Origin of the sequence: Kitasatospora sp. NPDC097643, assembly GCF_040302625.1 — a bacterium.
Classification (GTDB): Bacteria; Actinomycetota; Actinomycetes; order Streptomycetales; family Streptomycetaceae; genus Kitasatospora.
On sequence record NZ_JBEOSA010000062.1, the window covers coordinates 1 to 55,351 of the forward strand.

At 71.9% G+C, this 55,351-nt stretch carries 52 protein-coding genes, 1 tRNA gene and 5 pseudogenes; 33 read left to right on the forward strand and 25 right to left on the reverse strand.

Annotated elements, in window-relative coordinates; all coding sequences use genetic code 11:
- The 3 genes and pseudogenes from ABTY15_RS30710 to ABTY15_RS30720 form a co-directional block, all read left to right on the forward strand.
- Positions 1 to 552 (forward strand): sigma-70 family RNA polymerase sigma factor (locus ABTY15_RS30710; RefSeq protein WP_350602381.1); only part of this gene is annotated, 552 nt, incomplete at its 5' end.
- Positions 553 to 620: 68 nt separating this feature from the next.
- Positions 621 to 1,220: pseudogene (locus ABTY15_RS30715) on the forward strand (enolase C-terminal domain-like protein); the annotation flags it as partial.
- Positions 1,221 to 1,392: 172 nt separating this feature from the next.
- A complete protein-coding gene (locus ABTY15_RS30720) occupies positions 1,393 to 1,758 on the forward strand; it encodes an STAS domain-containing protein (protein ID WP_350602382.1) in 366 nt (121 codons plus the stop codon).
- Between the two features lie 303 nt (positions 1,759 to 2,061).
- Here the strand turns inward: ABTY15_RS30720 and ABTY15_RS30725 are convergent, their stop codons facing one another.
- Positions 2,062 to 2,313, reverse strand: coding sequence for a hypothetical protein (locus ABTY15_RS30725; protein WP_350602384.1), 252 nt, complete (start codon positions 2,311 to 2,313; stop codon positions 2,062 to 2,064).
- Between the two features lie 263 nt (positions 2,314 to 2,576).
- On the opposite strand from ABTY15_RS30725, the gene ABTY15_RS30730 reads away from it, so the two are divergent.
- Positions 2,577 to 3,035, forward strand: a complete 459-nt coding sequence (locus tag ABTY15_RS30730; protein WP_350602385.1) for an SRPBCC family protein — start codon at positions 2,577 to 2,579, stop codon at positions 3,033 to 3,035.
- Positions 3,036 to 3,206: 171 nt separating this feature from the next.
- Here the strand turns inward: ABTY15_RS30730 and ABTY15_RS30735 are convergent, their stop codons facing one another.
- Both ABTY15_RS30735 and ABTY15_RS30740 read right to left on the reverse strand, forming a co-directional pair.
- The gene (locus ABTY15_RS30735) at positions 3,207 to 3,851 is read right to left on the reverse strand and encodes an HAD-IIIA family hydrolase (protein WP_350602387.1); all 645 of its coding nucleotides are present in this window, start codon (positions 3,849 to 3,851) and stop codon (positions 3,207 to 3,209) included.
- Between the two features lie 71 nt (positions 3,852 to 3,922).
- Positions 3,923 to 4,483 (reverse strand): hemerythrin domain-containing protein, encoded by a 561-nt coding sequence (locus ABTY15_RS30740; protein WP_350602388.1) that lies wholly within the window; start codon positions 4,481 to 4,483, stop codon positions 3,923 to 3,925.
- A gap of 186 nt (positions 4,484 to 4,669) precedes the next feature.
- On the opposite strand from ABTY15_RS30740, the gene ABTY15_RS30745 reads away from it, so the two are divergent.
- Positions 4,670 to 4,963, forward strand: a complete 294-nt coding sequence (locus ABTY15_RS30745) for a helix-turn-helix transcriptional regulator (protein WP_350602389.1) — start codon at positions 4,670 to 4,672, stop codon at positions 4,961 to 4,963.
- A 160-nt stretch (positions 4,964 to 5,123) separates the two neighbouring features.
- On the opposite strand, the gene ABTY15_RS30750 is transcribed toward ABTY15_RS30745, so the two are convergent.
- Positions 5,124 to 5,288, reverse strand: coding sequence for a hydrophobic protein (locus tag ABTY15_RS30750; protein WP_350602390.1), 165 nt, complete (start codon positions 5,286 to 5,288; stop codon positions 5,124 to 5,126).
- Between the two features lie 428 nt (positions 5,289 to 5,716).
- Here ABTY15_RS30750 and ABTY15_RS30755 point away from each other — a divergent pair, with 428 nt between their 5' ends.
- The gene (locus ABTY15_RS30755) at positions 5,717 to 6,064 is read left to right on the forward strand and encodes an STAS domain-containing protein (protein WP_350602391.1); all 348 of its coding nucleotides are present in this window, start codon (positions 5,717 to 5,719) and stop codon (positions 6,062 to 6,064) included.
- Positions 6,065 to 6,123: 59 nt separating this feature from the next.
- Here the strand turns inward: ABTY15_RS30755 and ABTY15_RS30760 are convergent, their stop codons facing one another.
- Together ABTY15_RS30760 and ABTY15_RS30765 are read right to left on the reverse strand one after the other, a co-directional pair.
- A complete protein-coding gene (locus ABTY15_RS30760; protein WP_350602393.1) occupies positions 6,124 to 6,966 on the reverse strand; it encodes an alpha/beta fold hydrolase in 843 nt (280 codons plus the stop codon).
- Between the two features lie 4 nt (positions 6,967 to 6,970).
- A complete protein-coding gene (locus ABTY15_RS30765; RefSeq protein WP_350602394.1) occupies positions 6,971 to 7,612 on the reverse strand; it encodes a dihydrofolate reductase family protein in 642 nt (213 codons plus the stop codon).
- A 276-nt stretch (positions 7,613 to 7,888) separates the two neighbouring features.
- On the opposite strand from ABTY15_RS30765, the gene ABTY15_RS30770 reads away from it, so the two are divergent.
- Together ABTY15_RS30770 and ABTY15_RS30775 are read left to right on the forward strand one after the other, a co-directional pair.
- A complete protein-coding gene (locus ABTY15_RS30770; protein ID WP_350602395.1) occupies positions 7,889 to 8,365 on the forward strand; it encodes a hypothetical protein in 477 nt (158 codons plus the stop codon).
- A gap of 201 nt (positions 8,366 to 8,566) precedes the next feature.
- Positions 8,567 to 11,614: a LamG-like jellyroll fold domain-containing protein gene (locus ABTY15_RS30775; protein ID WP_350602397.1), complete on the forward strand. Its 3,048-nt coding sequence runs from the start codon at positions 8,567 to 8,569 to the stop codon at positions 11,612 to 11,614.
- Positions 11,615 to 11,744: 130 nt separating this feature from the next.
- On the opposite strand, the gene ABTY15_RS30780 is transcribed toward ABTY15_RS30775, so the two are convergent.
- Positions 11,745 to 12,026 carry a tautomerase family protein gene (locus tag ABTY15_RS30780; RefSeq protein ID WP_350602399.1) on the reverse strand — a complete coding sequence of 94 codons (282 nt, stop codon included), beginning with the start codon at positions 12,024 to 12,026 and terminating at the stop codon, positions 11,745 to 11,747.
- Between the two features lie 43 nt (positions 12,027 to 12,069).
- Between ABTY15_RS30780 and ABTY15_RS30785 the strand changes: the two are divergent.
- Positions 12,070 to 12,459, forward strand: a pseudogene (locus ABTY15_RS30785) (MarR family winged helix-turn-helix transcriptional regulator); the annotation flags it as partial.
- Between the two features lie 284 nt (positions 12,460 to 12,743).
- Here ABTY15_RS30785 and ABTY15_RS30790 read toward each other — a convergent pair.
- Positions 12,744 to 13,418: a hypothetical protein gene (locus ABTY15_RS30790; RefSeq protein ID WP_350602400.1), complete on the reverse strand. Its 675-nt coding sequence runs from the start codon at positions 13,416 to 13,418 to the stop codon at positions 12,744 to 12,746.
- A 206-nt stretch (positions 13,419 to 13,624) separates the two neighbouring features.
- Between ABTY15_RS30790 and ABTY15_RS30795 the strand changes: the two genes are divergently transcribed.
- Positions 13,625 to 13,975: a hypothetical protein gene (locus ABTY15_RS30795; protein WP_350602401.1), complete on the forward strand. Its 351-nt coding sequence runs from the start codon at positions 13,625 to 13,627 to the stop codon at positions 13,973 to 13,975.
- A 180-nt stretch (positions 13,976 to 14,155) separates the two neighbouring features.
- Here the strand turns inward: ABTY15_RS30795 and ABTY15_RS30800 are convergent, their stop codons facing one another.
- Positions 14,156 to 14,614 carry a MarR family winged helix-turn-helix transcriptional regulator gene (locus ABTY15_RS30800; RefSeq protein ID WP_350602403.1) on the reverse strand — a complete coding sequence of 153 codons (459 nt, stop codon included), beginning with the start codon at positions 14,612 to 14,614 and terminating at the stop codon, positions 14,156 to 14,158.
- Positions 14,607 to 15,365 carry an alpha/beta fold hydrolase gene (locus tag ABTY15_RS30805; protein ID WP_350602404.1) on the reverse strand — a complete coding sequence of 253 codons (759 nt, stop codon included), beginning with the start codon at positions 15,363 to 15,365 and terminating at the stop codon, positions 14,607 to 14,609. Before ABTY15_RS30805 ends, ABTY15_RS30800 begins: the two co-directional genes overlap by 8 nt.
- 335 nt (positions 15,366 to 15,700) lie before the next feature.
- On the opposite strand from ABTY15_RS30805, the gene ABTY15_RS30810 reads away from it, so the two are divergent.
- Positions 15,701 to 16,696 (forward strand): SDR family NAD(P)-dependent oxidoreductase, encoded by a 996-nt coding sequence (locus tag ABTY15_RS30810; protein WP_350602405.1) that lies wholly within the window; start codon positions 15,701 to 15,703, stop codon positions 16,694 to 16,696.
- 27 nt (positions 16,697 to 16,723) lie between these two features.
- Here ABTY15_RS30810 and ABTY15_RS30815 read toward each other — a convergent pair whose 3' ends face one another.
- From ABTY15_RS30815 to ABTY15_RS30830, 4 genes are all read right to left on the reverse strand, one after another.
- Entirely contained in the window at positions 16,724 to 17,632 is a 909-nt protein-coding gene (locus ABTY15_RS30815) for a hypothetical protein (RefSeq protein ID WP_350602407.1), read from the reverse strand.
- A gap of 98 nt (positions 17,633 to 17,730) precedes the next feature.
- Entirely contained in the window at positions 17,731 to 18,090 is a 360-nt protein-coding gene (locus ABTY15_RS30820; RefSeq protein ID WP_350602409.1) for a hypothetical protein, read from the reverse strand.
- A 492-nt stretch (positions 18,091 to 18,582) separates the two neighbouring features.
- A complete protein-coding gene (locus ABTY15_RS30825; protein ID WP_350602410.1) occupies positions 18,583 to 19,653 on the reverse strand; it encodes a hypothetical protein in 1,071 nt (356 codons plus the stop codon).
- Between the two features lie 286 nt (positions 19,654 to 19,939).
- Positions 19,940 to 22,690: a DUF6493 family protein gene (locus ABTY15_RS30830; RefSeq protein WP_350602413.1), complete on the reverse strand. Its 2,751-nt coding sequence runs from the start codon at positions 22,688 to 22,690 to the stop codon at positions 19,940 to 19,942.
- A 400-nt stretch (positions 22,691 to 23,090) separates the two neighbouring features.
- Between ABTY15_RS30830 and ABTY15_RS30835 the strand changes: the two genes are divergently transcribed.
- Both ABTY15_RS30835 and ABTY15_RS30840 read left to right on the forward strand, forming a co-directional pair.
- Positions 23,091 to 23,522, forward strand: coding sequence for a hypothetical protein (locus ABTY15_RS30835; RefSeq protein ID WP_350602414.1), 432 nt, complete (start codon positions 23,091 to 23,093; stop codon positions 23,520 to 23,522).
- 405 nt (positions 23,523 to 23,927) lie between these two features.
- Positions 23,928 to 25,358, forward strand: a complete 1,431-nt coding sequence (locus tag ABTY15_RS30840) for a hypothetical protein (RefSeq protein WP_350602415.1) — start codon at positions 23,928 to 23,930, stop codon at positions 25,356 to 25,358.
- 439 nt (positions 25,359 to 25,797) lie between these two features.
- Here the strand turns inward: ABTY15_RS30840 and ABTY15_RS30845 are convergent, their stop codons facing one another.
- A complete protein-coding gene (locus tag ABTY15_RS30845; protein WP_350602416.1) occupies positions 25,798 to 26,214 on the reverse strand; it encodes a peptidase inhibitor family I36 protein in 417 nt (138 codons plus the stop codon).
- 409 nt (positions 26,215 to 26,623) lie between these two features.
- Between ABTY15_RS30845 and ABTY15_RS30850 the strand changes: the two genes are divergently transcribed.
- The 3 genes from ABTY15_RS30850 to ABTY15_RS30860 all read left to right on the forward strand — a co-directional run bounded on the left by ABTY15_RS30850 (position 26,624) and on the right by ABTY15_RS30860 (position 27,933).
- A complete protein-coding gene (locus tag ABTY15_RS30850; protein WP_350602418.1) occupies positions 26,624 to 27,205 on the forward strand; it encodes a dihydrofolate reductase family protein in 582 nt (193 codons plus the stop codon).
- A gap of 70 nt (positions 27,206 to 27,275) precedes the next feature.
- Positions 27,276 to 27,536, forward strand: a complete 261-nt coding sequence (locus ABTY15_RS30855) for a hypothetical protein (protein WP_350602420.1) — start codon at positions 27,276 to 27,278, stop codon at positions 27,534 to 27,536.
- 323 nt (positions 27,537 to 27,859) lie between these two features.
- A tRNA-Met gene (locus ABTY15_RS30860) sits at positions 27,860 to 27,933 on the forward strand.
- Positions 27,934 to 28,315: 382 nt separating this feature from the next.
- Here ABTY15_RS30860 and ABTY15_RS30865 read toward each other — a convergent pair.
- Both ABTY15_RS30865 and ABTY15_RS30870 read right to left on the reverse strand, forming a co-directional pair.
- Positions 28,316 to 29,023: a response regulator gene (locus tag ABTY15_RS30865; RefSeq protein WP_350602421.1), complete on the reverse strand. Its 708-nt coding sequence runs from the start codon at positions 29,021 to 29,023 to the stop codon at positions 28,316 to 28,318.
- A complete protein-coding gene (locus ABTY15_RS30870; protein ID WP_350602422.1) occupies positions 29,020 to 30,300 on the reverse strand; it encodes a sensor histidine kinase in 1,281 nt (426 codons plus the stop codon). The genes ABTY15_RS30865 and ABTY15_RS30870 overlap by 4 nt, the downstream gene beginning before the upstream one ends.
- Positions 30,301 to 30,699: 399 nt before the next feature.
- Between ABTY15_RS30870 and ABTY15_RS30875 the strand changes: the two genes are divergently transcribed.
- From ABTY15_RS30875 to ABTY15_RS30890, 4 genes are all read left to right on the forward strand, one after another.
- Entirely contained in the window at positions 30,700 to 32,889 is a 2,190-nt protein-coding gene (locus ABTY15_RS30875; RefSeq protein ID WP_350602423.1) for an MMPL family transporter, read from the forward strand.
- A 283-nt stretch (positions 32,890 to 33,172) separates the two neighbouring features.
- Positions 33,173 to 33,541, forward strand: a complete 369-nt coding sequence (locus ABTY15_RS30880) for a hypothetical protein (RefSeq protein ID WP_350602424.1) — start codon at positions 33,173 to 33,175, stop codon at positions 33,539 to 33,541.
- A 367-nt stretch (positions 33,542 to 33,908) separates the two neighbouring features.
- On the forward strand, positions 33,909 to 35,456 hold the full coding sequence (locus ABTY15_RS30885) for a phosphatidylinositol-specific phospholipase C domain-containing protein (RefSeq protein ID WP_350602425.1): 1,548 nt from the start codon (positions 33,909 to 33,911) through the stop codon (positions 35,454 to 35,456).
- Positions 35,457 to 35,562: 106 nt separating this feature from the next.
- Positions 35,563 to 35,898: a hypothetical protein gene (locus ABTY15_RS30890; RefSeq protein WP_350602426.1), complete on the forward strand. Its 336-nt coding sequence runs from the start codon at positions 35,563 to 35,565 to the stop codon at positions 35,896 to 35,898.
- Positions 35,899 to 36,017: 119 nt separating this feature from the next.
- On the opposite strand, the pseudogene ABTY15_RS39895 reads toward ABTY15_RS30890, so the two are convergent.
- Positions 36,018 to 36,308, reverse strand: a pseudogene (locus ABTY15_RS39895) (helix-turn-helix domain-containing protein); the annotation flags it as partial.
- A gap of 74 nt (positions 36,309 to 36,382) precedes the next feature.
- Here ABTY15_RS39895 and ABTY15_RS30900 point away from each other — a divergent pair.
- Positions 36,383 to 36,526: pseudogene (locus ABTY15_RS30900) on the forward strand (IS701 family transposase); the annotation flags it as partial.
- Between the two features lie 409 nt (positions 36,527 to 36,935).
- Positions 36,936 to 37,385 carry a nuclear transport factor 2 family protein gene (locus tag ABTY15_RS30905; protein ID WP_350602432.1) on the forward strand — a complete coding sequence of 150 codons (450 nt, stop codon included), beginning with the start codon at positions 36,936 to 36,938 and terminating at the stop codon, positions 37,383 to 37,385.
- A 372-nt stretch (positions 37,386 to 37,757) separates the two neighbouring features.
- On the opposite strand, the gene ABTY15_RS30910 is transcribed toward ABTY15_RS30905, so the two are convergent.
- Complete coding sequence (locus tag ABTY15_RS30910; protein WP_350602433.1) at positions 37,758 to 38,432, reverse strand: TetR/AcrR family transcriptional regulator; 675 nt, start codon at positions 38,430 to 38,432, stop codon at positions 37,758 to 37,760.
- Positions 38,433 to 38,557: 125 nt separating this feature from the next.
- Here ABTY15_RS30910 and ABTY15_RS30915 point away from each other — a divergent pair, with 125 nt between their 5' ends.
- From ABTY15_RS30915 to ABTY15_RS30930, 4 genes are all read left to right on the forward strand, one after another.
- Complete coding sequence (locus tag ABTY15_RS30915) at positions 38,558 to 38,980, forward strand: zinc-binding dehydrogenase (RefSeq protein WP_350602434.1); 423 nt, start codon at positions 38,558 to 38,560, stop codon at positions 38,978 to 38,980.
- Between the two features lie 49 nt (positions 38,981 to 39,029).
- Positions 39,030 to 39,830, forward strand: coding sequence for a dioxygenase family protein (locus ABTY15_RS30920; protein ID WP_350602436.1), 801 nt, complete (start codon positions 39,030 to 39,032; stop codon positions 39,828 to 39,830).
- Positions 39,831 to 39,911: 81 nt separating this feature from the next.
- Positions 39,912 to 40,283, forward strand: a complete 372-nt coding sequence (locus ABTY15_RS30925) for a DoxX family protein (protein ID WP_350602437.1) — start codon at positions 39,912 to 39,914, stop codon at positions 40,281 to 40,283.
- A 230-nt stretch (positions 40,284 to 40,513) separates the two neighbouring features.
- Positions 40,514 to 40,906 (forward strand): nuclear transport factor 2 family protein, encoded by a 393-nt coding sequence (locus ABTY15_RS30930; protein WP_350602438.1) that lies wholly within the window; start codon positions 40,514 to 40,516, stop codon positions 40,904 to 40,906.
- A gap of 108 nt (positions 40,907 to 41,014) precedes the next feature.
- On the opposite strand, the pseudogene ABTY15_RS30935 reads toward ABTY15_RS30930, so the two are convergent.
- Positions 41,015 to 41,902: pseudogene (locus ABTY15_RS30935) on the reverse strand (IS256 family transposase); the annotation flags it as partial.
- A 465-nt stretch (positions 41,903 to 42,367) separates the two neighbouring features.
- Between ABTY15_RS30935 and ABTY15_RS30940 the strand changes: the two are divergent.
- Entirely contained in the window at positions 42,368 to 43,750 is a 1,383-nt protein-coding gene (locus tag ABTY15_RS30940; protein WP_350602439.1) for a tetratricopeptide repeat protein, read from the forward strand.
- 166 nt (positions 43,751 to 43,916) lie between these two features.
- Here the strand turns inward: ABTY15_RS30940 and ABTY15_RS30945 are convergent, their stop codons facing one another.
- Positions 43,917 to 44,291, reverse strand: a complete 375-nt coding sequence (locus tag ABTY15_RS30945; RefSeq protein ID WP_350602441.1) for a hypothetical protein — start codon at positions 44,289 to 44,291, stop codon at positions 43,917 to 43,919.
- Between the two features lie 766 nt (positions 44,292 to 45,057).
- Here ABTY15_RS30945 and ABTY15_RS30950 point away from each other — a divergent pair.
- A complete protein-coding gene (locus ABTY15_RS30950; RefSeq protein ID WP_350602443.1) occupies positions 45,058 to 46,161 on the forward strand; it encodes a M23 family metallopeptidase in 1,104 nt (367 codons plus the stop codon).
- Between the two features lie 831 nt (positions 46,162 to 46,992).
- On the opposite strand, the gene ABTY15_RS30955 is transcribed toward ABTY15_RS30950, so the two are convergent.
- Positions 46,993 to 47,370 carry a winged helix-turn-helix transcriptional regulator gene (locus tag ABTY15_RS30955; RefSeq protein ID WP_350602444.1) on the reverse strand — a complete coding sequence of 126 codons (378 nt, stop codon included), beginning with the start codon at positions 47,368 to 47,370 and terminating at the stop codon, positions 46,993 to 46,995.
- Positions 47,371 to 47,511: 141 nt separating this feature from the next.
- Here ABTY15_RS30955 and ABTY15_RS30960 point away from each other — a divergent pair, with 141 nt between their 5' ends.
- Positions 47,512 to 48,480: an NADP-dependent oxidoreductase gene (locus tag ABTY15_RS30960; RefSeq protein WP_350602446.1), complete on the forward strand. Its 969-nt coding sequence runs from the start codon at positions 47,512 to 47,514 to the stop codon at positions 48,478 to 48,480.
- Between the two features lie 31 nt (positions 48,481 to 48,511).
- A complete protein-coding gene (locus ABTY15_RS30965; RefSeq protein WP_350602447.1) occupies positions 48,512 to 48,832 on the forward strand; it encodes an NIPSNAP family protein in 321 nt (106 codons plus the stop codon).
- 526 nt (positions 48,833 to 49,358) lie between these two features.
- Here ABTY15_RS30965 and ABTY15_RS30970 read toward each other — a convergent pair.
- Positions 49,359 to 50,498, reverse strand: coding sequence for a PucR family transcriptional regulator (locus tag ABTY15_RS30970; RefSeq protein ID WP_350602458.1), 1,140 nt, complete (start codon positions 50,496 to 50,498; stop codon positions 49,359 to 49,361).
- Positions 50,499 to 50,585: 87 nt separating this feature from the next.
- Between ABTY15_RS30970 and ABTY15_RS30975 the strand changes: the two genes are divergently transcribed.
- A complete protein-coding gene (locus ABTY15_RS30975; protein ID WP_350602449.1) occupies positions 50,586 to 51,647 on the forward strand; it encodes a ferredoxin reductase in 1,062 nt (353 codons plus the stop codon).
- Positions 51,648 to 51,654: 7 nt separating this feature from the next.
- On the forward strand, positions 51,655 to 52,773 hold the full coding sequence (locus ABTY15_RS30980; RefSeq protein ID WP_350602450.1) for a fatty acid desaturase family protein: 1,119 nt from the start codon (positions 51,655 to 51,657) through the stop codon (positions 52,771 to 52,773).
- A gap of 285 nt (positions 52,774 to 53,058) precedes the next feature.
- Here ABTY15_RS30980 and ABTY15_RS30985 read toward each other — a convergent pair whose 3' ends face one another.
- Complete coding sequence (locus tag ABTY15_RS30985; protein WP_350602452.1) at positions 53,059 to 53,433, reverse strand: hypothetical protein; 375 nt, start codon at positions 53,431 to 53,433, stop codon at positions 53,059 to 53,061.
- 279 nt (positions 53,434 to 53,712) lie between these two features.
- Between ABTY15_RS30985 and ABTY15_RS30990 the strand changes: the two genes are divergently transcribed.
- Positions 53,713 to 54,186: a DEAD/DEAH box helicase family protein gene (locus ABTY15_RS30990; RefSeq protein ID WP_350602453.1), complete on the forward strand. Its 474-nt coding sequence runs from the start codon at positions 53,713 to 53,715 to the stop codon at positions 54,184 to 54,186.
- A 211-nt stretch (positions 54,187 to 54,397) separates the two neighbouring features.
- Here ABTY15_RS30990 and ABTY15_RS30995 read toward each other — a convergent pair whose 3' ends face one another.
- Positions 54,398 to 55,267, reverse strand: a complete 870-nt coding sequence (locus tag ABTY15_RS30995) for a Vgb family protein (protein WP_350602454.1) — start codon at positions 55,265 to 55,267, stop codon at positions 54,398 to 54,400.
- Positions 55,268 to 55,351: the final 84 nt, after the last annotated feature.

A 55,351-nucleotide genomic window follows, 5' to 3' on the forward strand; every position in this document is an offset into this window, starting at 1 on the left:
ATCCCCACCATCGCCGGCGAGATCAAGCGCTTCTTCCGCGACACCTCCTGGCCCGTCCGCGTCCCGCGCAGCATGCAGGAGCTGTACCTGAGCGTCGCCCGCGGCTCCGACCGGCTGGAACAGGAACTCGGCCGGCTCCCGTACCCCGACGAGATCGCCCGCGACCTCCACCTCACCGAGGAGCAGGTGATCGAGGGACTGGTCGCCGGCCGCGTCTACCGGCCCAACTCCCTGGACGCGCTGCGCGACCAGGACACCGACGAGAGCGGCAGCGCGCTGCTCGACCGCCTCGGCCACTGCGACCCGGGCATCGAACTCGCCGACTTCCGCACCGCCGTACGGCCCCTGCTCGGCCACCTGCCGCAGCGCGAGCAGATCATCCTCAAGCTCCGCTTCTGGGACGGCCGGACCCAGTCCGAGATCGCTGCCCGCATCGGCGTCTCCCAGATGCACGTCTCCCGACTGCTCACCGCCACCCTGGCCCGGCTGCGCGAACAGCTGGAGGACCGCGACGCCCCGGGCTGGGCCGACCAACCGCAGGACCCGGGCTGAATTCTCCCTCCCACCCGGGCGTTTCCGGCCCCCCGCAGCGGATAGCCGCGCTGCGGGGGGCCGTCGGTGTGAAGGAGGAGCGTCGTGTCTCCCAAGGTTTCCGACCACATCCTGGAACCACCTACTCCGCCGACCGGCAGGAGCGGCAGCTGCGCCACTGGACCGAGAACCAGGGCATCCCCCGCGTCAAGATCAAGATCGGTGAGTCGTGGGGCACCCGCGAACGGTGCGACCTCAAACGCGTCCACGCCGCCCGCGCCGCCGTCGGCGACCGGGTCGAGCTCTACACCGACGCCAACGGCGGCTACCGCCGCAAACAGGCCGTCCGGATCGGCACCGCCCTCGCCGACGAAGGAGTCACCTGGTTCGAGGAACCCGTCTCCTCCGACGACCTCACCGCCCTGCGCGCCGTCCGCGACGCCGTCCGCCCCGACGTCACCGCGGGCGAGTACGGCCACGACCTCGCCCACTTCGCCCGCATGCTCACCGCCGTCGACTGCCTCCAGGCCGACGCCACCCGCTGCGGCGGCCTCACCGGCTGGCTGCGCACCGCCGCCCTCGCCCAGGCACACGGCCTGGACATCTCCGCCCACTGCGCCCCCCACCTGCACGCCCACGCCGCCGCAGCCGTCCCCAACTGCCGCCACCTGGAGTGGTTCCACGACCACGTCCGGATCGAGCACCTGCTCTTCGACGGCACCCTCGACCCCACCGGCGGCCCCGTCACCCCCGGCGCGACGGGGCCCCCGGCCACGGGCTGCGCCTGGCGCCCGCCCGGTCGGCCGAACACCGGACGGCGTGAACCGCGCGCCGGGCCCGAACCGACAAGGAACCCGAGCCATGACCCGCCGAGCACCCCCCACCCAGCACACCCCGGCCCCGGGCAGTTTCGCCGTCCACGCCCGGCCGTGGGCCCGCGGCACCGTCCTCGCCCTGTCCGGCGAACTGGACCTCGACTCCGTCGACGACCTGCGGACGGTCCTCGACGAAGCCCTGGCCACCCCCGCCACCACCGTCGTACTCGACTGCGCCGAGCTGGAGTTCTGCGACTCCACCGGCCTCAACGCAATGCTCCGCGCCCAGGCCCGCGCGGCGGCCGCCGGCAGCAGGATCGAACTGGCCCGCCCCCGCCCGCTGGTCCTGCGCATGCTCGAACTGACCGGCGCCACCGACGCGTTCCCGATCCGGCACACCACGCCGGAGTGAACCCGCACCCCCGGACGAGAAAGGACAAGACCGATGACCGGGACCGCGGCCGCGCTCTTCGACGTCGACGGCGGCCCGGTGCGACCCGCGGCCGCCCGTCAGCCGCGCGGCGCCCGGGCCGGGCGGGCCGCGCACTCCAGCAGCAGGGCGTGGACGAACGCCTGGGGCAGGTTGCCCCGCTGCTGGTGCTGCGCGATGTCGTACTCCTCCGAGAACAGCCCCGCCGACCCGCACAGCCCCGGGTGGCCTCGAACCAGCGGGCCGCCTCGACGGCGTCGCCCCGCTGGTGCTCGGCGAGGGCCATCAGGAAGCCGCACAGCACGAACGCCCCCTCCGCCTCGGCCAGGGGCGCTCGTCGTGCCGGAAGCGGTAGACGTAGTGGCCGTCGGCCAGTTGGTCGCGGCAGGCGCGCAGGGTGGCGGCCGTGCGCGGGTCGTCCGCGGCCGGGCAGCCCCGGACCGGCGGCAACAGCAGGGCGAGATCGGGCGCCGGGTCGCCGGGGGAGCGCTGCCACCGGCCCGAGGGGTGCAGGGCATGCCGGGAGGTGTGAGCCACCAGCCGGTCCGCCAGCGCGCTCCAGGCCGCGGCGGTCCCGTCCGGCCGCCTTCGAGGTGCTCCGCGCGCACGCCCGCCGCAGCGGCACCGGCGTGGCCGACGCGGCCCGCGCCCTGGTGGAGGGCCTGCTGGACCCGGCCACCGTCCTGTCGCACTGAGCGCCACCCGCCCGCCCAGCCGCGGGACGGTTACACCGCCACCGGTCGGGCAGACGCGCGGTCGGGCCGGGAAGGGCCCGGCCGCAACCCGCGAGGAGGCCCCAGATGAGCATGGTGAAGGAGTCGGTCGACGTCGACGTGCCGCTGCGCACCGCCTACAACCAGTGGACGCAGTTCGAGGAGTTCCCCCGCTTCATGGAGGGCGTCGAGTCGGTGACCCAGCTGGACGAGCGCCACAACCACTGGCGCACCAGCATCGGCGGCGTCACCCGTGAGTTCGACACCGAGATCGTCGACCAGCTGCCCGACGAACGGATCGCCTGGCGGACCATGGACGGCGACGTGGAGCAGAAGGGCGCCGTCACCTTCCAGCGCCTCGACGACCGGCACACCCGCGTCCACATGGCCATCGACTTCCGGCCCGAGGGTATGGCCGAGAGAGCTGGCGATCTGATGGGCGTCATCGACCGGAGGGTGAAGGGGGACCTGCGGCGCTTCAAGGACTTCATCGAGCAGCGCGGCCGGGAGGACGGCGGCTGGCGGGGCCGGATCAGCCCCGGCTGATCCCCGCCGCCGAGCGATCCCGGCAGCCCGCGGCCCCGGCCACCCGTGGCCGGGGCCGCGCCATGCCACCGGGGGGGGGAGCCCAACGCCGCGGTGGCTGCCGGTTCCTGGGCAACGTCCGTGTCGTGCGCCGACCGTGACGATGGCTCTCCTGCGCGGTGGCCGGCCCGGTCAGCGCCGCAGCGCGAGGTCGGCGGCCTGCTCGGGGCCGTCCGCGACCCGGCAGACCGTCAAGGTGCAGGGCGGACACGGCCCGGCCACCGGTCCGGCCGCCTCCGGGACGCGGATCGCGTGCGCACCGGCTGCCAGGGCGGCGGCGATCACGGAGTCGCTGCACCCGATCACCGTGACGCGCGACGGCGGCAGGCCGAGTGCCCGGCAGGCAGCCGCCGCCAGGGCGGGCGCGGGCGGGCGGCAGAGGCAGCCGTCGTGCGGACCGTGCGGGCAGACCGCCCAGACGTCGAACGGTCCCAGCATCTCCTCCGCGCGGGCCTGGACGGCCTCGACCTGTCCGCGGCCGATGAGGCCGCGTGCCACACCCGGCTGGTTGCTCAGCACGCCGGGCGCCACACCGGCCCCGCGCAGCACCGCGAGTGCGGCCCGCACACCCGCCATCGGGTGGACCATGGCGGGGTCGCCGTTGCGGGCGACGGCCTGGAGGAGAGCGCCGTCGCGGCCGAACAGCACGGCGCCCGTCGGGCCGTCAGCCGCCGCGCCGCCGGAGCGGGTGAACAGCCACGGTCCGCTCCGGTCCGTGCACTCGCCGCAGGAACGCGGCTGCGGAACGGCCGGTACGGGTTCTCGGAGGTACGCCATACTCCTGCGGGTTGCCGCCGTACGGGGCGCCAAACCCGGAGGTTGCTCCCTTGCTCCCCCTGCTCCCCGGCTCACGGCGAATGCCACCGCTCACGGGTGCCGTGCCCGGTGAGGTGGTCCCGGACGGCAGCGATGGCCCCGGTGCCGGGCGGAAGCCCCCAGACCGGCGCGTCCGGCCGCGCCGCGCGGGCACCGCGCAAATGCCGCGCGCAGCGGCGCAGTTCCTGCGCCGTGGCACGGGCGCGCAGGGCGGGAAAGAGCCGCTCCTCCTCCCCACGCAGGTGGGCACGGAGTACGACCAGCAGGGCTGCCGTGCAGCGGCGGTGCTCGGTGGACGACAGCCGCTCGTCCGCCGCACGCTCCAGCAGCCGACGGATCGTCGCGTGGGTGTGCACGGCGGCGTCCGCGAGCGCGCCGCCGGCCGGCAGGCGTCGACGGACCAACGGGTACAGGTGGTCCTCCTCGGCGGCGAGATGGACGTCGAGCAGGCGCCGCAGCGAGCACAGCAGCCGCAGGCCCTCCTCCGGGGCGGGCCCGCCGTTGGCGCGGGCGCTGTCGAGGCGCCGCAGCACCGCCTCGACGGCTCTGTGCTCGGCGCACAGTCCGCTGGGGAACCCCTCTGCGCCGTTCATCGGACACCTCCGTCCGGCTGGTTGCGTGGACCCCGGTGAACGGCTGCGCCTGCCCGGTTCGCGCCGTACCAACCCCCGGCGTCAGCCCGCCACCCCACGCCCCGCCGACCGTCCGCCCCCACCCGCCGGGCACGAATCCGCTTTCGTGCTCCCGCATGCGCGAAAGCGTGGCCATACGCTGAGACCATGGACGACCGGCCGGCAGGCTCGCGACAGTGGACCTTCCTGACCAACCACGCCCGCGTGCTGGTGCAGATCGCCCGGGATCCCGGCATCAGGGTGCGCGACATCGCCACGCGCTGCCTGCTCACCGAGCGGGCCGTGCAGCGGATCATCGTCGACCTGGAGCAGGCCGGCTACCTCACCCACGAGCGCCGGGGCCGCGCCAACCACTACCACGTCATCGCGAGCAAGCAGCTGCGCCACCCGGCCGACGCGGGCCCGACCCTGGCGGAGCTCCTGGCCGCCCTGCTGCGCTGACGGATCAGCCCGGGTAGGGCTGCGACACGCCCGCCGCCGACACCGCCCGCCGCCGGCCTCGCAGGCACGGCGCCCGCAGCGCGGCGCCGTGCCTGCGAGGCCGGTGACGGACTGTTCGAGGCCCGTCACGATCCGGCCCGCGTGTGTGCGCGGGCGGCGGTCACCATCGGTACCACCGCCGGCCGTCGGCGCCGCCTCCGGCGAACGCGAATCCGAGGGCCCAGAGCACCAGGACGGCCAGCGCGATCCACCACAGGACGTGTACGGCGAAGCCGGCTCCGGCCAGGATGAGGACGAGCAGGAGAACGAGGACGAGTGCAAGCATGGGGATCGTCCCTCTCATGGGTAGCGGGTGTTCCGGACACCGCGTGTGCCCGGCACGGCGCCGTCCATGCACCAGGTGGGTGTTCGACGGGGAGCCGCTCTGCTCCGGGTCCGGCTCCTGCCGTTCCGACGGCCCGTCAGATGCGTCCCGCCGACACGGCCGGCGTCGTCGTCCAGTTCGTTCGTTCTCGTGCCCGTCGGCTTCTCGTCAGCCGTACGTGCGTCGCAGGAGCTCAATTTCACGCATTGCCATTGACGAATCACCGTTCACGTATCGGTTGACGTGAGAGGGAGTTCGGCGGACGCTGGAGGTGTCGTTCCGTGTCGCTCCCAGGCAGGAGACCCGAGACCATGTGCGGTAGGCCGCCCGTGGCGCGCTCCGCCACCCCGATTCCTCCACCTCCCGTGCCCACCGGCGGACGCCTGCCCGTGGACCTGGGGATCGCCGACGGCCTGCTGGTCCAGTTCGCCACCCGAGGGGACCGGGTCCGCGCGACGGTGCGCGGAGAGATCGACCTCGACGTCGCCGAGGGCCTGGGCGAGGCCCTGGAAACCGCGCTGGAGGCCAGCCGTGCGGGGCTCGACGTCGACCTGTCCGCGGTCACTTTCTGCGACAGCGCCGGCCTCAACCTCCTGCTGCGCCTGCGCAACACGGCGCACCGCACCGACCGCACCGTCGCGATCACCCGGGCCGGTGCCCAGGTCGAGCGTCTGCTCGCGATCACCGAAACGACCGGTCTCTTCACCCAGGACCGGGGGGACGGCCTCACCTCCTGACCCCGGCCCCCGCCGCCCTCGCCCCTCCGCGCCCCTCCGCGGCTCTCCTCCCCCCTCCGCTACCCGAGCTTGAGCATCGCCTCGGCGACCTCGCCGACCGCCGCGTCGGGGATCGCGGTGGCGGCCTCGTCGAGGACGAGCGGCCGTGCCCCGGGGATCTCGCGCGCGAGCGCCTCGCCGTTGCCGACGGGGAAGAACCGGTTGCGGCGGCCGTGGACGACGAGCGTGGGGACCTCGATCCCGGGCAGGCGCTCGCGCCAGCGGGGTGTGCAGTCCAGCCGGGCGAACACCAGGCCCAGCTGGTTGGCCAGCTGGACCGGGGGAGCGGTGGAGGGCGTGCGGTCCCAGACGCGCGCGGCCAGGGCGCGCGCGGCGGCGGGGTCGTCGCCGAGGATCTGCGCGCCGGCGGCCGCGAACTCCGCGACCGCCGCGCGGTCGGCCCAGTCGGGCATCGGACGCGCGAACAGCCGGCTCATCGTCGCCCGGTCATGGTCGGGGAGGTCGTCGTCGGGCGGTCCGGGGGCGACCGCGCGGGTGCCGACCAGGGTGAGCGCGCGGAACGCGCCCGGATGGTCGAGCACGGCCACCTGGGCGACCATCCCGCCGACGCCGATCCCCGCGAGGTGCGCAGGCGCCCCGCCGAGCGCGTCGGCCAGGGCCGCGGCGTCGGCGGCGAGGTCGCGCAGGGTGTAGGCGGGCGCCTGCGGGTCCGCCGTCGTGGACTCCCCGCTGTCCCGCAGGTCGTAGCGCACCACCCGGCGCCCGCCGGCGGCGAGGCGCTCGCACAGCGCGTCGGGCCAGGAGAGCATCGTCGGTGCGCCCGCGAGCAGGACGAGCGGGGTGCCCGGGTCACCGAACGACTCGACGCCCAGGGCGATCCCGTGGACGTTGACGGTGGTCATCGGATCACCGGGCGTCGTCGTGCCCGAGCCCGCGGTCGGGCGCGCTCATGTCGCCCGTCGCGGGTGTGCCGTCGGCGAGCCCGTAGCGCAGGTACACGGTGCCCTGCGGGCCGGCCACCGGCGGTTCGAGGAGCGTGAGGTTCGTGGGCACCGCGCCACCGTCGAACACCTTCTTCCCGACGCCGAGCACGATCGGGTGCACCCACAGGTCGAGCCGGTCGAAGAGCTTCTCCCGCAGCAGGCTCTGCACCAGGTCCAGGCTCCCGACGACCTTCACGTTCTCGTGCCGCTCCCGGATCTCGCGCACCGCGCCGGCCAGGTCCGGGCCCAGCTGCGTGGAGTCGGCCCACGACAGGTCGGGCGTGCCGCGGGAGGCCACGTACTTCGGGACGCGGTTGAACAGCTCGGCGATCTCGCCGTCCTTCTGGTGCGGCCAGTAGCCGGCGAAGATGTCGTACGTCCGCCGGCCGAGCAGCAGGGCGTCCGTGCCCTCGTACGCGGCGAGGATCTGCGCCCCGGTGACCTCGTTCAGCAGCGGTGCCTGCCAGCCGCCGAACGGGAACCCCACCGGGTCCTCGTCCGGCCCGCCGGGCGCCTGCCCGACGAGGTCGAGGGTCGCGAACAGCTCGATGTGGATGAGGCCCATGTCTGTACTCCCGATGCTTTGGTCGTCCCCGTCGAGATGTAGACCCCCCGCCGCCGGAAAACTCATCGCCACGCCGACACCCGAATTTCCGCACCCCCCGCCCGCCGACGCCCCCCGCCGCTGCCGCCTGCGTCCCCGCGTGAGGAGCTCCTCGCTCTGGCGGTCGCAGACGTCGTGATTCCCGGGGGCGGCACGTGCGTGTCATCCGTGGGCGGTCTGGGTGGCGGCACCCGGGTGACGCTTCCTCAGGTCCGCTGGTACTGCCAGAATCCGCAGGTGAAACACACGACCCACCGTCTCACCCCCGCGCAGAAACGGCGCCAGTGGATCAGCGGCCCGCTCTTCCTGGCGGGCTCGGCCTATTTCCTGTACGTCATCCTCAGCCGGCCCATGAACGAACGGACCGCTCTGGTCGGGATCCTGGTCGTCCCGGCGATGGCCGTCATCGGCACCGCCCACCTGCTTGCCCTCCTCACCAGCGTCACCTTCGACGAGCACGAGCTGCGGTGGACCGCCCTGTGGGGCCGTCGCAAGCGATTCGCCTGGTCGGACATCACGAACGTCGAGGTGGTGAAGAAGAACGAGCGCGCCAACTCCCCGGAGGTCGTACGGATCACGCACCGGGTCCGCGGCATGTACGACCTGCCGGTGCTGATAGGTCTCCCGGGCAGCTGGCGGGACCCCGGCTTCGAGGCCAAGGCCGCCGACCTCGTCACGACCTGGCGCGCCGCCACGGCAGCGGCCACGAAGTAGGACCACTCCCGGACGAGCGGCGTCGCCGGCCACCACCGCGCGGCCGGCGCCCGCCCCGGCTCGACGCGGCCGTTCGTATCCACCCTCTATGATCCCGCCCGGGGGGAAGGTCGCTGAACTGGTACGACACCGCGGTGTCCGCTCTCCCTTCGGCGACGCGCGCCCGCGCCGTCGACTCGACGACCGGGAGACGACTACTCGGTGATACTCACTCAACGCCTGGGTCGCGGGCTGCTCGCCGGCGCCTCGGCGCTCGCGCTGGCACTGCTGCCCACCGGCCTCGCGCCCACCACGGCGGCCGCCGCACCCGCTGCCGCACCGTCTGCCGTGCCGTCCGCCGCATCAGCCGGTGACGGGTCCGGGCCGACGCCGGTGGACCTCGACACCACGCGCGCGTTCGCGGACACCTTCCGGCTGGACCCGGCTCTGGACACCGACCCGCTGTACGGGCTGAACGTCGGGCTCGACGCCCGGCAGTCGCCCCCGGCCGGGCAGCACGGGATCTCCTACACCCGGGTCTCCGGCCGCTGGGACACCTCGGTCGCGCCCGACCAGTGGTTCGTCCAGACCAGTCATCCGGACCACCCCAACCAGCTGATGTTCGCCAAGGGTGTCTCCGCGGTGATGCTCGGCGCGCCGGCCGTCGCGGACGGCACCGGCCGCTACACCGTCTCGACGGTGATCGACCCGTTCGTCGGTGACACCGCCGCCGGCGACTGGGGCTCGATCGTGCTGAGCCGCAGCCACCGCAGCAACGGCTACGTCACCGGCGCCGACGTCGACCTCGGCCTGACCGTCACCTCGGGAGGCAAGCTCGCGCTCTTCCACGGTGGCGGCGGCGAAACCCCGTTCTGGACCGGCACGGTGGCGCCCACGGCGCAGTACGCCGTCTCGCTCACCGTCTCCACCGGCGCCGACCGCGCCGTCACCCTGACGGTGAACGGCACCCCGTTCACCGTCTCCGCGCCGGCCGGGGTGACCCGCTGGCCGGGCAGCGAGTTCCTCTACCTCGGTGCCTACCTCTCCAGCCCGGACCGCGTGACCACCTTCGGTGACGGCGCCGGCCAGGGCCTGAGCGTCAGCGCGGTGGACACCGGTGCCACCCGCAGCGCCAAGCCGCTCGTCGACACCTTCGACGGCGCGCCCAACGCCACCGCCGACTTCGGCCTCAACCAGGACCTCGGCGCCCGCCAGCCGAGCCTGGTCTCCGCCGGCTACACCGCCGTATCGGGCGTCAAGGGCCTGGCCCTCGACCCGCCGGCGGGCTCGGTGCAGGTCAACAGCCCGGCCAACCCGAACGTGCTCTCGTTCCCCAAGGGCACCGCGGCCGTGCGCCTGAACAAGCCGGCCACCTCGGACGTCCCGACCGGCGCCTACACGGTGCACGCCGTGCTGACCCCGCTGGTCGGCAGCACCTCCGGCCAGGACTGGGCCTCCCTCGCCGTCAGCAACGCTTCGGGCGGCACGGGCGCGGTGGACGCCGAGGACGTCGCGCTCGGCCTGCGCGTCCAGGCGGACGGCGCTCTGACGCTCTTCCAGGGCGGCACGCCGACCGCCCTGGCCGCCGTCCCGCCGGCCGACTCCTACGAGGTGTCGCTCGCGCTGGCGGCCGGGGACCGGCAGCAGGCGAGCGTGAAGGTCAACGGCGCGACGGTGTTCTCCGGCCGCACCGCCGCCAAGCCGCCCCGCGACGGCTACGTCTCGCTCGGTGCCCACCACTCGGCGGCCGGTCAGGTCACCACGGTGGACGACCTGCGGGTCTCCATGCTGGGCGGGCTCGGCTACTACGGGTACTTCGACATCCGGGACCCGGACTCGTCGAACTACGGCGTCAACCACGCGCCGGAGGTGGCGCAGTGGACCAACCTCAACACCTACCTGCGCGGCCAGGACCGCCGCCTGGAGTTCCTGGACCAGTGCCTGCCGGCCTCCTGCGTGATCGACCTCAACCAGGAGACGGTGGTCCCGAGCTCGTCGGAGAACAGCTGGCAGTTCGCCCCGAACCCGAACGCCGCGCAGAACCTGCTCGACCTGGTGCGGCGGATCGGACCGAACATCGACAAGATCGCCGCCGTCGACATGACGGACGAGGCCTACTCGCACGGCCTGAGCCCCGCGCAGGTCCAGACGCAGGCCGAGCAGATCAGGGCCGCGTTCCCGGACAAGCTGCTGATCATGAGCCTCGACCACTGGAACGCCGAGCAGACCGCGCCGATCCCGTCCACCGTCGACATCGTCGGCTTCGACTACTACTGCGTGGGCCGCGGCGAGATCCAGTGGCGGCTGGCGAACCTGAAGACCTTCCTCTCCTCGCCGGACCAGCACCTGATGCTCTTCCCGGAGTCCACCAACGAGCAGGGCATCGCCGACGGCTGCTCCGGCAAGACCGACGCGGACGTCGCGGCGTACAACGAGCAGTACCGCGCGATCGCCGCGCAGGACCCCCGCGTCGTCTACCTGCAGAACTTCCGCTGGCTCGGCCCGGACCAGCCGAACAAGGTGCCGCTGACCGTCGCGGCCCAGCAGAGGATCGGCAAGGCCGTGGTCAACGCCACGCCCACGCCGGCGCCGGCTTCGGCGGGCGTGTACCGGCCGTCGGACGGCAGCTTCGGCGAGGCCGCCCACAACGGCTGGTTCACCGGGCAGACCGTGTTCGGCGGTGGCGGCAACGCCGTCCCGCTGACGGGCCACTGGAACGGGCCGGGCACCAACACCATCGGCGTCTACCACCCCGACACCGCGACCTTCCAGCTGTCGAACGACAACGCCACCGTGGCCGCCACCTTCCCGTTCGGCGTCCCCGGCGACATCCCGCTGGTCGGCGACTGGAGCGGACAGGGGCGGACCACGGTCGGCGTCTACCGGCCCGGCGACCAGACCTTCTACCTCTCCGACGACAACTCCACCGTCAGGTACCGGATCAAGCTGGGCAACGCGGGCTGGAAGCCGCTGGTCGGCGACTGGGACGGCAACGGCACCACCACCGTCGCCGTCTACGACCCGCAGACCCAGACCTTCTACCTGAACGACTCCAACCAGACGGAGAACCCGCGTCCGGGCGTCAGGTTCGGCAACCCCGGCGACCTCCCGATCAAGGGCGACTGGGACGGCACCGGCAAGGAGACCATCGGCGTCTACCGGCCCGGTGACCAGACCTTCTACGGGGCCGCCGAGAACTCCAACCTGGTGATCTACAGCAAGAAGTTCGGCAACCCGGGCGACGTCCCGCTGGTGGGCAACTGGGGCTGACGCCCCGCCCCGTCCCGGACGAAAGCCGGTCCGACGCACCGTCCGAACAGGGCGCCCTCCCGACCGCCGCCACGGCGATCGGGAGGGCGCCTTCGGACACTCACGGCCCCCCGCACGCCAGGGTTGATGCTCAGTCGGCCGGGGGCGGGTCGACTTCGCCGCCGACGCCGGAGCGTCCCGCGGGAATGCCGACGATGTACACGGTCACGTGCTCTCGGACGGTTTCGCCGAAGACCTCGGCCACGGCGTCGGTGATGGACGCGATCAGTCGCGTGGGGGCGTCGCCCGTCCCCGGCAGGTGCAGCGCCGCTTCACGCACGTTCAGCGAGACGACCGGTGCGTTCACCGTGGCGGGTACGCCGCCGGTGCCCCAGCGGTTGCGCGGGATGCCGAACAGCTCGACGACCGCCATCGGGCGGGCTCGCTCTCCGTAGACCCTGACCAGCGCCTCGGTCAGGGCGAAGCGGATCCCGGTGCCGGAGGAGCTCCAGTCGCTCGCACTCGCGCCGCGGCACCTGTCGCTGCTGTCCTGCCTGCTGTTCGACGGCCCCATGACCGTGAACGATCTCGCCGCCCGTCTGGAGGTCGCCCCGACCACCGTGAGCCTGATGATCGGCGAGCTCAGCCGCAAGGGCATCCTGGAACGGCGCGAGGACGAATCGGACCGGCGTCGGCGCATCATCAGCATCACCGATGGCAAGCGACCGTCCATCGATGGCTGGCTGGCGCGGGGCGCGCACGCCTGGCGTCAGGCACTGGCCCCCCTGGCCCCCGAAGAGCGGCAGATGTTCGTCCGGACTCTCCAGGCCTACGAGGCGGCCATGGCCGATGAGGAAGCTGACTGACGACGGGGCCCCGAGTGCTTACTCGGGGCGCTGGCATCTGGGGCACAGCTCGTGCCGGCCCTCGGGTGTGATCACGGTGCCCCAGCTGCGGCATTCTTCGCAGCCGCGGGCCCGGTCGATGTTTGCGCGGACGGTAGGAGCATGGGGGTGGGCTCCATGGGTCATGGGTGATTTTCCTCTGTAGAGCACTATCACTTACGCCCAGTTTGCCATGGTTCGTATAGATATGCGGAATGGGTCGCTGGCGCTCCTCTTCCGCGCCCCGGCTACATCCGCCCCTGCCCCTACGCCTGCGCCTGCGCCTGTCGGCGCTCGGCCGGCGGTGCCCCGTGCCAGCGCCAGTCCTCTCGGCGGGGGCGGTCGGGCGTATCGATGCGCCCGGTGGCCCACAGAAGTGTCGACCAGGCGCCGCCGACGACGGGGACGTCGGGGAACAGTCGTGCGAGGACCCGTTCGCACAGGTCCTGCGGCGGCTCCCAGGGGCGGTCCGGGTTCTGGACGACGTCGTGGGTGTGGACCAGGGCTTCCACGACACCCATCGCGGCGAAGCCTTCGGGGTCGGAGGCCCCGAACACGTGCGGGGCCAGGGTGGTCGCGTCGGCCGTGTCCACGGCGGCCGCGAGCAGCCCACCGCACGCCTGCACGACGGTCAGCAGCCCCAGGGGCCCGGCCTCCCGGTCGGCGAAGATCACGTTGGCCGGGCCACCCGGTCGGTCCCCGGAGACGCGCAGCGGGACGCGGGGTACGGCGATGGGGCGGGCGAGCCCGAACCGCAGGGCGTAGGTGAGCAGATCGTCCGCGATGTGCTCGACGGTCTCCCAGCGCGTCCACTCCAGGCCGTCGGCCCGTTCGTGCCACAGCGCGGTCGGAACGCCGTCGAGGACGTCCACGCAGCAGGCGACGGCCTGACGTATGTGATCCCCGCTCACCAGCGGCTTCTGCTCTGCGGACTGTGCCATGCCGGGAGCCTACAAGGCCGCGTCGAACGGCCCGTCGCGGCCACCACCAGGCCGCCGCTGCACCGGATTCCGACGGCACCGCCGCGGTCGGCACGGGCCCGCGTAGCATGTGGCCCCACGGCCGGAGGCGGAGTGCGACCACGGGGGGCGGCGTGACGGAGTCGGCGGGTTTCGGGTGTGAGGCGTGCTGCGCCGAGGACGCCTCGGTGGCGCGGGCGCACCACCAGAGCCTCACCGGGGTCCGGCTGGAGAAGATGATCCAGGACGACTCGCACTTCATCGTCTCCGTCCAGCGCTGCGGCCTCTGTTCGCAGGCCTTCGTGAGCGTCTTCACCGAGTACGTGGACTGGGCCGCCTCGCGGGACGCGCAGTACCGGACCGTGCTGCCGATCACGGACGCCGAGGCGGACGACCTGATGGCGGGGCGGCTGAGCCCGCACCGGGCCGGCGCCCTCGGGCGCGGCCGCCGCCATCTGCAGAGCGACTGGCCGAGCGGGGCCGACGAGCCGTCCGTGTACTGGGACAGCGGCGTGTTCGAGGTGCGCGAGGGCTACTGACCCGGCCGGGCCCGGCCCCCGGGCCCCGAACTCCGGGTGCCGGGCGCCCGGCCCCGCCGCGACCTCGCCGCCGGCCGGCAGCCGCAACGCCGACCTCGAGCCGGAGTCCTGCCCCCGGCCGGACGCGGGAGCGTGCGGGTCCGTCCCGGCCTGGCGGTGGCGTCGGTCGAGGGCGGGGTGTCAGTCGAGGGCGAGGCGTTTGTTGAGGGCCTCGCCCGAGGGCAGGGGGTCGATGAAGCGGTGCAGGAACGTGAGCATCGCGTCGGTGTCCAGGCCCTCGCAGGCGGCGTCCGTCGCGGCGTAGAGGAACTCCTCGATCTCGGCGACGGCGGTGGCCAGGCGTTCGCCCTCGGGGGTGAGGCTGAGCTGGAGGTAGCGGCGGTCCGCGGCGTCGGTGCGGCGCTCGACCAGCCCGGCCGCGACGACGCGGTCGACCAGCCGGCTGGGGTTGGTGCCGCTCTCGCACACCAGGAGCTGCCCGAGCCCGTTGAGGCTCAAGGTGCCGTGCTGCTGGAGCAGGCGCAGCACCTCGGCCTGTGACGGGGTGATGCCGTGCGGTTTGAGGGCCTGGATCAGCAGCCGGTTGCCTTCGCGCTGGGCTGCCAGGATCGCGAACCGCAGGTGTTCGGCCTTACGCATCGGCGTCCTGTCGGGAGGTGGTCGGCAGGGTGGCGAGGAAGTCGTTGACCGCGGCGGCGTAGCTGGCCGGGTGGGAGAAGCGGAACATGTGGCCGGTGCGCGGCAGCACGACCTCCCGGGCGTCGGGGATGCCCGCGAGCATGACCTTGGAGGCGTTCTCGCCGATCAGCACGTCGTGGGAGGGGGTCAGGATCAGGGTCGGGACCTGGACCCGGCCCAGCGCGTCGACGTAGTCGGCGGTGAGGACGGCCCGCAGGCGGGCGCCGAAGGAGGGGGCCGGGGTGTTGGCGAGGAAGAGTTCGCGGCTGCGCGCCTCGCTCCAGGGCACCTGGCCCTCGCCGTCGAACGGGGAGGTGAGGCGGTGGGCGTGGGCGCGCAGTGTCAGCTGCCGGTAGAGCGGCCCGCGGGCCTTGCCGATCGCCTGCATCAGGGCCTTCCAGGGCTTCGAGTCGACCGGGTTGGCCGCGAAGCCGCCGGACACGACCAGGGCGCGCAGGCCCTTCGGCCGGCGGGTGGCGAGCGCGAGCGCGATGTTCGCGCCGAATGAGTCGCCGACCAGCACGTAGTCGTCCAGGTCCGCGATGGCGCGCTCGACGTGGTCGGCGTAGCGCTCCATGTCGTCGACGCCCTCGGGCAGGCGCAGCGTCCGCTGGGGCACGTCGCCGTAGGGGGCCATCTGCTCGGCGCTCCACGGGGCGCCGGAGAAGCAGGGGATGAAGACGAGGGTCGGGCCCTTCTCTGAAGCGCTCATAACGGACACATTACACGACACATGTGTCGTGGCACATGTAATCCAGGTCATATTCCGGGTCTTTTTGCATGTGCCCTGGTGGAGGGACGTACCTGTGTTCCCCGGGAGACCTGTGTCAGGCCAGCCGTCAGCCGGTGTCACTTGTTCTTGATCGGCGGGGGAAGCCACGGCTGTCGCTGCGTCGGGCCCGCGCGATGCCGGTCGGCTGTCAGCGGGGACAGCGACCTGCCGGCGGGATGTGGGCGGCCCCCGGGACCGTGGGAACCGGGCGCGGCCGGCAGTGCATGTGCGGGCCCGCTCTCCTCGAGACCACTCCGAACTTCCGGGAGCCCGCCATGCCCTCCGTAGTGCCCTCCGTACCCCAGGCCCGGCCATGGGACGTTCACCGGCTGCCTCGTGCTCGGGGAAAGAGCTTCCTGGTCACCGGCGGCAACGCGGGCATCGGGTATTTCCTCGCCGAGCAGCTGGCCGGCACCGGGGCCGTGGTCGTACTCGGCAGCCGGGACAGGGCGAAGGCCGAGGACGCGATCGCCTCCATCGGCTCGCGCGTCCCCGGCGCCAAGGTCAAGCACCTGCCCCTGGACCTGGCCGACCTCGCTTCGCTCAAGGCATCCGTGGAAGCGCTCGGGCTGGACCGCCTCGACGCGGTCGTCCACAACGCCGGGGTGGCGCTCGACCGTCCACCGCGCCGCGAGACCGCGGACGGCCACGAGCTGATGTTCGCGACCAACCACCTGGGGCACTTCGCGTTGACCCACCACCTGGCCCCCCTGCTCATGGCGACCCCGGGGAGCCGGATCGTCACCACCGGCAGCTTCGCCGCCAAGTCCGAACGCCTGGACCTCGACGATCTCCAGAGCACGCACGACTACCAGCCCAAGCGCGCCTACGCGCGCTCCAAGCTGGCCCAGATGCTCTTCGCCCTCGAACTCGACCGCCGCCTTCGTGCCGCCGGCAGTACGACGCTGAGCGTGCTCGTTCATCCCGGTGGCGCGCTCGACTCCCTCACCCCTTCGCGCCCGCCGATCCACGTCCGGACCACCGGCGAGCGGCTGAGCCGTCTGCCGCTCGGCCTTGTCGTCCAGGGCAAGGACGCCGCCGCATGGCCCGCTGTCCGGGCTGTGCTCGACCCGGGCGTGCGCGGCGGCCAGCTGCTGAGTCCCCGAGCGTTCGGGCTGCGCGGTACGCCCAGGACCGAGCCCCTCTGGAACCACATCGCCGACACCACGACCGCGGCACGCCTGTGGGCGGCCAGCTGCGACCTGACCGGCACCGACCCGACGTTCACCGCCCCCGACAGGGTTCGGCGAGCCCGAAGGCCCGGCGCCTGAGCCTGCGCCACCCCACCCTTCCCTCCGCTACCCGGCCGCGCCCTGCGCGACGACCTGCTGCGCGTCGGCGACGTGCCGGCTGACGCCGCGCGCGAACGTCGCCAGCTCCTCCGGGTGCGCCGCGATGTACTGCCGGTCGTAGGCGGCCTGGACGGCGACCGCGATCCCCATGAAGTTGGTGGACCGCTTGCAGGCGTCATCGGCGGCCGCGGTGGCGAGCTCGGCCGGGGTGTGGTCGCCGGACGCTCCGGCGCCCTGCGTCCGGTCGCGCCAGCGCGGGTCCATGTAGGCGTCCGCCGGGGTGGCGTAGGTGAAGCCGCGGTCCTTCATGCAGCTGCTCCACTGCCGGTCGGCGGCCACGACGCGAGGATCCGTCAGGGGCTCCTTCGGCCCGCCGCCGGGCAGGGCGGAGGGGTCGGAGCTCAGGAACACCGCTCCGCCGACGGCGTCCAGGCCCTCCTGGAGGCAGCCGCCCTTGGGGACGGCCCGGCCCTGGAAGTCCGTGACCGGAGTGCCGGCCGCGTCCCGGCCGGTGAGCACCTGCAAGGTGGCGGCGGAGGACGGCTGCCCGGTGCCAGCGGCTACGACGGCGTCGTAGCCGCTGGTCGCGACGCGGTCGGGCGCGAAGTACCCGTAGAGCTGGGACCGGACGTCCCGGTCGGCGGGCTCGGCCCGGGCCGGGTCCGGACCGGGGGGCTCCGTGATGCCCAGCCGTCGCAGACAGCGGGCACTCGTCAGGTAGGCGGCCCGTTCCACGGTCCGGGTCTGCGCCGCGGTGGGGAGGTAGACGTCGATCGGGCGCACCACCTGGCCGACGCCGGTGATGGTGGGGATCTCGCCCAGCTGCGGGGGAGCCGGGCGGGTGCCGCCCGTGCCGCAGCCCGCGAGGGCCGTCAGCAGGACGAGCGTCAGGGCCGAGGTCGTGGAGCGCTTCATTTCCGTCCTCCGGGAGCGGGCGCGGCGGAGCGGCACCCGCCACGGGCGACTGCGGGTCGGTGGCGGGTGCCGGATTCACGGGCCGGTGGGGCCGGGGATCACGTCCAGTTCGGGTTGTCGATCTCCAGCGCGTAGGTGATCACACCGCCGAGGTTGCCGGTGGACTGACCGGGCTTCAGCTTGATGACGCCGCTGGAGTTGTAGAAGGCGGCCCAGTTCCAGTTCGTCGACTCGTAGATGACGTGGTCGATCTGGCCGATCCCGAACAGGCTGCTGGTGTTCTTGTAGCCGATGGAGCCCGCGGCGCAGTAGTTGCCGTTGCCGCTGGTGGTGACCGTGAGCCCGTTCGTCGGGCAGCCCACCGCGCCGATGGCGTTCGCCGGCGCCGCCACGGCCACCCCGGCCAGAGCGAGGCCGGCGGTGGCGGTGAGGGTGAGGAGCTTCCTGCCGATCTGCATGGGGATTCCTTCGATCGAGGTATCGGGATGTCGAGGCGCCGGGGTGATCGCGGCCACAAAAAGAATCGCCGTCGGACGCAACGACGGCGCGAGCCGCTCAACCGGAGCCGAACAGCCGCGAAACCACCCCGAAGTTGTACGGAGCACGACATGTTCGCCACCGTCAGCCGCCGACCCACCAGGGGGAGAGGGCTGATCGAATTGCGCCCCACCGTGTAGCCCCCAGCCCGGCCCGTCTCCCACCCCCCAAGCCCGGCGCGCGCCACCGCCCTGCGGCGGGTGGCGATATCGACGGCGGCTCGGCGAAGACGGGCCGGCCGCTCGCCACCCGGCGGGCCGCCACCACCGCCCGCCCGCGTCTCCACGACGGGCCGTACCCGAGGGCCCCGGGCGGGAGGGCATGACCCGCAGATCAGGGCCACTCGGACACAGAGCGGCCGGCCCCTGACCGCACGTCACGTCACCGCACGCTCCGGGGCGACGGGCCGCGGATCAGGGTGTGTTCAGGCCGAAGTCCTGCGCGGTGGTGTTGCTGGCGCCGGGGCTCCCGACGTTGTCGTTGATGGTGATGTTGTTGAACATCGGCAGGATGCCGCTGAGGTTGATGGGCAGGATCGGCCCCGCCCCGTTGCCTCCGCCGTTGTTCCCGCCGGCCTGTTCGTAGGTGATGGTCACCGAGGCCGGACCGGTCGCGGGTCCGGAGGTACCGCCCGCCGGGACCCGGTTGGACCCGCCACCGCCGCCACCGGACCCGTAGGTCCCATCGGATCGGATGGAGTCGCAGCCGCCGCCTCCGCCGCCGCCGAACCAGCCGGCTCCGCCACCTCCGGCGGAGTAGGGACCCCCGCCGTTGCCGCCGGTACCGGCGCCACCGGGGGTGCCGGGGGTGGCGGGGACGGTCCCGCCGGTGCTCGGGCACGCGGCTCCGCCCGCGCCCGGGGTCGTCTGGGTTCCCCCGCCCCCGCCGCCGCCGCCGTTGGACCTGCTGCCGCCCGTCTGGCCGGTGACTCCCGCGTTTCCTCCGGTCGACTCGGGGGCCGAGATGCTTCCCCCGCCGGCTGCTCCGCCTCCGCCTCCGCCCGCGACGATCAGCCGGGGGTCCGTGGCGGTGTTGCCGGTGAGGAAGCAACTGGGGCTGGTGGAGTCGCAGGTGCGCACGTCGCTGGCTCCGCCGCCGGCGCCGCCGTCGGCGAAAGAGCCACCCGCCGTACCTCCGCCCGTGTCGACGTTGACGTAGAGGGTGGTGGCGCCCGCCGGCACGTTGACGGTGCCGGTGACGGTGGAACCGCTTCCACCCACTGCTCCGTTGGTCCCGCTCTGCCCCGAGGCCCCGGTGGCGGTGATGGTCACTTGGGTGACGCCGGACGGGACGACGAAAGGCTGGTTGGCGCCGGGGGTGAAGGTGACGCTCACCGGTGCCGCCTCGGCGGGCGTGGCCAGGGGCAACACCAACGCCACCGGCACCGCCGCCGTGGCGAGGAAGAGGGTGCCGCGCCGGACCGGATGCCGCAGCCGCTCGGCGCCACGTCGTGCGGATACCGCATGGTGCATGGTCAGTCTCACGCTCGGAACTCCTCGACCGGGGATGCCGACTGGGTGGGTTACGGCACCCTTCCTGGGACCGTGCCACGATCAAGCCACAGCAGGCCGTGACCGACATGTCGACACACCGTCAGGTCGCTGCCCATGACGAACAGTTCTCCTGGCGAGTCAGGTGGTGACGCCCGTCTCGACTCCTCGACGACACTCCTGGCCGGCGGAACGACAAGGAGGGCTTCGTCCAGGAAGCCCTCGCCGCTCCAGCCCAGGACGAACATCCGGGACCTCGCCCGGATCGCAGGAATCTAGATCACGAGGCGAGTATTCGGGCCAGCCGGGCCGCCTCCGTCCGGACGCGGCGGGGTGCGGTCGAAGCCGTGAGGGCGTCGAGGGCGGGCAGAGCGGTCCGGATGCCGTCCGCCGCCGCGCATTCGGCGGCCAGCGCGAGGGCGTCCGCCAGTCCGCGCACGCCCGGTTCTTCGGCGGCGAGCACGGTGATCAGGGCAGTGAGCACCTCCCAGACCGGCCTGCCCGCACCGCTGCGCGCGGCGTCGGCCAGGACGGGCAGGAACCGGTTCGGCTTGGCCGCCGTCAGCCGCCACAGCCCCGCGATCCACTCGCCGAGCACCTCGGGACGCAACCGCCCGCGCGCGTTCAGGACCAGCAGGGCGTCCAGGGCCACGGTGCGGTTCTCCGAGCGGGCGGCGGTGAGCCCGTACACGAGCGCCAGGTGGTACACCGCTGCGGGCTGACCTGGGACCTCGGCGAGTCGGGGCAGCCAGGGGTTGAGGACGTGATGGCTGGAGGAGTTCGCCTGGGACACCAGGGAGGGCAGGCCGTGCGCGGCGACGGTCTCCGGATGCCAGGGCGCCACCCAGGGCAGCTGGGCGAGCACGCTGGGGCGCGGCGCCGCCATGCCGACGAACAGACCGGCTTCGGCCGGGTCGGGCAGGGCGTGGAGCAGTCCGGTGATGCCTTCGGGGACAGGTCCGGCGGCGTGGACGAACGGCGCGATACGAGGAATCGTGTCGAGCACCCCGTACGGGGCGGCCCGCTCAAGCTGGCCCGGCAACTGGGTGTGAAAGGCGTCCGGCGTGGGCGGCGGGGTGTGGGCCGGGAGCTCGCAGCCGAGTTCGGCGGCGGCCGAGCGGGCGGCTGACAACGCGTCCGGAGGCAGCCGGAGCAGGGACTGGGCCAGGTCGGCGGGCCAGGGCAAGGCCCCGGCGGCCCGGTGCGCCGCCAGCCGCTCTGTGAACACCGCCGGATCGACGGCGCCATCGGCGGCGGTCGGGGTGGCGAGCAGCAGTGGCACCGGCGCCTGCCCGATCCGGGATGCGACCTCCAACACGCGTAGCACGGGAATGCTCCCCGGACTACGAAGGTGAGCGGGCCAGTCGAGCATTTCGGCGGCGTGCTGCGCCGCCAGGTGGCTGCGGCCGGTCAGGGCGTCGAGCAGGCAGCCGAGTGCTTCCTCGAGGCGGTGGACCTGCCAGATCGTGATCGGTTCGTCGTCGCGGCCCGCGGTGAGCGGAGCGAGGGCAGCCTGGAGGGCCGCGGCGTCATGGTGGTGCTCGGCGACGAGGGCGGCGAGCACTACCTCGAACTCGCCCGGGTCGGGCACCTGATCGGCCATCACGGCCGCCAGCCGCTCGGCGAGGTCTAGCGGGCCGGCGGGTGCGGCGGGCAGCGCGGCCTGGCCCATGGGCGGTGCGACGGCGTGCGGTTCGGCGGCTTCCTCCTCCGCCGGGGCCTGGATGGCCAGCAAACGATGGGCCTCGGGCCGCAGGGCCGGGCCGAGGACGGCGGCGGCGCTGCGCACAGCCTCGGCGGTAGCCGGGGCGACCCCGGACAGGTGCTGAGCGGCGAGCCGCAGGGCGCGCTCCTGGACGGCCGGAGCCGGGTGGGCGAAGGCCACGCTGACGGCGGGCAGCAGGCCGTCCGCCGTGGTTGGGTCGCGGCGCAGGGCGGCGGCGGCGCGGCTCAGCTGGGTGGTGGCGAGGGTCTTCTCCGGGCGGGCCAGGACGGCGGCCGTCAGCTCGGTGAACACCTCGGCGGAGAGCCGGTCGTCCACGGGCACCAGCGCCGCCTGGGCGGCCTTGGCGGCGATCGGTGTGCCGTCGGCGGCCAGCCGGACGTGATCGCGGACCCAGGCGAGGACCTCCTCGGGGTCGAGCGCCAGCGCCGCGTACAACTGGAGGAACCCTCGCAGGTTGCCGGGCCGGTCGCCGCGCAGGAGTTTTCCGAGGCAGAGGTCGATCAGCTCGGCGCGGTCGAGCACGCCCTCGCCCGCCAGGTTGGTGAGCGCCCTGGGCCACTCGTTGTCGGGCCCGAAGCGGGCGGCGTAGGGATCGGTGAACTCGGCGCCGACGTCCGGAACTTCGAACAGACGGCGGACGAACTTGGCCAGCCTGGGCTGGGCGCGCAGCCAGGAGAGCAGGGTGTCGTGGTGCGGCACCGGCTCGCGCAGGCCCTGCTTGGCGAACCACTCGCCGATCTCGCGGTGGTAGGGGTAGCGAATCGCGCCGCCCTCGCGCACCCAGCCGATCAGGTAGCCGTCGGTGATGGGGAGTTCGGCGCCCGACCAGACGGCGAGGCCGTGGGTGATCAGCCACCGGCCGTGGTTGCCCCGCGCGGGCAGCCACTCGGCGAGCCGGACTGCGAGTTCACGGTGGAATGCCTGGTCACGGTGCGGTGAGAGCAGCGCCATCAGCAGGACGTGGTGGTCCGGGTTGGTGGAACCACCGCCGGGCAGGGGCCAGGTGATGTCGAGCAGCGGGCGGGTCGTCAGCCACTCGAGGGCCTGGGCGGGAGTGGCGGCGCAGTGGATCCCGGCGAACTGCAGTGCGGCGAGCTGGTCGTAGGCGGCGGAATACCGGTTCCTGTCGCCCGAGGAGAGCTCGCGCGAGAGCTCGGCGCGGAGCTTGCGCAGCGGAGTACGCAGATGGCTCAGCTCGGCGGCGGGCACGGGGGAAAGCCGCTTGATCACCCCCTGCGGAACCCGCGCGGCGATGAGGGCGCGCACCTCCTCCCAGCTGATCGTCCCGCTCCTGAGATCCGTCACGATGCCCCCCCTCCACCAGGTCTGATCGACGTTCGTGAACATAGCGCTCCCCACTGACAGCCGTGCGGCCGGGCCTCCCGGGCGTGACCACAGGGCTGCCGGGCGAGCTCGGGGCAACGGGAGGCCGTAGAAGAGCTGGAGGCCGCCCGGGAGGCGAATGCCGCGCTGCGCCCGTGCTGGACGTGCCGGGGCTCGATCGGCGGCAAGGAGGGCTCGGAGCTGGAGCTGCGGGAGAAGGGCGGTCCGGACCGGTTGGAGTGTCCGCAGTGCGTGGCCGACCGGGAGGTGGAGGGGCTGGCATGGCGGGTCGGTGATCGGCTGAGCAGCCTTGTTCTCGGGCTGGGGGTTCATGGGTTGGTTGAGAGGAACCAGGCCGTGATGGGGCCGGTCCACCTACCGGATGCAGGCCGAGTTGGGTAGCACCACGGTCGAGTTCTTCGGCGAGGGAACCACCGTGCCGGACCTGCTGGCGGCCGCCCGTCGGTATCTGACGGCGGCTTGCCCACCAGATCGTTCTCTCACCTCGCCGGACAGCCTTGCTGCCGCCCTGCATACGTGGCTGGAGGACTTCCACGGCTCTTGGGATCCTGACCGGACAGCGCGCTGGGCTGCCGAGCGGTCCGCTCTGCTCGGGGACCCTTCAGCCGCCCATCCGCTCCTCCAGCCGCCGCCGGGCGGCCACCGCACCCGGGTACAGCCGGACTCCGCCGGGTACGTGCGGGCCGCGGGCAACGACTACCTGGTGGGGGAGTGGGGAGCGTGGCGCAGGCTCACCGTGAAGGTCACCGATGCCGAGGTGGTGATCTGCAGCGGCGCGCTGACGGAGGTATGAGGCGAGGCCGGGAAGGGGGCCGGGACCGGGCAGTGACCTGGTCGGATGCCGGTTCCTCTCCGGCTCGCGCGGGTCGTTGCGACACGCGAGGTTTCTCAGTCACCTCGCTACCTCGAAGTGATCGGATCGAGGTATCTAATGATGTTTTGTCATGATTTCTAGTCAGGTGTCCTGTGGTGCTGATGTCTTGTCGCTTGGGCGGTGCGGGGCGCTTCGTTGTGAGGAGAGGTGAACCCGCGGATGAGTGCTCGTACGCGTGGACAGGGCGATCTGCCGTGGTATCGGGTCAGCCGTCAGCGGCCCGTGGTCGGGTTCGACAGGGCCCTGGCCGGTGGGACGATCCCGGTTGGTGCCGTCGGTGCGTCCGACCCGGCCGGCTCGGGTGGACGGCGTGGGGAGCGTGGTGTGGGGGTGGTCTCGGTGGGGGGCGCGCTGCTGTCCGGTATGGCGTTGCTGGCGGCCGCGGCTCCACCGGTGGCCGCCGCGCCGGCGGAGGCCGCGCCAGTGCGGGTGCAGCGGGCTGATCCGTCGCAGACGTTCACCTTCACCGGCGCTTCGCAGACTTTGGCGGTTCCGGCGGCGGCGGTGGTGACGATCATCGCGGACGGCGCGGGTGGCGCCGACAACACCGGCACCTCCTGTTCCGTCACGGGGGCCGGCGGGGCAGGGGCGCGGGTGGTGACCACGCTGCCGCAAACCACCGCACCGACGACCTTCACCGTCAACGTCGGCGGCACCGGCGGCAAGGGCTGCAACGGCACCGGGACCCCGGGGGCCGGTGGGTTCAACGGCGGCGCCCCAGGGGGGAGTTATCCGCTCGCTGGTTTCCAGTTCGAAGGTCCGGGCGGGGGCGGGGCCTCCAGCGTCAGCACGGGCGGGTCCCTGCTGGTGGTCGCCGGCGGCGGCGGTGCCTCCGGCGGCACCGGAGCGGGCTCCACGGGAGGGAACGGAGGAAACGGCGGGACAACGCCGGACGCCACCGACGGTACCGCGGGAACCGCCACCGGCCCCGGGGCCGCGCCGGGACAGGGCGGGGGCGGTGGCAGCACCAGCACCAGTACCGCGGGGGCCGGCGGGGCCGGCGGCACCGTTCCGTCCTGTGCGGTCACGGGCGGCGGGCCGGGAGGCGGGTTCTCCGGTGCCACGGTCGGTACCGGCGGCGCCGGGGGCAGCTTCGGCGGCGGCTGCGCGGCCACTCGCATCGCTGCTGGTGGCGGCGGTGGGGGCGGGTACTTCGCCGGCGGGGGCGGCGGCAGCGGTGCCGTCAACAACACCGGCACCTCGGCGGGTGGGGGCGGCGGCGGTGGGGGCAGCAGCTTCGCCACCCCCACGGGTACCGGCACGAGCTACGCGCTGTCGACGATCGGGACGGCGAACCACAACGGCCAGGTGATCATCTCCTACACAGTCCCGTCCTTGACCATCACCAAGACCCACACCGGGCACTTCACCCAGGGCCGGGACGGGACCTACACCATCACCGTGGGCAACGCCGCCGGGGCCGCCCCGACCGACGGCACCACGGTCACCATGCAAGACACCCTCCCCGCAGGACTCAAGGCCGACAGCATCAGCGGCACGGGCTGGACCTGTGACCAGGGCACGCTCACCTGCACCCGTAGCGACGTCCTTCCCGCCGGGAGCAGTTACCCGCCCGTCACGCTGCAGGTCGACGTCTCCTGCAGGGCCGACGACGAGGTCACCAACGTCGCGGTTGTCACCGGGGGCGGCGACACCACCCCTCACACCGCCACCGACCTGACCAGGATCAAGCACCACAAGCACGACGCGCACGACAAGCACGACATGCGCTGCGACCGCAACGAGCACTGGTAGACCAACCAACCCCGGGTTCGCCTCCACCGGCCCGCGACCACCGCGCCGCCGTCCGGGCGACCGCGACGACCCGTCGGACCATCGCCAACGCGATCGTCGGCCGCCGGTAGCGATCTCTCGAAGCACAACCCACCCCAGCGGGCCCGCCGTACCCGGCTGACGGCGGAACACCGAAGGCGCTGGCCACCCAAGGTGGTCGGCGCCTTCGGCATGTCGGGTGGTGGGTCAGAGCTGCTTCGGAGCGGCCTCGGTGGTGGCGGCCAGGACGAAGCCGGCCGTCCCGGCCGGCACCCCCTGCTCGACGCGCTCGACAACCCGGACAACCGCGCCGCTTACGACCAGCGCCAGAAGGAGAGGGGGAACAAGGCCCGGCGTGTGCGGGACGCGGAGCGGCGTGTTCCCGTGGTCGCACCGGCCGCGGGGCCGGTGCGGCGGGAGTCTACGAGAAGAACTGCAGGGAGGACGCCTTGTCGTTCCAGGAACTGTCGAGGTTGCCGTATCCCCACGATCGGATCGCCAGCTGTCCACCCCCGTAGTTCGCGTGTTCGTAGAGCACCGCCGGCAGGTTGGAGTTGTTGTAGTACGAGCTGGCTGCATCATTGAAGTTGTAGTCACCCAGGTAGGACACGTTCGAGCGGGTGACCAGGATCGGAGCACTGCCGCCCCCGTTGTAGTTGACGTCCCGGTAGAGGCACAGCCGGCCCGACGGACAGCTGCTGGCGCCCTGCCCGTTCGTGAGATAGGTGTCGGCGGCCAGGTCCTCCGCCTGCACCGTCGGGACGGCGTACGCCGGCACCGTCAGCAGTCCGGCCGCCAGGGCCGCCACCCCGGCGGCAAGTACGACTCGCGACTTCATGGGAACTCCTCAAAGTTCATGGATTGTGTACGGATCGTGCCTTCGGATATTTCCACTTCGCCGGCGAAACCATGAGCGACTGTCACCCGAACGGCGACTTAAAGCATTCGTTCGCAAGCTAAGAGTGGTCAATGTCCGGGAGGGAGCGCGCCTCGGACGGCGGTGCACCTGACACGGAGCGCGCGGCCTGCGCGCCCCAAGGCGCCCCCGGCGTCGGAGCACACCTCCTGCCAGCCCCTGACAGCTCGGTGCGTGCACGCCCTGATGGGTGGGGTACGGGTTCGGGGGGGTGCACCATGAGTAGATTGTCGATCGTCGTGGCGGCCGCCAACTTAAGGCCGTGGCAGTGGGAGGAGCGACAGCTCACGACACGGTAATTTGGGGCCATCCCAAGGCAGAGGAGCGCCCCATGGGCAAGGTGGTCATGTACAGCTCGGTGTCGGTGGACGGCTTCATCGCGGACGAGAACGACCAGCCCGGACCGCTATTCGACTGGTTGACCAACGGCGACGTCCCGTTGGACGAGAGCGGCGAGCTGAAGGTGTCGCAGACCTCCTACGACTACACCCAGCCGTACTGGGACCAGATCGGGGTGACAATCGCCGGCCGCCACGTCTTCGACCTGACGGACGGCTGGGACGGGAAGCCTCCGAGCGGGATCGACCACGTGGTCGTCGTGACGCACCGGCCGGCGCCCGAGGGCTGGGACCCCGAGGCGCCGTTTCACTTCGTCGACGGCGTCGAGGCAGCCATGGCCAAGGCGCAGGAGCTTGCGGGTGACCGCATCGTCGAGGTCGCCGCTGGCGACGTCGGTGGCCAGATACTTGCCGCGGGTCTGATCGACGAGGTGCGCATGGACGTCGTACCCGTCGTCCTCGGGTCCGGCAAGCGCTACTTCGGGTCGGTCCACGCGCAGCACCTGTTGGAGGATCCTGACGTGGTGATTCAGGGCAGCCGGGTGCTTCACCTGCGCTACCGGGTGCGCCGTTGACCGATCTGAGCGGGTACGCGAAGGAGTCCACTGCGAAGCCTCGGAGAGCTTCTGGCTGGCGCAGTCCAAGTTGCAGCAGGCGCTGGCGGACGCGAAGACGGCGGGCCTCACGGTGGCCGAGGACGGGACGGTCTCCTGGCCGGCTCCGAGTGCGGCCGAACGCCACGACCCGGGCTACGACACGCCGCAGAAGGCGCGAGCCATCTCCGACCGGATATCCCACGCGGTCGGCGAGGCGGACAACGCCGACGAGAAGATCTCCAAGGCGCTCGACGCCCTGACCCAGCGCGCCAAGACTGGCGCCGGCCTCAGCCTCGACAACGCCGTCTGACCACCGATCCCGATCTCCGGGATCTTCCAGTTGATGACTTTGTCGACGCCGGGGATGCGAGCAGCCTCGCTGAACTCGTTGGTCCGCGCCGTGACCACCTCCGGGCAAGCCTCCGCCTCACTCCAGCCGGGCGCGTGATAGTGGTTCGGGTAAACGCACAGGCTCGCCCCGAGGACTGTGTCGTCACCCATGTTCATCCGCCTGGTGATAGCGCTGTTCCGACCCTGGCTGACCAGGACGTGCGCACGCGATCCGCACCCGCCGTCCGGCTGGGGAGACCGATTTCGTATTGGAACGGTTGCCGCATAGGGTGGTGTCACCGGCGCGGGGTGGAGCAGCTCGGTAGCTCGCTGGGCTCATAACCCAGAGGTCGCAGGTTCAAATCCTGTCCCCGCTACTACCAAGGCCGGGGCCAGCGTACGAGTGCGCTGGCCCCGGCCTTGTCCGTTGGTCAGCTGCCGGACCGTGAAGCCGCCGTTGCCGGGGCAGGTCGGGCCAGGGTCGGCGATGTCGGGTCCGTGCCCGGGCCGCGGGCCCAGGGGTGCGGAGCAGCCGCTGCCGTCGGGATGGGAGCGGCGCCCGTCGCACCTGGTAGCCCTGCAGATGGCTACCGAGCCGGACAACACCGCGCTCTTTTCGCCCAGCCCGGACGGTAAGCCAGCCGCCCGGCCTCACTCCTTCCACCCTTTCTGCCCCGCCGTCCACAGCTCCGTCCACCCGCACGCCCTCCCGCCCCGGGAGCTCGCGGTCGACAAGGGCCCCCAGACAGGAAGCCCCCGCTACCCGCCTCCCGTGCGGGCGGTGACCAGGCCAGACTCGTAGGCCGCGATGACCGCCTGGGCGCGGTCCCGGACGTCGAGCTTGCCGAAGATGCTGGTGATGTAGTTCTTCACCGTCGACAGGCTGATGTCCAGGGCCCGGGCGATCTCGGTGTTGTCGAGGCCGGTGGCCATCAGCCGCCACACCTCGACCTCCCGGGGCGTCAGCCCGCCCGTGTCGGTGACCGGCGGTGGGGCGCCGACCGGGGCCCGGACGTAGGTGGAGATCAGCCGGGTGAGCAGGCGCGGGGCGACTACCGCCTCGCCGGCGTGGACGGTGCGGATCGCCGCGCCCAGTTCCTCCGGCGAGACGTCCTTGGGCAGGAACCCGTGGGCGCCGGCGCGCAGCGCGGCCACCACGTACTCGTCCATGTCGAAGGTGCTGAGGGCGAGGACTCGGCAGGAGGGGAGGATGCGGGCCAGCTCCCGGGTCGCGTCGACCCCGTCGAGCACGGGCATCCGGATGTCCATCACCACGACGTCGGGGCGCAGCAGGCGGGCTGCGGTGACGGCCTGCTCCCCGTTCTCGGCCTCGCCCACCACCTCGAAGGACGGGTCGGGGGAGAGGATCAGGGACAGGCCGCGCCGCACCAGCGGCTGGTCGTCCGCGATGAGGACCCGGATGCCCGGTGCCACCGCGCCCACCGGGCCGCCATCGTCCGACCTCACCGGGCCGTCGCCGTTCCGTGCTGGACGGCCGCGTCGGCCGTCTCCTCCGGGGCCAGTGGCAGGTCGGCCAGGACGGCGAAGCCGCCCTCCGGACGTGGTCCGGTCCGCAGGGTGCCGCCGTGCAGGGCGACGCGCTCGCGCATGCCGATCAGGCCGTACCCGCTCCGGCCGCCGGCCAGCACCGCCTCCTGCGGTGCGGCGCCGCCCGTGCCCGCCGTGCCCCCGTCGTCGCGCACCTCGACGGTGACCCGGTCCGGGTGGTACGCCAGGCGGACGGTCGCCCGGGCGGGGCCGGCGTACTTGCGGGCGTTGGTCAGGCCCTCCTGGACGATCCGGAACACGGTCAGGCCGACGGTCGGCGGCAGCGGGCGCCGGGGCCCGTCGACGACGAGCTCGGTCGGCAGCCCGGCCAGGCAGGACTCGTCCACCAGCCGGACCACCTCGTCCGCCCCGGGCTGGGGCGAGGGCGGGGCGGTGTCCGGTTCGTCGCCGGCCCGCAGGACGTCCAGGAGCTGGCGCATCTCCCGCAGGGCCAGTCGCCCGGAGGACTCCAGGGTGACCAGGGCGTCCCGGACCACCTCCGGGTGGGCGAGGTTGGCCCGGGCGCCGCCGGCCATCAGCTGCATGGTGGTGATGTGGTGCGCCACGATGTCGTGCAACTCCCGTGCGATGCGGCGGCGTTCGTCGGCCACCGCGCGGTCGGCCAGCAGTTTGCGGTTGGCCGCGACCTCCCGCTGCCAGCGCGCCACGGCGAGGCCGGCGCCGGCTACGAGCAGGGTGGAGCACGAGGTGCCGATGAGCGCCTGCCAGGAGGGGACGTGCAGGTGGCTCTGGCTCAGCGTGGTCAGCACCGTCGTCGCCGCCGCGGCGGCCGCCGTCACCGGGGCGGGGCGGGCCCGGGCGACCGAGTACAGGCCGACCGTCAGGACAGCGCCGAAGTGGGTGCTCGCCGGTGTGGACAGGTCGATCGCGGCCTCGACGGCCAGGATCACGGCGAGCGCCGGCACCGGGTGGCGGCGCCGGACGAGCAGCGGCAGGGCCGACAGCGCGACGAGGAGCAGGCCCGGCGGGGTCACCCGGCGTACCCCGTCCATCTCGCTGAAGAGCAGGTAGTTGAGCAGGTCGAGCGTGCAGGCGCCGGCGGCCACCAGCGCGTCGGTGTGGGTCCACGGCGCGCCGTCGGTCTCCGGCGGCGCGTCCGCCACTCCGCCGGGCCCCGGGCTCCCGCTCGCCCGGTGTGCCGGGTGCGCCGGGTCCGCCCCGAGTGCCGCGTCCATTGCGGGGCGCTGATGACCGCCCATGTCCGTTCCCCCTCCGTGCCCGGCCCGCGCCGCGCCTCACCGATGAGCCCTGACGAGCCCTGACGAGCCCCGACGAGCCCCGATGAGCCCGATCAGACCCTGTTTCCGACCCTGAACAGGCTCTGAACAGGCCCGATGACCCCATTCTGGCATCGGCCCACCCCGCCCCGGCATGGTCCCCACGGCCGATCACGGGGCCCGGACCAGGACCACGGTCCCAGGTCCGGGCCCGGCCGAGGATCTGGGGCCCCGGTGCGGATCGTCCGTCGCAGGGACGTCCGCGGCCCACCCCGGGTGATGGTCTGGAACCCGGCCGGGAACCCCCGGAGCCGAGACCGACCTTGCGGACGCTCGCGTCCACCGCCGGAGGAAACCGTGATCCGCGCACTGACCGGATACTCCACCAGGAACCCGTGGAAGGTGATCACCCTCTGGGTGATGCTGGGCATCTCCCTGGCCCTGCTGAGCCCGATGCTGCTCGCCCGCGTCACCCAGTCCCAGACCGGGGACTTCCTGCCCAAGAGCTACGACTCGGCCGCCGCGCTGCGGATCGCCGAGGAGAACTTCGGGATGAAGCCCGACGCCACCACGGTCACGGTGCTGGTCGCCAGGACCGACGGCCAGGCGCTCACCGCCGCCGACCAGCAGCGGGTCGAGGCCGAGGCGGCGAGGCTCGCCCAGCGCCGGGTCGTCATGCCCAGGAAGGACGACGAGCCGGCCTTCCTCGTGCCCGACCGGTCCCAGACCCCCCGGGTCGCCCCGGCCATGGTGGCGCCCGACCGCGGCTTCGAACTGCTCTCCGTCGAACTGACCGGCAACGCCGCGGATGAGGGCGTCCAGGGCGTCTACCGGGCGTTCCGGGACGCCACCCGGGCTCAGTTCGCCGACGCTGGGATGCGCACCGGGTTCACCGGGGGACTGGCCGACGCCGTGGACACCGCCGACTCCCACCGCACCGCCGCGACGGTCGGCAGCGCGCTCGTCATGGGGCTGATCGTCCTGCTCAACGTGCTGGTGTTCCGCAGCGTGGCGGCGGCCCTGCTGCCGCTGCTCGCCGTCGCCATGATCGGCAGCGTGGCCGGCGGAGCCGTGGCCGTCGCCGCGACGCTGACCGGCCTCAAGCTCGACGCCGGCACCCCCGGGCTGGTCTCCGTGGTCCTGCTCGGCATCGGCGTCGACTACCTGCTCTTCCTGCTCTTCCGCTTCCGCGAGCACCTGCGGGCCCGGCCCGAGCAGCCCGCCCGTGAAGCCGCCGCCCAGGTGACCGCCCGGGTGGGCACCGCGATCTCCTCGGCCGCGCTGACCATCGTCGCCGCCTTCGCCACCCTCGGCGTGGCCAGCTTCGGCCAGTTCCGCTCGCTCGGCCCGGCCATCGCCGTCGCCGTCCTGGTCATGCTGCTGGGCAGCCTCACCATGATGCCCGCCCTGCTCGCCGCCTGCGGCCGCGGCATGTTCTGGCCCTCCCGCAGCCTGCGCCGCCAGCTGGGCGAGGGCTTCGCCGCCCGCTTCGGCACGCTCGTCGCCCGGCGGCCGCTGCCGATGCTGCTCGCCGCCCTCGCCCTGCTCGGCGCGCTGGCCGCCGGGATGACCGGGATCCGGATGGACTACGGCCTCGGCGGCGCCGACGACCGGACCCCGGCCGCCGCCACCGCCGCCGAGATCTCCCGCACCCTGCCGGCCGGCGTCTCCGACCCGACGAGCGTCTACGTCGTCACCACGGACGGCACCACCCTCACCCCCGGCCGGCTCGACGGCCTCTCCCACGCCCTCACCCAGGTCGAGGGCGTCGGCAAGACGGGCAGCACCGTCCTCAACGGGGACCGGCGCGCCGCCCGGATCGACCTCTACCTGACCGCAGACCCGCAGAGCCAGCGCGCCCGCGACCTGGCCTCCGGCCCGGTCCGCGCCGCAGTCGCCGCCCACACACCCGCCGGGACCAGCGCCCACGTGGGCGGCACGGCGGCGATCTTCGCCGACATCTCCACCGCCGTCGACCACGACCTGGCAATCGTCTTCCCGGTCGCGGCCGCCCTGATCGCCCTGATCCTGCTGCTGCTCCTGCGCAGCCTGCTCGCCCCGCTGGTCCTGATGCTCTCGGTCGGGCTCGGCTTCGCCGCCACCCTCGGCGCCGCGACCCTGCTGTTCCAGCACGGGCTGGGCGAACCGGGCGTCAGCTTCACCCTCCCGCTGGTGCTGTTCCTGTTCGTCGTGGCGCTGGGCACCGACTACAACATCCTCATCACCGACCGGATCCGCGAGGAGATGCAGCGCCCCGGCCTGCCCCGCGCCGCCGTCGCCCGCGCCGTACGGCACACCACGCCCGCCATCGCCACGGCCGGCCTGGTCCTGGCCGGCTCCTTCGCGACCCTCGCCGCCACCCCGGGCAGCGAACAGGTCGCCTTCGCGCTGACGCTCGGCATCCTGCTCTCCGCCGTCGTCCTGTCCCTGGGCCTGGTGCCCGCCGTCGCCGCCCTGCTCGGCCGCGCCCTCTGGTGGCCGCTCCGCCCGGCCCGCCACCACCGGGCCGCGCCGACCCCGGAGCCGTACCGCGTCCCGGTGCCCTGACCGGCGAGCCGTTGGTACTCCAGTGAGAGTTCTCCATGTGTCCTGGTCAATGGCCTGGCGGTGCCCGGCACGCGATGGCGGTCAACGAGACCGTGCTCGCCTTTGTCCGGGGTGGCACCGTGCCGGACGCGGCGGGCGGGGTGGGCACCGTGACCGACTGGGCGACCGAGGTGGAGTCCCTGCTGCCCGGCGGGGGGGGGCAGGGTGCGCCCGGACGCGGTGTGGCAGGTCGTGGCGCCGGGCCTACCCGGGGCACACCCGCGTCGGGTATCCGCCGGTCGCCTTGGTCGTCACGGACGCCGGTCCGGTCGCGCTGGCCAACCGGCAGGAGGCGGTGGTCGACCTGTCCGCGGAGTGCTGGGACGGGCAGCAGTACACCGTGCACCGGGACGACAACGACGGAGACGGCTGGCACGAGTACGACGACGCCGTGCCCATCCTCGCGACCACCCTGGAACTCCTGGCCGAGCACGGCCCCCTCGGGCCGGTGTGGTGGCGCTTCGGCCGCGACGGACGGCACTTCCTGATCGAGGCGCTGGACAACCCGGACACTCGTCGAACGGCCGTGAGCAACCCGTTGTCCGCCCGGCGGGCCCTCGGCCTCGGCCCCGGCACGGGCCCGGGCCCTCGGCCCCAGCAGCGCCCCCAGTAGCCCCCAGTAGCTGCCCTGGAGCCACCTCGCCGCCGTCCCGGCCCCACCGGCTCACCCCGGACGCCCCACAGCCTGCCCGGCGGCCCGCCGGGCAGGCCGCCGACGCCTTCGCCGCGCTGCGCCACATCCGCGCCCCGGCCGCCGTCCTGGAGAACGCGCTTTACCACGCCCAGGCCCTCATCGAGCAGCCCCACGTCGGCCCGCTCCTCCTGGAGGCCGCCGAGGGCCTGGCCGCCGTCAGAACCTGCCTAGCCGCGACCGCTCACCGCCTCCTGAACCGACGTCGAAGTGCTGCCCGTTCTCGTGAACAGAGCTACACGCCCGGCCTCGGCCGTGCCTGCGGCCTTCCCCTCCCCGAAAGGTGGCCATGCCCCACACCTCCGCCACGTCCGCCCGCCCGGCCTGCGCCGCCCTGCGGCGCCTGCCCCGCCTGCGCCGCCTGACCCGGACGGCGATGGTGACCGCCGTCGCCACCCTCGCCCTGGCCGTGGCCCCGTTGGCCGTACCGCACGCCGCCCTGGCCGAGGGGACGGACAACCGCGACGCCTTCCAGAACCTCGGTTCGGCCGACCAGCAGGACTGGATGGGCAAGGTGGGGGCGACCACGCCGCTGACGGCGATGTCCATTCCCGGCACCCACGAGACGCTGGCCGTGCACGGGGGTTCCAGCGCCCAGACGCAGCAGGACTTCGGCGACAGCGCGGCGACGCTGTCCGCGCAGTTGGACCGTGGGATCCGCGCGGTCGATATCCGGGTCCGCATCATCAACGACAAGTTCGTGATCCACCACGGCCCCTTCTACCAGAACGCCAACTTCGACGACGTCCTGACCAAGGCGAAGGCCTTCCTCTCGGCCCACAAGGGCGAGACCCTCCTGATGCGGCTGCGGGCCGAGTGCGACGGCTCCATCGGCAGCTGCTCGGACGACCACCCGACGGCGAGCCACACGGCCCTCTTCGACGCCTACGCGAAGCAGTACGCGGGGCTGTTCTACAACAACGGCAAGCGCAGCGACCCGCCGACGCTGGGCCAGGCCCGCGGCAAGATCGTGCTGTCCGTCTTCAACGCCGACAACGGAGGCTCCTACGGCCTCAACGGCTTCTCGGACCACACCGAGGACACCTGGAACGCCACCGACGCCCCGGCCAAGTGGAGCCTGGTCAGCAAGAACCTCGCCGCGGCCGGATCGGCCCCCGCCAACCAGACCTTCGTGACCTACACCTCCGCGTCCCGGGCACCGTTCGACCTCGTCCCCTCCGAGTACGCGGGGGGCTACAGCGTCCTGCGCGGCAAGGACCTGGTCTGGGTCGACGGCGTCAACGTGCGGCTGATGAACTACCTCAACAACGACACCGCCAACCGCCGGCTGGGCATCGTCATGATGGACTACCCCGGCTGGGCGCTGGTGCACAACATCATCGCCCGCAACGCCTACTACGACGCCCGGGGCACCAGCCCGGCGATCTGGCTGGTCAAGCCTGACAAGACCTACGTGGACAGCAAGTACGGCCGGTGCATGACCCGCGGGCCCCAGTTCGACAGCTCCGGGCAGGGCGGTGTGGTGCAGCAGCGGGCCTGCCAGAGCAACCCGCCCAGCAGCCAGCAGTGGCAGGCCGCCTATCCGTCCACCTTCGACAGCCTGGGCTACTACTGGATCAAGGCCGCCAACGGCCAGTGCCTGACCGTCCCGTGGAACAACGGGACTCCGCCGTCGGCCGGGATGGAACTGTTCTGGTGGCCCTGTGAGACCCGCTGGATCTCCGACAACCAGATGTGGAACATCATGCCCACCAATCTCGCCAACCAGTCGGCCCTCCGGTTCATCAACAAGTGGACGAACCTGTGCCTGATGGTGGATCCGGCGACCGCCTCGCAGTCGGGCGGCAAGGTCGTCCTGGGCAACTGCCCGGCCTGACCGGACCACCCCGCCACCTGGCCCGACGCTGCACCGCGTCGGGCCGGGCCCGGCCGTTCGAGCCGTACACGGACACGGTTACCCACCTTTCGAGCGAGGGCCGGCAATGAACCGGAATTCGAGCTCGGCGTTGGACGACACGGCTGCACGTCGTTGGCGAACCGCCCGTGGGGCCGGCCGCGAAGGCCCCCTCCAGCCCCTCCACGCCGCCCTCGGCGACCACGACGGACCCCACGCCTACGCCCAGCACCGCCAAGCCCAACGCGCCCAGGAACAGGCCGACCAGGACGCCGCCGACCAACGCCGCGAACAACGCGAACTCCTCGCCACCGCCTGCCCCGGCTGCCACCGCACCGCCGATAAATACAAGAACCCCCGCTACGCCTCCGACGGCGAACACCTCTGCCACTTCTGCCAGCAGAAGGAGACCAAGGCCGTTTGAGGGGGGTCTTGTTCAGATGCGGGGTGGTGTGTGGGCTGGGGTTTTGTTGGTTGGGTGAGAACGGGGTTGGGGGTCATGGGTGGTGGGGGCTGAGGTTGTTGGGGGTTCGGTGAGTTTGAGTCCTCCCAGCCATGCGCCAGCGGCCCCTTCTCCAACTCCCGCTCCAGCTGAGCGAACTGTCGCTCGCCCAGCCGCGGTAGTGACTGAGGCCCCTTCGACTCCAGCGCCGCCGAGCCGCCTTCCCGCCAGGCCCGGCGCCACCGTTCGACCGATCGCACCGCGACCCTCAGGTCGCCGGCGATCATTCCGTTGCTGTCACCACGCTCGAACCGCTCGGCGGCATCAAGCCGCACCCGCTCCCGGCGCTGCTGTTCCTGGGCAGTGAACCCGCCCCCCTGTGCGTATCGCACAGCCAGGGCATACCCACCGATCGACAGCTCTCAGCACCTACGACAAGGCGAGTTCAACCTGAGTAGGTTGAGTCCGCGAGATGAAGCACGGCCTGGGTTTGGACCACTTCGAGGGCCGCACCTGGCGCGGCTGGCACCACCACGTCACCCTCGTCACCGCCGCCCACGCCTTCCTCACCCTCCGGCGCCTCGACCCAAAAGTCGAGACGTCGGCCTGACCTTCTACCGAGTCCTCGACGCCATCCAGGACCTGATACGGGCCTGGACCGGCGAATGCCCCACCTGCCGCCCAGGACCTCGCCGCCCGCGCCGCGGCTGACCACCCGGGCGGACGAGCCGATCCCTGCGGCGGCCGGGTCAAGCAGGCCGAGCGGTTCCTGCCCGTCGATACGGAACACAGGTCGTTCGACCTCGTACTCGCCCTTTCCCTCGCCCAGGACATGCCGCCCCTGCGGCGTCTCGGGCCTCGGAGCGCCCGACGCAGTGCGAACGGCCCGTCCGATGGGTGGGCCTGCAAGACGCAATCAACATGAGGCACCCCTCGGGTTTTGTGCTACTCTCAAAACATGAGGCGCCCCTCCATTTGATGTGGGGGTCTCGCCAGCCAGCACTGAAGGAGAAACCGCCATGGACATCCAGAACACCGTTCAGGCCGAGCTCACCGACGAACAGGCCGCGGCGGAGTACCGCAAGGCTGTGAAGAACAAGGCGGTCGTGCGGGCCGCGATCCGCGAGGTCGTCATCGGCAAGGACCCGGCCGCCGCCGAGCGCCTCTACGCCGAGGACTACGTCCAGCACGACCCGCAGGTGCCGGACGGGCGCGAGACCTTCGTCCAGCTGCTGCAGTCGTTCCCGCCGAACTTCAAGGTCGAGGAGGGCCTGACCGTCGCTGACGGCGACTTCGTGGTTTTTTACAACCGGGTCACGGGCTTTGGCCCCGAGCCGCTGATCGCGGCCGAGATCTTCCGCCTGGAGAACAGCAAGATCGTCGAGCGGTGGGCCGTCTACCAGCCGGACATGGACAAGACCGTCAGCGGGCACCCGCTCTTCACCCCGGACATGGCCGGCTCGCGCTGATCACCGTCACACGGATGTCCCCCGCGCCCCGAGGGCGTGGGGGGCATCGGTGTTTCCACCTCGCCGACGCTGAGCCGGAGTTCCGTAGGACCGGTCCTGGCCCCTTTGCTGGCTCTGGTCTCCGCCGCCGGCGGCCAGCGCGGGTTTGTGGCGAGAGACAGCGGAAGGCGCGGGCTGGGATGGCACGGCCCCTGCGCCCCCGCGTGACGTGCTTGTTGAGCGCCGCCCCGAACGCGGCATGCCACTTGACGTGTTGTGCCGCCCCGCCGCGGTGCTGTTCGCCGTCCGCTGTGAGGGCGGCAGTCCGCCGTGCAGGGATTCTCGGGCCGGGTGCGTCGTCGTGCGTGTGGTCCGGCGGCCGGCCGGGGCAACTCATCCGGTGCAGGAGCCGCCGAGGGTGGTCATGGCGCGGCTGACTTCGTCGGGCGTCATGGGGGGTTCGGACAAGGGGAGGGCCTTGTCGGCACGGAAGGCGTCGAGCATCAGGCCGAGGTGGCGGCGCCAGGCGTTGGGGGCGACGGTCCGGGTGGCCTGGATGATGCGGGCCTGGGACCAGATGAGGAAGGCGAGGTCCTCGGGGGTGGAGTCGGCGCGCAGGCTGCCCTGCTCCTGGGCGCGGGCGAAGATCTCGCAGGCCAGGTCGTAGGTGCGGTGGCGGACCTGCTCGGTGAGGGCTTCGGTGGGCAGGCGCATGGAGGCCAGGTCGTTGAACGCGCGGTCGCGCGCCTGCAGCTCGCAGAACTTCTCCAGGTAGGAGCAGAAGCCCTGCCAGGCGTCGTCCATGGCCAGGGCCTGCTCGCCGGCCGTGAGCCATTCCTGGAACTTCTCGGCGAACAGTTCCTCCACCAGGGCGACGCGGGTGGGGAAGTGCCGGTACAGCGTCCCGATGGCCACCCCGGCCTGGCGGGCGATGCCTTCCAGGGACGCGTCCAGTCCTTCTTCGGCGAAGGCGCCTCTGGCGGCGGCCAGGAGCGCGTCGCGGTTGCGCTGGGCGTCGCGGCGCAGCGGCTTGGCCGCCTGCGTGGTGGTTGTCGGCTGGTGTGGCATGCGTCCCATCCTATCAGCAACGTGAGGCATCCCTCCGATTCGTGCTACGGTTGCAAATGTGAGGCCCCCCTCCGAATGGCGTGAACCGTCGCGCCACGGGGTGGCCGGACTAGGAAGTGATCCCCATGCGTGCCTTCGCCCTCGACGCCTTCGGCGCCGCCCCCGCCCTCACCGACCTGCCCGCCCCGACGATCACCGCGCAGGCCGTGGCCGCCCGCCACCCGAAGGGCATCACCGGCCTGATCGACCTGGCCAGCCAGGACGCCGAGACGTTCACCGGGCTCACCGCCCTGCTCGCCGACGGCGCCCGGGCCGCCACCACCCTCGGCGTCGCCGACCCCGCCGTCCTCGCCGAGCGCGGCATCACCGCCACCAACATCTTCGCCACCCCGGATGCGGCCCTGCTGGCCCGCGTGGCCCAGCACGCCGAGCAGGGCGTCCTGGTCCCGCGCATCGAGCGGACCTTCCGCCTCGAGGAGATCGGCGAGGCGCTGACGACCATCAGCGAGGGCCACGTGCGCGGCAAGCTCGCCGTCACGTTCGCCTGACATCCCCTCACCGCACGTCCCCACCGCACGCCCCCGAAGGAGCACCGCCATGAGCACCACCCCGACCCCCACAGGCCAGACCCGCACCCGGATGCCCGCGATCTTCGCTGCCCAGGGCGCCCCGCAGCTGATCGACCACCCCCGCTGGACCCGCGAGCTCGCCGCCTGGGGCAAGGCCCTGCCCCGCCCGCGCGCGATTCTGGTGATCTCCGCCCACTGGGAGGCGAGCCCGCTCGCCCACGGCGCCACCACCAGCCCGATGCCGCTGCTGTACGACTTCGGTGGCTTCCCCGAGCGGTTCTACCGCCTCACCTACCCGGCCCCCGGTAACCCCGGCCTCGTCGACCGCATCACCACGCTGCTGGGCCAGGCCCCCGCCGCGGACCCGGGGCGCGGCCTGGACCACGGCGCCTTCATCCCGTTGATGCTGATGTACCCCGGCGCCGACATCCCCGTCCTGCAGATCTCCATCCCCACCCTCGACCCGAGCGGCCTGGTCGACCTGGGCCGGCGACTGGCGCCCCTGCGCGACGAGGGCGTGCTGATCTTCGCCACCGGCCTGCTCACGCACACCTTCAACATCCCCGACATGTCCAACCCCGACGCCGCCCCCGACCCGGTCCTGGCCCACTTCGACGCCTGGCTCGGCGACGCCCTCACCCGCCGCGACACCGGTGCCCTGCTCGACTACCGCAAGCAGGCCCCGGGCGTACGCAAGGCCTTGCCCACCCACGAGCACTTCGTCCCGCTGTTCGTCGCCCTCGGCGCGGCATCCGACGACGACGCCGTCACCTTCCCCCACCACGGCTTCTGGTACGGCAACTCGATGCGCTCCGTCCAGTTCGGCTGACCCAACCGCACCCGACCACCTCGCCCCACCCCGCCGCACGACCACCAGCACCAGCACCGACACGAACGAGAACCAGACACGATGAACGTCTTCCTGTGGATCCTCCAGGGCCTGCTCGCCGCCTTCTTCGCCATGGTCGGCCTGATGAAGGCCACCCAGCCCAAGGCCAAGCTCGCCAAGAGCCTGCCCTGGGTCGAGGACTTCACCCCCGGCGCGGTCAAGGCCATCGGCGCCGTCGAGTTCCTCGGCGCCCTCGCACTGGTCCTGCCCGCCGCGATAGGTACCGCCACCGCCCTGACCCCGCTCGCCGCCACCGGCCTGGCACTCACCATGGCCGGCGCCGCCATCGTCCACGCCCGGCGCAAGGAGCACAGCGTCATCGGCATGAACGTCCTGCTGCTCATCCTCGCCGCCGTCGTGGCCTGGGGCCGCTTCGGGCCTTACCACTTCTGATCAACCGTCAACCCGTTTCGGGCAGTCAGATCCCTCCGGTCGATCTGAGACGTGCTCCACCCCAGCGTCGAAGGAGAACTCCTGGTCCATTCACGACCTCGCCACCGACCACACCCAAGGCAAGCTCGCCATCCACGTCACCCAGACCCGCCCAGATCCACGGTGCAACGCCGGCACGAGCTCCACACCGCACCGATCAAGGTTTTGAATAAAGCATCAGGAGGATAGCCATGGCCGATGAGACGGCAAACAAGGAGCTGGTACGGAAGGTGTTTTATGACATCTTCGTCAAGCATGACTTCAGTGCCTTCGACAAGTACTACGTCCAAGAAGGATTCGTCCAGCACAACCCTTACATGGGCAATGGGGTTGATGCCATCCGCGAGCTGGTAACGGGCCTGATGGAAGCAGGTTCCACCTATGAGCTCGGCTTCATCACCGCCGCCGAAGACATCGTTATGATCCACGGCCGCTTCACCGGCTACAAGGCAGGACCGGTGATCGTGACCGACATCTACCGCGTCAAGGACGGAAAGCTGGCAGAGCATTGGGACGTAATTCAGGACGAAGTGTCGGCTCCAGAGACCAAGAGCGGCAACAGCATGTTTGAGCCGGGCGCGTGAATATTCGCAACGGCCGTGAACGCGCCTCCACCTGAGTGAGCGTTTCGTTCCTGGTTGTCGAGGTCAGGGGGTGTGTCCAGCCAACCGTGTAACTCAGGTTGATTTGTACTACCGGCGGCCGATGGAGAGTCGGCCGTCGAAGGCGATCTCGAAGGCGTTCAGTGGGGCCCTCCAGCGGGTGGTCCAGCGCTTGCGGCCGGCCCCGGTGGGGTCCAGCGCCATGATGGCCGTGTAGACGCACTTCAACGCGGCCTGCTCGTTGGGGAAGTGGCCGCGGGCGCGGACGGCCTTGCGGATGCGGGCGTTGACGCTCTCGATCGCGTTGGTGGTGCAGACGACCCGGCGGATATCGGTGTCGAACCGGAGGAAGGGGACGAACTCGGCCCAGGCGTCCGACCACATCTTCACGATCGCCGGGTACTTGTCGCCCCAGGGCTCCTGGAACTCCAGGAACCGGTCCTCGGCCGCCTTCGCCGTGGGAGCGGTGTAGACCGGCTTGAGCGCCTTGGAGATCTTGTCCCAGTCCTGTCGGGCCGCGTAGCGGAAGCTCGCGCACATCAAGTGGACGACGCAGGTCTGCGTGATGGCCTGCGGCCAGACCGTCTCGATGGCGTCGGGCAGGCCCTTGAGGCCGTCGCAGACGACCATGCGCACATCGCTCACGCCGCGGTTCTTGATCTCGGTGAGGACCTGGAGCCAGTACTTGGCGCCCTCGCCGCCGTCGCCGGCCCACAGGCCGAGGATCTCGCGGGTGCCCTCGACGGTGACCGCGAGCGCGACGTAGATCGGGCGGTTCGCCACCTGACCGTCGCGGATCTTCACGTGGACGCAGTCGATGAAGATCACTGGGTAGGCCGGGTCGAGGGGCCGGCTCTGCCACTCGGCCATCCCGTCGATCACCTTGTCGGTGATGGTGGAAATGGTCTGCTTGGACACGCTCGCGCCGTAGACCTCGGCCAGGTGGGCGGAGATCTCACCGTGCGTCAGGCCCCGGGCGAGCTCGGCTTCATGCTGCGCGCGCAGCGGGCGGGAGACGTCCTCCTGACGCGCGCGTTCCTCGTTGCACCGTTCGACGACTGGGCTGGCACGGTGCACGACTGCGTTCCGACCAGCGAGTGGGATGTCCGCTAACGCTCTGGGACACGGCTCGGGTCCGGCCCCCAGCTGACCTGAGGCGTGATTGAGGAAATCCAGCCCGAAGGCCAACTTTGGCCGGACGCTGAACACCTTGACCCATGAGGGCCAGATTCATCCGGACACCCACGTCTGCCCGTCCGGATGAAGTTGTCCCGCACCTGGTCAGCGCGTTGCTACCTGACAACCTCATCCGGACGGGACAGGTGTCGTGGGCATCCCGGCTTCGGTTGAGGACGGGCTGTCGGAGGCAGTTCGTAGGGTGCCCGCGTGAACATCGATGATCTTTCTTGGCAGGCGCGCCACCATGGTGGCGTCTACCCGCGAATGGTGCGGACCCTCCTCGACCTGGGGCAGGTGGAACTGCTGGTCCGGGCGGCGCGGGAGCGTGGGGACTGGAACTGCGCGGAGGCGGCGGTCCGGGAGTTGTGCGCGGCCGGCGAGTTCGATCGGGCGCTGGCGCTGGTGGGCCCGTTCGCGGAGATCGGCTGGCGGCCCGCCGCGTGGGTCACCGCCGAGATCATGATCCACCAGGGCGAGGGTGACGAGGCGCTGGCGATGGTGCGCCCGGACGAGGCCGAGCTGGGCGACGGCCACGTGTGCGCCCGCTATGCCGAACTGCTGTCGAAGGCCGGACAGGTCGAGGAGGCTGTCGACGTGCTCACGCCCCACCTCGGGGAGTACTGGCTCCGCTCCCGCCTGGTCGAGATCACCGAGGGGCAGGGACGCGACGACCTGGTCCTGGACGTGCTCACGCGGGAGGCGAAGCGCATGGAGTCTGTCGAGAACGCGGCGTGCCAGCGGTGCGGTGAGTCCTGCGGGACGAGCCGGACCGACCGGTGGGACGTGCTGCTCCTGATCTCCCGGGTGCTGGAGCGGGCCGGGCGCCCGGACGAGGCCGTCGAGGTCTTGCGCGCCGAGAGGGCCTCTGGCCGGCGGCACCCCGTCAACTTCCCGGAGTACTACGCGGAGCTCCTCGCCCGGCAGGGCCTGATCGATGAGCTGGGGGCCCTCGCCGCCGAAGACCACCGTTCCGCTCTCGACGTGTACGCGAAGGCACTGGAGGACGCAGGGCGGGTGGACGAGGCGGAGACCGTGCTGCGCGACGGGATCGAGGCCCATGGCCATCCGAAGGACCGAGCGGCGCTGATGCGCCTCCTCGTCCGCCGGGGGAGGGTCGACGAAGCCGTCGAGACCGGCCGGCCCACCTACGAGTACTACGACTGCTGGAACTTCCTCCACTGGGCGCTTGAACTGCTCGTCGAAGACGGCCGGCCCGGCCGAGCACTCGAACTCCTGGACGGGATCACCGACGAATACGTCAAGGAGCACCTGGACCAGGTCCGCCACCTGCGGCTCTGGTTGCTGGGCGAGGCAGGCCGCTACAAGGAGGGCATCGCGGAGGCCACCGCCCTCAACGAGCGGGAGCCGGGCGAGTGGGACACCGCGCTGGCTCGGCTGCTGGAGCGGGACGGCCGGACAGAGGAAGCCCTCGCACTGCTTCGCTCCTCCACTCACTACTTGGTCCACCACGACTTGCCCGACATGCTGATCAGGCACGGCCGCCCGGCCGAGGCCCTCGACTCCATCCCCACGATCGCCGAGAAGCGCACGGCCGCCGAACGACGGGAGCGGGAGGCGGCGGAGCGGCGGGAACAGGACGATCCCTGGGCTCCTACGGGCGAGTTCAGCCTGGAGCCCCCGTTCTAGCCAGGGGCGCCGCGGTCAAACTTCGTTGAGAATCGTCAAACTTCGGTGAGACGGGACAGCTGGGCTGGGACGGCGGCATCCCAGCCCTCTCTCAGGGTGTCCGGTCCGGGCGTTTGCTGGGACGGTGCGGGATCGGGGCCGACCGACGGTCGAGGAGGGCACGGTCTTAGGTGGCGGCGCGTCCGGCGGCGACGGCCTGGTCGAGGCGGTCCGCGAACCGGGGCAGCTGGGTGACGGGGCAGCCGCCGGCGACCGAGCGGGGCATGGCGACCGCGATCGCCCCGACGGCCGCCAGGGCGAGGACCTCATGGACGGCGAGAGCGTCGTTGAGCAGGACGAACCCGTCGAGCACCCGAGTGGTCTGCGCGGGCACGCCGCCGCTCTCGTCGTCCTCGGCGTCCAGGTCCGGGCCGCAGGCGAGGACGGCAACGGCGAACTCGGCCAGGTACGGGTCGCCTACGCGCGGCCAGCTCGGACACCCACACGACGGCCCGCCCGGCTGCGCTCCGGGCCGCCTGGAGCACGGCGGCAAGCTCGGCAAGCTGCTGCGCCTCCAGCCGCTCATCCTCGGCCTGGTCGTCCAGGCCGCACTGCGCCTGGGCGGCACGGTGGGCGGCGAGGACCGCCCGCTCGACGGCGAACAGCGAGACCGTTGGATCGAAGTCGTCGTCGCGATGCTGGACGGGACGGCCAGGAAAGGGGAGGACGCTCATGACCGGCCCAACCGCAGGTCGGCCGAACACCAGCAGTCTGGTGGCCGAGGACCTGGTGGCGGCCGGCCACGATCCGCAGCATGCCCGCCCTGTCGGCCTCGTTCCCGCAGCCTACGAGCCCGTCGAGCCGACCTGCGGAACCTGGCATCCGCGCAGGACGCACAGGTTGGATCCGTGTGGCGCGGCTAAGCCCAACCACGCTGCCAATCCCGGTACTGGCGGGGCCGGTCGGGCCCCGGTCGTCGTGGGCGTGCGTCCAGTTGGCGGCGCAAACCCGCGTGCGGCTGGACGGGTGTAGTTCGACACCTGACTCCGGTGGCTTCCGCCCGAAGCGGTGCGCCTCCGGGTTGCATGGGCCTGCGCCTCGGCGCGGGGCGTGCCGGCGTCCTTCACGGCCCCGGACCCGACGAATGAAAGAGCACAATGGCAGAGCACGACCCTCGTCACCGCACTGGTCGCGGCCCTCTACTTCGCGGGCTCTCCGCAGCCGTGCTCGCAGTCGGCATGCTGGTGGCCTCAGCGGGACCCGGATACGGGACCGGCGCGGCCGCTCTGGCGCCCGGCACGCAGTTCACGCCGTTGACGGCGGCAGTGATGACCGAACCGACGCCGTTCGACGCCACGGACGGCAAGACGCACCTCTCGTACGAACTGCTCACCACGAGCGCACTGTCCAGCAGCACGCCGGTGCGGCTTGACCGTGTCGACGTCAAAGACGCCCGCACCCAACAGGTCATCGGCTCGCTGAGCGGGCAGGCGCTGGCCGAGGCCGCCAATCCGGTGGGCGACCCCCTGCCCGGTGCGGACGGGTACACCCCGCCGCCCCCGGCGCCGACGCCGACCGTCATCCAGGGCTCCCAGCAGTGGATCATCTGGCTCGACCTGGCGCTCGACCACGGCCGGGCGGCGCCCGAGGTCCTCGAACACCATCTCTCGGGTGCCATCCTGACCGCCTCCGGCCCCTCCGCGTTCGAGGAGACAGTGCAGGCCACCCCGACCGCCCGCACCGCGCCCTTGAACCTGAACCCGCCGGTCCTCCCCGGCACCTGGTACGCCAGCGAGTCGTGCTGTGGCAACACCCACCACCGGCGCGGCCTCGCCCCGATCAACGGCCGCTTCGGCGTGCCGCAGCGCTTCGCGATCGACTGGTACCGGGTCGGCGAGCAAGGGCAGGCCTGGGAAGGCGACCCCGCCCAGCTCACCAGCTACCTGAGCTACCGCCAGCCGGTCGCGGCCGCGGCCCGCGGCCGGGTGGTGGAGGTCCAGGACGGAATCCCGGACAACCCGCCGCCCCACACGCCGCCCATCCCGCCGATCGAGGACACCGTCGGCAACCACATCACCCTGGAAGTCGCACCGGGCCGCTACCTGCTCTACGGCCACCTGCAGCCCGGCTCGCTCAACGTCCGGGAGGGCGACTGCGTCGAACCCGGCCAGGTCCTCGCGCTGATCGGCAACAGCGGCAACTCCACCACCCCACACCTGCACTTCCAGGTGATGACCACGGCCGAGTTCTTCCCGACCGACAGCCCGCCGTTCACCTTCCGGCAGTTCCGCGTCCTCGGACAGGTCGAACCCCGGATCTGGGACGACAACTTGGGCCTGCAACCGACCGGCGTCCTGCCGATCACGCCCTCGCCGTACGAGGGCCCTCATCATGCGCAGTATCCGCTCGACCGCGAGGTGCTGGAGTTCTGACCCGACTCCGGCACGCCCCCCGGGCGGGCGCCGACAACACGGCGCCCGCCCGGACGCATCCTGTCGGGACGCATCGGGGCGGGCGCTGCACACCACACGCCATCGGCCACCGCACGCGTTTCGTCACACCCACCACTCCGTCGCACGGCAGGCCGTGAAACCTCACCCGATGGAGGAAGTGGGGCCGAAAGAACCCGTTCAAACAGCCGGCGCGAAGCGCCGCCGCAGGCGCCCTTGACCGGCCGGCACGGCCCGCACACTGCACGAGCGGGCGGCCCCGGCGGAGGACGGCGGGTCTTCAGCCGCTGGGGTGGCTGCCGGAAAGCCGGCCGGGCATGGGGTCGCGGCACCCAGGGGAGCCGTTCCCGCTGGAGAGGCGTGGGTTTGGGAGGACGACGAGACGGTCGATGTTCACGATCCACGCGTCGATGCCGTCCTCAATCATGGGCCAGTCGTTCTCGGAGCCGAGGACGGGCCATGGTTCCGGCTGTTGGTAACTGCAGGACCCCACCGCGGTGAGGTCTGGATGGTGTCCGGCGTCGGTGCCGTGCCGACGCCGGTCGCCGACGCCAGATGCTTCGACGGGTGGGTGCGGCGCTGGCGCTCAAACCACGATTGGCTCGAAGCTGAGAAGCCGTTGTCGTACCGCTCCTGGGGATTGTCGATCGAACTGGAGTCTCGTTCGAGCATGTCAGATAGTTCGTGTAAGTCTGTGATCTGGGAGGCTGGCCGGGGCTCGGCTGAGGGCTCGGGGCTGTCGCCCCCACTACGGCCGGGGCCCACCGGCCTCGGCCCGCGCCGGACGCGGGGCACCACACGGAGGTGTCGGCCTCAGGATGCGACCGGCTCCGGCCGGGACGCCTGGTCGATGTTCTCCTCGACCCAGTTGCGCAGGTGGTTGAGCGGGACGGCGGCGCTCTGGCCGAGCGGGGTGAGGGAGTACTCGACGTGCAGCGGGACGGCGGGGTAGACCGTGCGGTCGAGGATGCCGAAGTCTTCCAGGCGGCGCAGGGTCTGGGTGAGGACCTTGGGGCTGACGCCCTGGAGCTTGCGCTGGAGTTCTCCGAACCGCTGGGGGCCCTCTTCGAGGGCGCCGATGGCGAGGGCGGACCATTTGTTGGCGAGCAGGTCGAGCAGTGGGCGGCAGGGGCACTGGGCGGCGTAGACGTCGTGGTGCGAGTGCTGGCCGCTGGGGCAGGTGGTCGTCATGCTCACTCTCCTCACCAGGTCACTTCCTGATGGGAAGTAATAGACCTTGAAGGTAACTATACCCACGGGGATAGCGTCGTCGACGTCAACAGGAAGGCCTGGCAACGGCTTTCCGCAGAGTGCTCTTTCAGGAGATGACGCATGTCCGCAGACATGATGCGCGCGGTGGTCCAGGACACCTTCGGTGGCCCGGAGGTGCTGCGGGTCGAGCGGGTGCCGCGCCCGGTGCCGCTGCCGACCGAGGTGCTGGTGCGGGTGCACGCGGCCGGGATCAACCCGGTGGACTGGAAGACCCGCGGCGGCAGCGGCATGGCCGGCCTGCTGGGTGAGCCGCCGTTCACCCTCGGCTGGGACGTGTCAGGCGTGGTGGAGGAGGTCGGCTTCGGCGTGACCACGCTGAAGGCCGGCGACGAGGTGTACGGCATGCCGTGGTTCCCGCGCGTCGCGAACGCCTACGCCGAGTACGTGACCGCGCCGGCCCGGCAGTTCGCCCGCAAGCCGGCCACCCTCGACCACGTGCACGCCGCCGCCGTACCGCTGGCGGCGCTGACCGCCTGGCAGGCCGTCGTCGACACCGCCCACGTGCAGGCCGCCCAGCGCGTCTTGATTACGGCTGCGGCCGGTGGAGTGGGCCACTTCGCGGTCCAGTTCGCCCGCCACCTGGGCGCCCACGTGATCGCCACCGCCAGCGCCGCCCGCCACCCCTGGCTCAAGGAACTCGGCGCCAACGAGAGCATCGACTACACCACCACCCGGTTCGAGGACGTCATCAAGGACGTCGATGTCGTCATCGACCTGGTGGGCGACGCCCACGACAGCACCAGCACCCGCTCGCTGACGGTGCTGCGCCCCGGCGGCCTGCTGGTCGCGATCCCGGCCGGCGTCTCCCCGGAGCTGGCCCGGTCCGCCGAGGCGGCCGGTGTCCGGGTGACCCCGTTCCTGGTGGAGCCGGACGGTGCCGCGCTGACGGCGATTGCCGGGCTGATCGACGCCGGCGAGGTCGCTGTGGAGGTGGAGGAGACCTTCCCGCTGGAGCAGGCCGGCGTGGCCCACGCCCGCGGCGAGGCCGGCCGCACCCGCGGCAAGCTCGTCCTGTCCGTCACCAACTGAACCATCCTCGTGAGGAGTTCGGAGCAGCAGCATGTACTACGAGATCCGCCGCTACCAGGCGCAGCCCGGACGTCGCGAGGAGTGGGTGCGCTATATGGAGGACGTGGTCATCCCGTTCCAGGCCTCGCTGGGCATGGACATCACCGCCTCCTTCGTCGACGCCCAGGACGAGGACGGCTATGTGTGGATCCGCCGGTTCGAGGACGAGGCCCAGAGCGCGGCCCTGTACGCGGCGGTCTACCAGCACGACCGCTGGAAGAACGAGATCGGCCCGGTCGTCTACGGCCTGCTGATCCCCGAGAGGTCCGTCGTCACCCGCGTCACCCCCACGCCCGCCTCACCGCTGCGGTGACCCGGCTGCGATCCCGCATCCGTCACGGCGCGCCTTTCCTCACTGCCGAGGTCGCGCTCGACAAGGCCTGGACCGCGGCCTCGTTCCACACCTATGGGGTGGTGGTGGGTGTGCGGGTTGGGGTGGTGATGAGCTGGTCGTGGACACGCCTCGTGGCCTGTTCATGCGCCGAATACCTGATGCTCTGCCGTTGCCGGCCGGTGTCGAGCAGGGGCCCGGGGCCGAGCTGGCCACGCACGCGGCTGCCGCTACGTGGGGGCTGCCGGACCTCGTGTTCGTGCCCGCTCTCGCCCAGAAGGTTCTGGCAGGCGCGAGCTCGGCGACCGGCTGCTGCTCGCAGGCCAACGCGCAGCCGTGGTCCAGGTCAAGAGCCGTACCGTCGACCCCAAGGCCGACGACGCTCGGGCGAGGCGGCCAGCTGGTCTTCGACCCAGGCTTCGCCCAACCGAGCCAGCTGACGACACCGAAAACGAGGCATGATTCCCGGCCCGCTCGTGGTCGCAGTCGTGGACGGTCGAAGTACACGTCAGCTGACCCGAAGACCCACCGCCAGGGTCAGTTCAAGGACCCGGTGTGGCGATGCGAGATCCGGAAACAGCTCCCGCAGCTGCGACATCCGGTACCGGACTGTCTGAGGATGGACGAACAACGCCGCCGCCACCTCGTCCCGCCTGCCCTGGTGCAGCAGCCACGCCCGCAACGTCTCCTCCAGCCGCCGTGCGGTCGCGACAGGCACGGTCCGCAACGGCGCGAGGGCTCGGGCACGCAGGTCTGCGAACGCGTCCACGTCGGCGCTCAGCACCAGCTCGGGCAAGTGGTCCTCGGTGTCGCGAATATCGGAGGAGAGGGAACGCGCGCGTACGGCTCGTGCGTACGAGGTGGACGCACGAGTCCATGGCCGTGCCGGGCCGACCACGGCGGTGCGGTCGGTCAGCTGCCGCAAGAGGTGTGATCGGTCGGCATCGGGGACGAGCAGCACACCGGTGGCGTCCGGCAGATCGTCGAGGACGAGAGTGCCCGGGTCGAGCACGCGGTAGGCAGGCCGGGCCTGGGCGGCGGGCAGCAGGACCGCGGTCAGCGAAACCGGGGGCTGCCACCCGGCCCGTTGAGCAGAGGCCAGCAGCACGTCCGGGCTCGCGCCGGCGAGGAGGTCGCGGGCCAGGTGTTCCAGGTGGCGCTCGTGGGCCCTGCCTCGGGCGGCCAGTTCGTCGGCATGGCCCGCGGCGCTCGCGGCGGAGAGCTCGTCGATGTAGGCGAAGGTCAGCTCGGCGAACTTGGCGACCTCGGCGGCGGGCAGACCTGCGGGTACGGCACCTGCTGCCAGGCATCGCCAGGCCACGCGGGCGCCGACGCGGTAGGCGCTGAGCAGGGCGTCCATCGAACGGCCGTCGCGCACCTCGCCGCGGCCCAGCTCGTAGGCTGCGTCACCGGCGTCGCCACCCGTGGCGTTCCCGCTCGCGAGGTCCAGGTAGTGCCCCAGGGCGGTGCGGACGGCTCGGCGGATGGTGCCGCCCATGCGGCCCGACAGGGCGTTGGCGTAGGGAGGGACCTCGTCAATGATCGCCTGGACGACCTCGTCGGCGGTGGCCGTCAGCGCGGCCCGAAGCGCGGTGACCGTCGTCTCATCCAGGACCAGTTCGCTGGCCCTCCGGATTGCATGGCTCACGTTTTTGTTCCCTGCGAACAATTCAGCCGACTAGATTTACGTCCTACGGTCAGGACTTTACGCCCCAAGGCGCAGCAAGCTGGAGTCATGACGAGTGCAGCCCTCCGCAGCAGGGCATGGAAACTGCTGGAGATGGTCACGACGCCGCTGCTGCCGTCGGACTACCTCGACCTGGTCAGCCCGCTGCGTGCGGGCGCCGACCTGCGTGGGCGCATCGAGGCCGTGCAGCCCGAAACGGGTGACGCCGCGACCATCGTGATCCGGCCGGGACGGGGCTGGCGCGGCCACACCGCCGGTCAGTACGTGCGGATCGGGGTCGACGTCGACGGGAGGCGCCTGTGGCGTGCCTACTCCATCACCTCACCGACAAACCGCCAGGACGGCCGCATCACGATCACCGTGAAGGCGATCCCGGACGGCCAGGTCAGCAACCACCTCGTCCACAGGTCGACACCGGGCACGCTGATCCAGCTCGATCAGCCGACCGGTGACTTCGTGCTGCCGCAGGCCAAGCCCGCCAAGGTGCTCTACCTGACGGCCGGCAGCGGCATCACGCCCGTGATGGGCATGCTGCGCGACACCGAGTTCGACGACGTCGTCATGGTCCACTGCGCGCCACGGCCGCAGGACGTGCTCTTCCGCAACGAACTGCACGACCTGGTCGCGGACAAGAAGCTGCGCCTCACCGAGGTGCACACCGCCACGGACGGCAGGCTCGACCTCGCCCGTCTCGGCGAACTCGTGCCCGACTGGGCCGAGCGCGAGACCTGGGCCTGCGGGCCCGCGGGCCTGCTCGACGCCGCGGAGGAGCACTGGACCGAGCACGGCGTCCAGGAGCGCCTGCACACCGAACGGTTCCGCCCCCGCATCGTCGTCGTCGCCGGCGACGGCGGCGGTGAGGTCACGTTCAGCGCCACCGGCAAGGCCGTCGAGGCGGACGGCGACACGCCGTTGCTGGACATCGGCGAGGAAGCCGGCGTGCTCATGCCTTCCGGGTGCCGCATGGGCATCTGCTTCGGCTGTGTCACGCCGCTCAAGGCGGGCGCCGTCCGCGACCTGCGCACCGGCGAGATCACCGAGGCCGAGCCGGGCGTCCTCATCCAGACCTGCGTGTCCGCCGCGGCGGGCCCCTGCGACATCGAACGGTAGAAGCACCTTGACCGCCATCGACCCCACCGCCCACCTGACCGCGGAGCAGATCGAGGAGCTCGGCCGCGAGCTGGACGCGATCCGCGACGAGGTGATCGCGAGCCGCGGCGAGAAAGACGCCGCCTACATCCGCAAGGTCATCTCGGCGCAGCGCAAGCTCGAGCTGGCCAGCAGGGGCGTGCTGCTGTTCTCGATCTTCCCGCCCGCGTGGCTGCTCGGCACCGCCGGCCTGTCCGTGGCGAAGATCATGGACAACATGGAGATCGGCCACAACGTCCTGCACGGCCAGTGGGACTGGATGCGGGACCCGAAGATCCACTCCACCACCTGGGAGTGGGACCACGTCTCGCCGTCCGAGCAGTGGAAGCACTCGCACAACGAGCTGCACCACACGTACACCAACGTCATCGGCAAGGACAACGACCTCGGCTACGGCATCATGCGCGTCGACGAGGACCAGAAGTGGCACCCGCTCCACCTCGGCCAGCCGCTGTGGAACTTCGTCAACGCCTGCTTCTTCGAGTACGGCATCGCAGCGTACGACCTCGAACTCGGCAAGAACCTGCACAAGAGCCGCCGCAAGAACCCGGAGTTCCGCGCGCGGGCCAAGGCCGTGGGCCGCAAGATCCGCAAGCAGGCGCTCAAGGACTACGTGATCCACCCGCTGCTGTCGGGCCCGTCGTTCCTCACCACGCTCGCCGCCACGTTCACCGCGAACCTGGTCCGCAACATCTGGTCCCACTCGGTGATCATGTGCGGGCACTTCCCCGAGGGCGTACAGGTCTTCGAGCGCCAGTCGATCAAGGGCGAGACACGCGGCCAGTGGTACCTGCGCCAGATGATGGGCTCGGCGAACATCAGCGGCAGCAGGGCCATGCACTTCATGACCGGCAACCTGTCTCACCAGATCGAGCACCACCTGTTCCCGGACCTGCCGAGCAACCGGTACGCCGAAGTCGCGGTGAAGGTGCGCGCGCTGTTCGAAAAGTACGAGCTGGAGTACGTCACCGGGCCGCTGCCCAAGCAGGTGTTCTCCGCGTGGCGCAAGGTCTTCCGGCTCTCGCTGCCGAACAAGAAGCCCAAGGTCAAGACACCGGCCTGCGAGAAGGAGCTCGTCGCGGCCTGATTCCCGGTACTGGTTCGCCGGGTGACGACATCCGCACGGGAGCCCTCGCCGCGCTCGACCGCCCGCAGACCAGGTCGGCCGAGACAGCAGCCCAACACGCCGTTGACGTGCTCGGGTAGTGCGGCGGTGTCCAGGCTGGGGGCCAGTGGTGGTGGCAGTGGGTTTTCCGCAGTTCTGCTGAGAGCCCTGTATGTGCCTCACAAGCGGGTTGCCGGGCCTGCTGCCGAGGCGGCGTCGGAGGTCGCTGAGTGCCCGGACCGCGTCCAGGCCCGGGAGTGTGTGCGGCTATGTCTTCTCCGGTGTGTTGTCGGGGAGCCTGTGGCCTTGGGCGTGGAGCCAGCGCCGGATTGACTCCGTGTGGCGGACGGCTGTTGCGTGCAGGGCTGGACCGGTCTTCGCGGCGGCGGTCTCGCGACCGATTCGGGCGGCGTCCTGTTCGGCCGCCTCGACGACGGCGCTCGCGACCCAGTTGTCGAGGACACCGTCGTTCCTCCACCGGGTGAGCCGGTTGCGCGCGGCCCGGTGGGCGGCCTGGGCTTCGGCCGCCTTCGTCTGTTGAGCGGCCCGCTCCCAGTACCGCGTGCGGTTGGTGAGGTATGCGTCGATGGCACTGCGGGCCATGGCCTCGTCCCGTTCGGGATCGTGCTGAGGGCTCGTCATGCGGGAAGAATAAGAGAGCGTCGATGGGTCGGCTCGCTGCCCGCTTCGGCGGGCACGGCCGGCGAGGGGCAAGCGCGCGCAGCGGGGGATCTGCCTCGTCGAGCCGGACCAGGACGCCGCCTCCGGGGGCATGCCGATTGGCGCGGGCACTGGGGCCCGGGAGGCGAACGCCGTGCTGCGCCCCTGCTGGACCTGCAAGGGCCTGCTGGGCGGCCCTGAGGGCTCGAACCGGGAATCGCGGACCCGGTCGCCAAGGAGAAGGCCGGCGAACCGGTCACCGTGTACGCCACCTACACCTCGCTGGAGCGGATCGTCCAGGCCCACCGCGACTTCGGCCTGCCGGCCTGGGACCTCGTCGTGATCGACGAGGCCCACCGCACGGCCGGTTCGGAGGGCAAGGCGTGGGCCGCCGTCCACCACGACGCGGACGTACCCGCGCTGCGCCGCCTCTACTTCACCGCCACGCCCAGGATCGCCGACTACCGGGTGCTCGTGCCGGTGGTCACCGACGAGGACCTGCGCGAGCTGCTGAACCTCCCCGCCGTCGCCGACCTGCGCTCCCAGCGCTCCAACGAGGAGCTGCTGCGCCTGGCCCTGCAGATCGCGGTGCTGCGCGCGGTCGCCGACCTCGGTCTGCGCCGCGTGATCACGTTCCACTCCCGGGTCAGCAGCCGGGATGACCCTGGAGCACTCCAGCAGGCCCTGCACCGGGAGCGGCAGCGCGCCGCCGTTTACCTCGCCGCCTGTGCTTAAGGGGCGGCGTTCGTGAACGCGCTGCGCCAGGTCGTGCGCGGGGGCCGGGGTGGTGCTTTCGCGTTGGCGTCGGCGCCACCCCGTCGGCGAATGGCGCCCGTGCCTGCGCCCGCCGGTGTGTACGCCGGTCGGGCGGCCGCGCCTGGCGCCCGAGGACCTCGGCGCCAGGCGCGGCCGCCCGGTGCGGTGGCTGTTCACACCGCCGGCCCTGTCAGGGGGTCACGATGCCGATCTGGCTCGCGGCGTTCTCGGCGAACCACAGGTTGCCGTCGGATCCGGTGGCGATGTCCACGGGGGCCGCGTCGGAGGTCGGGATCGCCACCTCGGTGATCGTTCCCGAGGTCGTGATCCGGCCGATGTCGTTGCCGGCGTTCTCGGTGAACCACAGGGCGCCGTCCGGTCCGGTGGTGATGCCCCACGGGAACGGGAAGACGGAATCCGTGAGGCCGTAGCCGGTGAACGAGGCCGCCGTGGTGACCTTTCCGATCTCTGCGGCGCCGGCGTCGGTGAACCACAGGTTGCCGTCCGGCCCGGCGGTGATGCCCACGGGCAGCGAGTCGAGCGAGGGGACCGCGTACTCGGTGACGGACCCGCTGGTGGTGATCTGGCCGATGCTCCCGGTCAGCACCTCGGTGAACCACAGGTTGCCGTCCGAGCCGGCGGTGATGCCCAGCGGGTAGGCGCCGGAGGTGGGGAGCGCGAACTCGGTGACCGTGCCGCCGGTGGTGATCCGGCCGATCTTGTCGACGCCGGGCTCCGCGAACCACAGGTTGCCGTCCGGTCCGGCGGTGATGCCCCACGGGTAGGCGCCGGAGGTGGGGAGCGCGAACTCGGTGACCGTGCCGCCGGTGGTGATCCGGCCGATCTTGTCGACGTTCGACTCGGTGAACCACAGGGCGCCGTCGGGCCCGGTGACGATCCCGGCCGGCCCGGCGTTGGTGGTGGTCACCGCGTACTCGGTGAACGTGCCGCCCGTGGTGACCCGTCCGACCGCGTTCGCGGAGTTCTCGGTGAACCACAGGGCTCCGTCCGGCCCCGCGGTGATGCCGACCGGCGAGGAGTTGGCGGTCGGTGTCGCCAACTCGCTGATGGTGGGGGTCAGGAGGGGCTGCGCCGCAGCCGCCCGGGGGTGCCTGCCCGCGAGGCAGCCGATGAGCCCCGCGGG

Coding starts and splice junctions, on each gene's coding strand:
- ABTY15_RS30765 (WP_350602394.1), bottom strand. CDS start 7,612: ATGGGCCTCATCCACATCGAGCTGTTCGCGACCCTCGACCTCGTCGGG.
- ABTY15_RS30955 (WP_350602444.1), bottom strand. CDS start 47,370: ATGACGACCACCTGCCCCAGCGGCCAGCACTCGCACCACGACGTCTAC.
- ABTY15_RS30950 (WP_350602443.1), top strand. CDS start 45,058: ATGACCGAACCGACGCCGTTCGACGCCACGGACGGCAAGACGCACCTC.
- ABTY15_RS30960 (WP_350602446.1), top strand. CDS start 47,512: ATGTCCGCAGACATGATGCGCGCGGTGGTCCAGGACACCTTCGGTGGC.
- ABTY15_RS30940 (WP_350602439.1), top strand. CDS start 42,368: ATGGTGCGGACCCTCCTCGACCTGGGGCAGGTGGAACTGCTGGTCCGG.
- ABTY15_RS30930 (WP_350602438.1), top strand. CDS start 40,514: ATGGCCGATGAGACGGCAAACAAGGAGCTGGTACGGAAGGTGTTTTAT.
- ABTY15_RS30905 (WP_350602432.1), top strand. CDS start 36,936: ATGGACATCCAGAACACCGTTCAGGCCGAGCTCACCGACGAACAGGCC.
- ABTY15_RS30740 (WP_350602388.1), bottom strand. CDS start 4,483: ATGAACGGCGCAGAGGGGTTCCCCAGCGGACTGTGCGCCGAGCACAGA.
- ABTY15_RS30965 (WP_350602447.1), top strand. CDS start 48,512: ATGTACTACGAGATCCGCCGCTACCAGGCGCAGCCCGGACGTCGCGAG.
- ABTY15_RS30920 (WP_350602436.1), top strand. CDS start 39,030: ATGAGCACCACCCCGACCCCCACAGGCCAGACCCGCACCCGGATGCCC.
- ABTY15_RS30845 (WP_350602416.1), bottom strand. CDS start 26,214: ATGAAGTCGCGAGTCGTACTTGCCGCCGGGGTGGCGGCCCTGGCGGCC.
- ABTY15_RS30760 (WP_350602393.1), bottom strand. CDS start 6,966: ATGACCACCGTCAACGTCCACGGGATCGCCCTGGGCGTCGAGTCGTTC.
- ABTY15_RS30890 (WP_350602426.1), top strand. CDS start 35,563: ATGAACCGGAATTCGAGCTCGGCGTTGGACGACACGGCTGCACGTCGT.
- ABTY15_RS30915 (WP_350602434.1), top strand. CDS start 38,558: ATGCGTGCCTTCGCCCTCGACGCCTTCGGCGCCGCCCCCGCCCTCACC.
- ABTY15_RS30910 (WP_350602433.1), bottom strand. CDS start 38,432: ATGCCACACCAGCCGACAACCACCACGCAGGCGGCCAAGCCGCTGCGC.
- ABTY15_RS30885 (WP_350602425.1), top strand. CDS start 33,909: ATGCCCCACACCTCCGCCACGTCCGCCCGCCCGGCCTGCGCCGCCCTG.
- ABTY15_RS30750 (WP_350602390.1), bottom strand. CDS start 5,288: ATGCTTGCACTCGTCCTCGTTCTCCTGCTCGTCCTCATCCTGGCCGGA.
- ABTY15_RS30820 (WP_350602409.1), bottom strand. CDS start 18,090: ATGCAGATCGGCAGGAAGCTCCTCACCCTCACCGCCACCGCCGGCCTC.
- ABTY15_RS30735 (WP_350602387.1), bottom strand. CDS start 3,851: ATGGCGTACCTCCGAGAACCCGTACCGGCCGTTCCGCAGCCGCGTTCC.
- ABTY15_RS30805 (WP_350602404.1), bottom strand. CDS start 15,365: ATGAGCGCTTCAGAGAAGGGCCCGACCCTCGTCTTCATCCCCTGCTTC.
- ABTY15_RS30810 (WP_350602405.1), top strand. CDS start 15,701: ATGCCCTCCGTAGTGCCCTCCGTACCCCAGGCCCGGCCATGGGACGTT.
- ABTY15_RS30835 (WP_350602414.1), top strand. CDS start 23,091: ATGCAGGCCGAGTTGGGTAGCACCACGGTCGAGTTCTTCGGCGAGGGA.
- ABTY15_RS30790 (WP_350602400.1), bottom strand. CDS start 13,418: ATGGCACAGTCCGCAGAGCAGAAGCCGCTGGTGAGCGGGGATCACATA.
- ABTY15_RS30925 (WP_350602437.1), top strand. CDS start 39,912: ATGAACGTCTTCCTGTGGATCCTCCAGGGCCTGCTCGCCGCCTTCTTC.
- ABTY15_RS30850 (WP_350602418.1), top strand. CDS start 26,624: ATGGGCAAGGTGGTCATGTACAGCTCGGTGTCGGTGGACGGCTTCATC.
- ABTY15_RS30985 (WP_350602452.1), bottom strand. CDS start 53,433: ATGACGAGCCCTCAGCACGATCCCGAACGGGACGAGGCCATGGCCCGC.
- ABTY15_RS30720 (WP_350602382.1), top strand. CDS start 1,393: ATGACCCGCCGAGCACCCCCCACCCAGCACACCCCGGCCCCGGGCAGT.
- ABTY15_RS30780 (WP_350602399.1), bottom strand. CDS start 12,026: ATGGCGGTCGTCGAGCTGTTCGGCATCCCGCGCAACCGCTGGGGCACC.
- ABTY15_RS30815 (WP_350602407.1), bottom strand. CDS start 17,632: ATGAAGCGCTCCACGACCTCGGCCCTGACGCTCGTCCTGCTGACGGCC.
- ABTY15_RS30730 (WP_350602385.1), top strand. CDS start 2,577: ATGAGCATGGTGAAGGAGTCGGTCGACGTCGACGTGCCGCTGCGCACC.
- ABTY15_RS30975 (WP_350602449.1), top strand. CDS start 50,586: ATGACGAGTGCAGCCCTCCGCAGCAGGGCATGGAAACTGCTGGAGATG.
- ABTY15_RS30745 (WP_350602389.1), top strand. CDS start 4,670: ATGGACGACCGGCCGGCAGGCTCGCGACAGTGGACCTTCCTGACCAAC.
- ABTY15_RS30800 (WP_350602403.1), bottom strand. CDS start 14,614: ATGCGTAAGGCCGAACACCTGCGGTTCGCGATCCTGGCAGCCCAGCGC.
- ABTY15_RS30870 (WP_350602422.1), bottom strand. CDS start 30,300: ATGGACGCGGCACTCGGGGCGGACCCGGCGCACCCGGCACACCGGGCG.